This window comes from Flavobacterium sp. (assembly GCF_049590715.1).
Taxonomy (GTDB): Bacteria; Bacteroidota; Bacteroidia; order Flavobacteriales; family Flavobacteriaceae; genus Flavobacterium.
The window spans coordinates 1-49,361 of sequence record NZ_JBAWDL010000027.1 but is presented as its reverse complement, the minus strand read 5'-3'; the positions used below and the strand labels follow the sequence as shown (position 1 = coordinate 49,361).

Sequence of the window (49,361 nt, the reverse complement as noted above, 5' to 3'; positions counted from 1 at the left end):
TAAATATTTACGGAGAATAGCAACTCAAACCACAATCCAGTCTAGACAGGTTTTGTAACAGGCACAATAGACTGGAAATACCGCAGTGCACGAAATTATGGCAATAATGACCATACTGTTTTAGAGATCGATTTGAATTGATTTAGTTGGAGGGTACGAGTTAAAAACTCGCACGAGCCTTTGTAGATTTACTAACCAATTCACTAACTATTTATCTGTACCCTGATGGCTCGAATAGGCCTACGCAACGATAGTGTGGAATTGTATTGCATACCCACAAAGTTGTCAAACATAGTAGTTGCAATACTCACGGAGACTGCTTCGTCAGTTCGCTTTCGCTCTTGTCCTCCGACTTCGGAAAGACAAGCCCCAAAATTTATTTCGAGGTAATGTATTGACATAGATAATAAAGTCATGTAGTATTGTCAAAACAGAATGATTTTAAATGCATTCCAATATTGGTAATTACAACAGAAAACAACTTATTTTTTTTCATCCAAAAAACGTACTTTAACTGGAATAGCATCCTCAGTTCCGTAAATTTTAAGTTCCATAATATCAGCAGGAAGGTTGAATTTTCTTTTGGCTAATTCTTGTTTTACTTCTCTTATAATAAGACCTCGTAATACAAGTGAAGCGCGTCTGTAATCAACGGTGTCTACCCAAAAAAACACTTTTAGATTCACCGTACTAGCAGCGAGTTCATCCTCAATGACAAAATTTTCATGGTTTACATCCTGAACAATCTCTTTATTAGAATCTAAAATTTCTTGAATTACGTTTTTGGCCGCTTCAATATCATCTTCATAACCAATACCCACCATAAAATCAACTCTAAAAAATCCATCTGCAGTATAATTAGCCACTGGTTTTGTCAGCACATCGCTATTGGGAATATAAATATCACGTCCATCAAATGTTTTGATGTGTGAATACCTAAAACTTAAGGATTTTACTTTCCCAAAAATCTCATCAATTTTAATCGTATCATCAATATTAAATGGTCTGTTGAAAGCTAAAATGATTCCTGCCAAGAAATTTTTTCCAATATCTTGAAAAGCAAAACCCAAAATAATAGCTCCACCACCTACTGCTGTCAACAGTCCTGTAGCAACACCATTCAAACCTGCCACTTGCAAAGCAAGCATAATTGCAATTATAATTAAAATAATTTTTATAGCCTGAGCTAAAAATCTCGCCATCAAAGGATCTTCTGCTTTTTTCTGGATTTGTTTTTTATAAAAGTTGGTCAGTAATTGTGCTAACAATATGCCTGCTACAACCACCAATATTCCCAATGCGATACGAGGTAGCACTAAGAGAAATTTTTGATAATAATTATCTAAAGAATAGGCAATAGTTTCTTGTGGAGTTTGCATAAGTAAGATCATTAATTGTATTTTTCATTTTAAAGATACTAATAAATCAAACAATAGTACTTATTTCCATAGGCCAGTTTCCTGAAAAAGCCAAATCTTCTGCTCGTGAAAAAGCTATTGAACTGAATTTTTATTTCAGGTAAAAGCCAAAAAAAATCCCGTTTACCATGGCAAACGGGATTATCAATCAATGTGGTTGAATCTTTAATTTTGTACCAAAACCTTTATCAGTTTCGGAATGCTTTTTTTAAACTATTTCACACCTCCAAAAGCACCAAAGCAGGCATTTTTATGCAAAATTTCAGTACTCGAGAAACCTACCTTTTTCATTAATTCTAATTGATACGTAATTGATCTTGGGCTATCCTCTTTTTCTATATAATCAAAAACTTTCTGCTGGTACACATCACCGCCTAACTGTTTTAAATATGCACCATACATTTTCCAAACCACTTCATTTACGGCTGGATTTTCTTGAATGACTAAGTCAGAAATCATCAAACAGCCACCGGGCTTTAAGGATTCAAACAATTTTTGAAAGACAAATTCCCAGTCGGAATCGGTTCTTAAATGATGTAAAACCGCTCCTGCCAAGATGATGTCAAAATGATTGTTAGGCAAATTAACATCTCTGATATCGCCTTGAATCACATTAATTTTTCCCGTTGAAATTTCTGCCACACGTTCCTGGGCTTTATCTAACATATTTTGACTCAAATCAATCAAAGTGCACTCAAGATTGGGGATTTTAGAAAGCATTTTCAAAGTGTAATTACCCGCTCCACAACCCAAATCAAGCATATCAGTGGCATTAGGCTTTATAGCTCTTGCTGTACAAGTCAATAATTCTAAAGAGATTTGGGCATCCATGGTAGCCGTTTGACCTGTTTCTAAGTTAGAGAAACGCAATACCTCATTGTCAAAACGTTCTTTGATTTCGATAACTGTTGATTTTTTCATAGCGTTTATTTTTTTTACAAACCTATTATTTTTATATATGACTTAAAAATACTTATTTTGTCATCAATCAATGCTTTAAAGGTATTTATGGAGTTACGTCATTTAAAATATTTCTTAAAACTAGCGGAAGAGTTGAGTTTTATTCGTGCTGCCGAAAAGTTATTCATTTCGCAACCTCCGTTGAGTCGTCAAATCAAAGAATTAGAAACAGAAATAGGAGCCCAACTTTTTGAGCGAAATAATAAAAAAGTAGTTCTCACTGAAGCGGGTAAATATTATCAAAATGAAATTCGGGATCTATTGAAAAACCTAGAACGTATTAATATTCAGGCCAAAAAAATAGACGAAAACCAAAGTGGAGAATTTAGAATCGCTTATGTAAGTTCAACTTTTTCAGGAGCTATTTCAAACTTGGTACAACATTTAACAGAACATTATCCGTATGTTCGTTTTAGGTTGTATGAAGTACCCACTATCAAGCAAATCAGCGCCATTGAAGACTTAAAAATTGATTTAGGGATTCTGCGAGCTCCGTTGTTTTCTCCTAAGATAACAACTGAACTTTGGTTCCAAGACAGTTTTTCATTAGTATTCAATAAAAATCTATATCCGATAGAAAAAGAGCAAGACATTTCCAATTTAAGTGACACCACGTTTGTTTTTTTTAATAAAGTGTATGCGCCTCAATACTATGTGAATTTGCTTCAAATATGTGCTCACTTTGGGTTTGTCCCTAAAGTTGTTCATGAATCGAATAATGTTTCATCTATCATTCAACTCGTTAAAAGTGGTTTAGGTGTCTCGATTGTTCCTACCTCGGTTGTTAGGAGCCATTTGTTTCCTGAATTAGGTTGTATTGAGCTCCATTCAATAGCTCTTTTTACAGATATATTATTAGCAACACCCAAAGATCATACTTCAGAAATTTCAAACACAGCGATTACTTTTTTAAAAAAAGAGGGTGCTTATTCCCTACAATAATTCGAAATTGTTGGCATTCTACGGAGAATCATTGGATTTCTCATAATTAAAAATGGTTTGGTTTAATCAATCCAAAATTCCTAGCCATGCTAATATTGATTGGCTTAAATTGAAAACTAGAATCCTTAAATTGTATTGTCTCAGGAATATAGTAGGGAATTCCCATAAAAGTTGCTGTCAGTCCTGTACCTAGCTTGAAGTACTTGTCTTTTTTTAATAATAAAAAAGGAGTTATTTTTCGACTGCCACCATATGAAATGTAGTCTAATCTCCCTTTGAGTGTATCTCCTATTTTTTCACCTTGTATTTTTCCATATTCTTTAGCATTTCCTTGGTGTCTTATTTCAAATTCTCCGTAAAAGCGATTTTCCTTTTCATTTAAAGACAAAAAGGAAACCATGCCTTTACTAGTTGCCATATAATATTGAATTTTAATTTCTTTTTTGTGGGTACAATTAAAAAAGAAGCTAATAAAAACACACAGGAACCATTTCATACGATAACCAGCTAGGGAGTTGATATAGCACAAAGATAAAGAATACAGAGCTGTTTGACTTGGTGTAAATATTTTTTCGTAAACAAATAAAGGTTTTTACTTCACCCATTGGGAGTAAAATTCATAAAGTCAAAAGTGTAAAAATTTAGACAGCTCATTGGAATCAATAAATTGAAATATTTTAATATTTAAAATAGGACAATAAACTATGTTTGTTATAGTAAAATACAACTATTATTACATTGAACTTGTTGAAATATATTTCATAGATGATCTTCGATAAGCTCAAACTTACATTGTTGGTATTATTAATTGAATCTAAGTTTTAATACAAATCATCCTTTTTAAATTGTTTTATTTATTGTGCTCAACGGGTTTTTTCACAGTCTCTAAAATGGTTAAAAAGATGGTTTTTTAATGTGTTTTGCTTTACCTTCTAAAATATTAAACCACACATTATCACTAATTAATTGATAATGTGTGGTTAATAAATTAACTTTCTTAAGCTCGCAGAATTTCTGTCTATAATCGAATTTATGAACTTTTAGTCCATCGTGGTTTAATTATTTACTTGCAAAACTACCTGTCCCATTTTTAAGTCTAAAGTCGGGGTTTCTTTGAATACTGAATTCTATAAATAGGTCAGTGTTCGATTTATTGTCATATTCTAAACCACATACTTGTGGATTGTACCACTTGGTTATTGCTGAATTTGTCAAGCCCAATTCATTAACGAATCCTTTTTCACAACTGTTGATAAGAATGTTATGAAATTGGATCTTACTCAAATCGTTGCTAGTAGCCTCAATTTTTTTACCCATAACAATTAAAGATTCAAAACCAGAAACTACACTATTAGTAAACGTGAAAAAAGTATTTTCCTGAATATTGATAGCTTCTCTTACTAGTCCTTGACTATTGAAATCTGTATTTAATAAAGTTATATTTGAAGCATTTATATGTGTCATTAATCTTGTGAAATCAAAATTTTTGGTTACGTTATAGGAATCAATTTCAAAACATCTTGAACTAGAAACATCTGATGAGAAAGGATTTCTGATGGCAATGCTATTCGTTATTGTACATTGTGCTCCTTGGGTAAAATCAAAATCATCATCAGTGGCTCTATAGGAAATGATGTTATTAAATTTAACATTACCTCCATAACATTCAAGAGAATCGTCATTAGAAAAACTAATTTGTATATTCTCTAATACGGTTCCATTGCCCACACCTGCAAGTGATAATCCATTTAATTCTTTAAGAGAATTAAGCTTGCGACCAGCGTACTCTATTCGCACATATTTAAGTATTCCTGAATTACTATGTTCATTAACACCTCCATATTCAGATAGCATTGGATTTAAGTTAAAATCTAGTCTTGCTACGCCACCAGGATTATTAGTGGGTGCATCACCAAGTAGGATGATTCCGCCCCAGTCACCTGGTTTGCATTCGATACTGCTATTAGTTGATGTAAAAACGATAGGATCTATAAGGGATCCTTCAGCCATAATTTTCGCTCCTTTAGATATAACTAAAGTTCCACAAGAATCTTTATCCCCTTTTATAACCGTACCAGGTTCAATAGTAAGAATAGCATTATTAGTAACATATACTACTCCCATAAGCAAGTAAGTGTTTCTTTTGCTAAGTGTTTTATTAGTATCTATTTCTCCTGATAATATTTCAGTAACCGAATTGTAATTGTTGTTTTGTGGGTAAAAACTAGACCAATTGTGCATCCAGTTGTTTTGTCCTGTAATTCCTTTGTCATTTTGAGCTTTTAAATTGAATTGTAAAAGGAATAGCAAAGAAAGTAGTAATGTAGATTGTCGCATTTTAATTCTGTTTTGTGTTTTTTTTGTGGTGCAAAAATAGACTCAGGATGTTATTTAGTCGAGTTATAAAAGTTACCAAAAGATTAGTTTTGTGTTACCAATATTATCTTAACACTAAGAGACTGAATGCCTGCTAGTGCTAGGGTTAGACTGTTTTGCTCTCTGCCAAAAGCACAATCTAAACGGGCTCAATGCATTAGGGATTGAATAGAAGATTAACACTAAAAAAAAAGGGCTATACCAGTTAGACTTAGAATTTACCGCGATAAAATATCTTTTCATAATCAAATTATACCGTAGCGATGATATCTAGAATTTTAATTTTCTACCTAGTAAATTCTAAACCTAACTGGTATTATTTTCTATTTCGAACCTATTCTTGAATGAATGATATGAATGTTCATGGCTAACAAACATTATTGTAATTACAAATATCAGAAAGAATCGGAACTGCATGAGGGATTGAAGCTAGCTACCATGTAGCGCGTAAAGCCCGACAGCCACAAAACAAATGGGGTATAACCGCAAGCTAGATTACCCATTGGTTTTATGGGTGGCATGCCCTAATAATTAAAAAACAGGAGTGAAATGGTTTTGGATTTTGGAATTTATAAAGTAGTTAGAGGCTTTGCTTATAAAAGTTGGTATAAAAAAAAGCTTCTATTATTTCAAAAAAAAAGAATATGACTATATTTGCACCAAACAACTCAACAAAGACATGAAATATAAAAGGATTCTTCTGAAATTAAGTGGCGAAGCTTTAATGGGAGAGAGACAATACGGAATTGATCCCGTAAGATTAGCTGAATATGCCGAAGAAATCAAAAAAATTCACGATAAAGGGGTGGAAATTGCCATCGTAATAGGTGGTGGAAATATCTTTAGAGGTGTAGCTGGTGCTAGTGCGGGTATGGATAGAGTACAAGGTGATTATATGGGAATGTTAGCAACAATTATCAACGGAATGGCTTTACAAGGTGCTCTGGAAGACAAAGGAATGTTGACAAGACTACAAACTGCCTTGAAAATAGAAGCGATTGCTGAACCATATATCAAGCGTAGAGCGGTACGTCACCTAGAGAAAGGAAGAATTGTAATTTTTGGAGCAGGAACTGGAAATCCTTATTTCACCACAGATACTGCTGCGGTTTTAAGAGGTGTTGAAATCAATGCCGATGTGATTCTTAAAGGAACGCGTGTAGATGGTGTTTACGATTGTGATCCTGAGAAAAATGTGGCTGCTATTAAGTTTGACACAATTTCATTTGAAGATGTCCTTAAAAAAGGGTTGAATGTTATGGATACAACAGCCTTTACTTTGAGTCAAGAAAACAAACTTCCAATTGTGATTTTTGATATGAACAAAATGGGGAACCTTGAAAAAATCTGTAACGGAGATAACATAGGAACAGTAGTAAATATATAATAAACTTTTGTTAGACTAGTAGATTGTTAGACTTACTAGCAAACTAAAATCTAAAGATCAAAATAGCTGAATTATGACTGAAGAAATTGAATTTATATTAGATAGCACACAGGAATCCATGGCGGGTTCTATTGAACATTTAGAAAAAGCTTTTTTGAACATTCGTGCTGGGAAAGCATCACCTGCTATGTTAGGTAGTGTTTTTGTTGATTATTATGGTTCATCAACGCCGCTTACTCAGGTGGCTAAAATTAGTGTACCTGATGCGCGCACGATAACATTGCAACCTTTTGAAAAAAATATGTTGCACACTATCGAGAAAGCCATTATGATTGCTAATCTTGGTTTCAATCCAATGAACAACGGAGATCTTATCATTATCAGCGTACCACCATTGACAGAAGACAGAAGACGTGAGTTAGCAAAACAAGCAAAAGCCGAAGCTGAAGACGCAAAAATTAGTATTCGTAATGCTCGTAAAGATGCTAATACGGAGATTAAAAAACAAGAAAAAGACGGAACTTCTGAAGATATTTGTAAAAGTGCCGAAGAAGAAGTTCAAACACTTACCAATAGTTTTATCAAAAAAATTGATGAACATCTAGTTATTAAAGAAGCTGAAATCATGAAAGTTTAACTTCTTATTCTTTATACTAAAATCCGTTTACTCTAGTAAACGGATTTTTTTTTGCCATACTACACTAATTAAACATTATAAATACGTTAAATTATGTATTACCAGTTTTATAACTTCCTATCTTTGATTTTTAAAATAAAACAGGAATGCAGCCTATAAAAATCACCGAAAACAAACTAGTATTATATCCCTTAATCCTTTTTTCCATAATTTTAATTGGATTGTGTGATTATTACACGGGTATCCAATTATCATTTTCATTTTTTTACGTCCTTCCTATCTTAGTAATAGCGATTAAAACAAAAACAAAACCTATCGAAATTATATTAGTATGCTTGTTTGCAGGAATCGTGTGGTTTGAATCGGAATTTCATTCAAATACCTTTACTTCCATGTTTTTTCCTATTTGGAATTCTATGATACGAATTCTATTTTTTACTTCCATCAGTTTACTATTAAATTTTTTAAAAAAGAGAGAGCTAAATATTTCTCTAATGAATGAAAAACTAATTCTTCTTAATAATGAAAAAAATAAGTTTATTGGTATTGCTGCTCATGATTTAGCAAATCCCATTGGTACAATATATTCTTTCTCTGAATTACTGCTTGATAATCAAACCAACAAAATGGATCAAGAAATGGAAGAAAGTGTTTCATTTATAAGAGATCTAAGCCATAATACACTAGGGGTTTTAAAAAATTTATTAAATGTTTCTGTGATTGAATCTGGCAAAATTGAATTAAAAATTGAAAAGAATAATTACATAGAATTCATTACGAAGCAAATAATTTTCAATCAAATACTCGCTTCTAAGAAGAAAATAAACATTCATTTAGAAACAGCGCAGGAGGTTATTTTACTGAATTTTGATAAAACGTTTCTTTCTCAAGTAGTGAATAATCTACTTACAAATGCTATAAAATTTTCGTTTGCTGAGAGTGACATTTTAATAAAAATAACTAAAGACAAAAACAACCACATTTATACAGAAGTTATAGATCAAGGAAAAGGAATTCCTGAAAAAGAAAAACAAAAATTATTTAATTATTTCCAAAAAACAAGCACACAACCAACAAATGGTGAGCATAGTACTGGTCTAGGATTAGCTATTGCCAAACAAATCATTACATTACATAAAGGGACTATTGGCGTTACCACTAAAGAAAATGAGGGTTCCAACTTTCATTATAGTTTACCGCTCTAGTTTATAGAGCAATTGCTTTTTCAGATTGAATAAAGAATCGATGTAAGATTACAACCTACTTATAAAATAAAAACTTTGAAAAAACACCTGCAAATACGTTTAGCTTCTTTGCTATTTCTATTTTTTTCACTCTCCATTTATTCTCAGAATAGTTTTATTGGGGTGGTAAAAGATGCAGAAACGTATAAGGTTTTGCCATTTGCTACCATCCAAATGGGAGACCAAATTGCAACAGCAGATGTTGACGGAACATTTAATGTCAATTATGAGAAGGAAAGTAACTATTTCGAAATTTCGTATATAGGATATCAGAGTTCTACTATTTCAACCATAAAAAGCAAAAATTTTTATACGATCTATCTTCAACCCAAAAAGGATAAAATTGCTTATTATCCAAACAATTTAGCGATTGATATTATAAAAAAGGCTATTGCAAATAAGAAAAAAAACAATCCCGAAGAGAAACTTAGTAGTTTTGAATTCAAAACGTACAACAAACTCATCGTTAGCGCACATCTTGATTCTATCAACGGAAAAATAGATTCTATTTTTAGTACCAGAAAAGGCCACACGGTTTTCAGTAAAATCGACTCGACTAATTACAAATTCAAAGATGTTATTAGCAAGCATCATTTATTTCAAACGGAAAAAGTTTCGCAATTTCAATTCAAAAAAAATTCATTAAAAGAAACTATTTTAGGTACTCAAATGGCGGGTTTTAAACATCCTATCTATGAAATCATTGGTTTCAATCTTCAATCTTTTTCTATTTATGATACTAAATACGAGCTTTTTGAGACCAAATACATCAGCCCTATTGCTAATAATGGTCAGTTGGACTACAATTATACCTTACTGGATAGCATTGACATAGATGATCGTCCAACGTATATGATCCATTTTAAAAACAAAAAAGAAAGTAACGCTTCTGGTTTAGAAGGCGTTCTTTATATTGACCAACATACGTTTGCCATTGCCAAAGCTATTATGCGTATCAAAGGGGTGTTAGACATCAATGGCACACAAGAATTCACCTATATTCCAGAGGAGCAATTGTGGTTTCCAACTAATAAAATGTTTAAAATTGTAAAAGGCAACAATGACGATGATATCAAAATATTAGGTGGAACGATTCAATTTGACGGAGATTATGATGAAGGCTTTAGAACCCGAAAAAAGCAGCCTTCGGATTATGTGTATTTGCTTTCTAAAACCAATAATTTTGATATGCGATACAATACTGATTTCAAAATTAAAAAATCTTTTATTTCTATTGAAATAAAAGATGATGCTCTCAATAAATCAGAAATTTTTTGGGATTCCTATCGAAGAGAACAATTAAATCTTCGAGAGCAAAAAACCTATTTAGCATTAGACAGCTTATCCATCAAAAAACGTTTTGAAAGTAAAATACGTTTTGGACGAAAAATAATCAATGGCTACGTTCCTATTCCGTACTTTGATATTGATTTGCGTAAACTTTTCAAATACAACAATTACGAGGGTTTTCGTTTTGGGTTTGGAGGGGTGACCAATGAGCAGTTTTCTCGAAAAATAAAAATCGATGGTTATACGGGCTATGGAACCAAAGATGGAAATGTAAAATACCATTTGGGTAGTGCAGTCCGCATTGGTAAATTTTCAAATTCTTGGTTTGGTGGTTCCTATACAGATGATTTACAGGAAATTGCGAGCACCTTATTTTTGATTGACAAAATCCCTTTCAAACTTTACGATCCAAGACCTATTAATATCAGTACCTTTTACCATTATGTAAATTGGAGATCTTATTTAGAAACTGCTATCATTCCTAAAACTGAGAGTATCTGGGAGCTGGCGTATACCCAAGTTGAACCTAAATTTGATTATGTTTACAATTTGAATAACAACCTTTATACATTGTACCACCTGACAACTGCTAAAGTTTCCTTACAATGGAATCCTTTTAGCAACTATATGCAAACGCCTACGGGGAAAATAGAAATTGAAAAACGATTCCCTAAGTTTACTTTTCAGTACACTCAGGCGTTGCCTAAATTATTTCAAAATGACTTTGAATTCAGTAAGTTTGATTTTAAAACGGAGTATGAGAAAAAATATTTAAACGGTCAGAAAACCAATTTGCTATTGCAAGCTGGATACGCTTTAGGTGATTTGCCTATTACCCATTTATACAATTCATCGCCTAATAATATTACGAAAGAAACAATTCTAAAACGGATTACTTTTGCAGGAAAAAACAGTTTTGAAACCATGTTTATCAATGAGTTTTTCTCAAGTGAATTTTTATTTTTCCAATTCAAACATAGCTTTAACAGACTCAAATTATTCCCAAAAGTAAAACCATCCTTTGTTCTAGTTTCTAGAATGGCCTGGGGAAATCTTAATAAACCCGAACAACATGTAGGATTGGATTATAAAACCTTAGATGAAGGTTTTTTTGAATCGGGATTAGAACTTAATCAAATATTCAACGGATTAGGACTTTCAGCTTTTTACCGTTATGGACCCAATCAATTGCCAAAACTTGAAGACAATATTGCGGTCAAGTTGAGCTTCGTATTTAATTTAGGATTTTAGTGAGAAGACACAAATTTTAGTCCTATAATGGAACTAATAAGTGTCATTAGAAAAAATAGTCTCCAAAATGTGGCTGGTTCTTTGAAAACCAATATTCCTACTGCAACAGTTCCTACTGCGCCAATTCCTGTCCAAACCGCATAAGCAGTTCCAATAGGTAAGGTCTGCGTGGCTTTGTATAATAAAAACATACTGATGGTTAGTGACACTAAAAACCCTAACATCCAATAAGTAGATTCGATGCCTGTAGTTTCTTTGGCTTTGCCCAAACAAGAAGCAAAAGCTACTTCAAATAGACCGCCTATAATTAGTAAAATCCAACTCATTTTTAAGGTTTAATAATTAATACCGATGGAACATCAATAAGCCAATCGTTATTAGAATCTATAATTGTTTTCCAACTTTCTAAGCTTATCAACATCAAATCTTGTTGTTTTAAAAAAGCAATATTAATACCTTTTTCAGAAACAACCTCAATATGATTAGGGTATTTTTGCAATAAGGATGAAATAGCACTTTGTATCAAAAAATTATTTTTAACATACCCATTCATGTCTAAAACAGTGATTTTAGAATTGTTATTAAAAATTAATTTCTGTACATAATCAATCAAAACAGCGTCATCTGATTTTAATATAGGCACAAAAACATGATTAGCATTTTGAAACTCATTGTCAATTAATATTCCTAGCGGCTTTTTCGTTTTAGTTACAATCTGTCTGGTTCTTTCATCAAAAGGGGAATTTTCAAACAAGCCTTCTTTTCCTTTGAATTTATCAATCAAACGATCTGGATTGATGATTCGGGTCGTAAAACCGATTACTTTCCCCAACAATGTGCCTTCAAAAATAGATTTACCTAAACCTACTAATAGCAAATCATAATCCCCTTGATTCGCCACATCACCAATTTCAGTTTCAATATCATTGGTCACTTTAAAAATCGAAGTTACTTTTAAGTCCAATTGATCAGATTCGTCAAGAATAGGCTCAAAACTTTCTCTCTCAATTTCTTCCATATTAAAGGAATGCAACTCGTCACTTTGAGACAAATGCATTGCTGTAATAGTAGTAGCTGCTTTTTGTTTTTTAGTCAAGCTATTGGCTAAACGCAACAATGATTTTCCTTTTTCGTTGTTACCAAAAGAAATCAAAATGCGGTACTTATCACTGTCGATCTCCTCCTCAAGATCCGTTTCGCGATTGTTTTTAAAAATAAAATCCAGTAAGTTTAATGCTGGCCCTGTCATAAAAGTAGTTGTCAGTGCCATTATAACCATCATTGTAAATACTTCTGGAGTCAATACTTTTAGTTCTAAACCAATATTTAAAACAATCAATTCCATCAACCCACGAGTATTCATCAAGGCACCAATAGTTAAACTGTCATGCCAACTTTGCCCCACAAATTTAGCTGCCAAAGCGCTTCCAATAAATTTTCCAATTACCGCAACTAAAATAATTGATCCCGTAACTTTCCATAAATAAGCATCATTAATCAAGCCTATTTGCGTATTTAATCCAGTATACACAAAAAACAATGGTAGTAATAAAATCACCGAAACATCCTCTATTTTCTCGATAAAGATCATTCTAAATTTAGATAAATCAGGCATGATAGAACCCATCATAAATGCCCCAAACAGAGCATGAATACCAATAACTTCAGTAGCATAAGAGGATAAGATTAGTAGCAAAAAGAAAATCGCCATTACGGGTTTGCCAATGCTGTCTTTCTCTGCATATAAATCGCCAATGCGTTTCAAGAACGGTTTAACCACATAAATCATCACCAATACGTAGAGTAAAGCCAATGAAATAACATATAAAGAACCTACAAAATCTCCTGCTTTTACAATGGCAATGACTACTGCAAGCAAACACCAAGCTGTAATATCATCGGCTGCGGCACAAGTGATGACGATAGCTCCTAATCTGGTTTTATGAATGCCTCGCTCTTGTACAATCCGAGCCAAAACAGGAAATGCTGTGATACTCATTGCAATTCCCATAAACAAACTAAAAGAGAGAAATTCTACTCCCACAGGCGCAAATTTTGTATACACAAAATAGGATAAACCAATACCCATTGCAAATGGAAAAACAATACTAGCATGACTAATTACGATGGCTTCGCTTGCTTTGTTTTTTAAAACTTTGATATCCAGTTCCATCCCGATGACAAACATGAAGAGTATTAGTCCTATCTGGCTTAAAAATTTCAAATTGCCTAAAGATTGAACAGGAAATAAAGCAGCTGAAAATTCGGGAAAATACATCCCAACTAAGGAAGGTCCTAGTACAATTCCAGCAATAATTTCTCCGATAACAGTAGGTTGACCAATACGTTTAAAAATCCAACCAAAAAATCGGGCGGTTAAGATGATCATGACAATTTGTGCAAGCAAAATGGCCAAAGGATCTTTGAAATTATGTTCCATAGAAATAATAAAGTCATTCCATGCACTATGCTCGATTGTTTCAACTGGCATAACACGATTTATTTCTAAGAGTTTTCCTTTGTTTATCATCCAATAAATTAAAGCAGTAAAACCTCCTGTTACACCGAAATAAAACACCGTATTTCTATATTTTTTTATATTCATTTTAAGATCCTATTTGCATTTAAAACCAATACAAAGATGCTAAATTCTCTAATACATTTTACATGCCCTAAATTATCTTTTTGTGGACTCTAAAACCTTTTCAAAACCCTAAATTTGATTTAAAATTTACGAATAAATTACCCTGTCGAGGTCGTTTTCATTACATTTGCATCCATTTTAAAAATCTTATGAAAAAGAAATTTAAAGTAGGATTCTGGGAATTCATTGCCCGAATTGTACTTAAAAACAGACTCGCAATACTTGGTTTTTTTTTAATACTAACCATTTTCTTGGCTTTACAATGGAAAAACATCCAGTTTTCATTCACAGAGGCCAACTTACTTCCTGACAATAATAACATCAACACAGAATACAATGCCTTTTTGGATAAATTTGGCGAGGAAGGAAACCTCATTGTTGTAGGTGTCAAAGATGATGCATTTTTTACCCCAAAAGCCTTTGCTGCTTGGAACAAATTGATGACTGAAATCAAAGCGCAAAAAGAAATTGATTTGGTTGTTTCTATCAATGATTTGAAGAAACTCCATAAGAATGATTCTCTTCAAACCTTTGAGATGGTTCCGTTTATAGATGTCAAAAAGACAACTTCAGTAGCCTATTTGAATACCATCAAAAAAGATTTGTTTGAGAACATGCCTTTTTATGAAGGATTGCTATTTAATAAAAAAAATGGTACGCTTCGTTCTGCCATTTATATGGATAAAAAAATTGTCAATACTGCAGCTCGTAAAACCTATATTGTAAATGATTTTATTCCAAAAATTGATGCCTTCGAAAAAGAAACAGGTATTGATTTGCGTGTTTCTGGAATGCCCTATATCCGTACACTTAATGCGTTGAGTATTCTCGACGAAATCAGCCTATTTATTGGAGTGTCGCTTTTAATTACATCCATTATTTTCTTTTTCTTCTTCCGATCATTCAGAGCGACTTTAATTGCGATTCTTATTGTGGTGGTAGGTGTCATGTGGACCTTTGGATTGCTTGGTTTGTTTCATTATCAAATAACCGTTCTTACGGCATTAGTTCCTACGCTGGTGATTGTTATTGGGATCCCAAACTGTATTTTCTTGACTAATAAATACCAACAAGAATATGTCGCTCATGGAAACAAAGCCCGGGCTTTACAGCGTGTTATCACTAAAGTAGGAACAGCAACCTTGATGACTAATTTGACTACAGCAGCTGGTTTTGCCACTTTTATTATTACCAATAGTGTGTTGTTAAAAGAATTTGGTATCATCTCATCATTGAGTATAATGGCATTATTTTTTTTATGCTTAATTATCATCCCAATTTATTACAGTTACCAACCTGTTCCTAAGCCAAAACATCTAGAACATTTAAGCCGTAATTACACCAAAGTTTTTATGCAATGGATCGAAAAAACGGTCAAATATAACCGTCGTTACGTGTATGCTGTGGCTGCAGTATTGTTTATCGGTAGCGCTTTTGGCGCTTTAGAAATTAAAACTTCGGGTAGTTTGACTGAAGATATGCCTAAAAACACTAGTTTTTATAAAGACATTCTTTTTTTTGAAAAGGAATTTAATGGTGTTATGCCGTTAGAAATTACGATAGATACGAAAAGGAAAAAAGGAGTTATGAAAGCCTCAACGCTGCGTAAAATGGATGAATTGCAAAGTACCATTGAAGAAATTCCGGAACTATCAAAACCTATTTCGATTTTAAATTTGGTAAAATACTCTAAACAAGCATATTATAATGGCAACCCTGATTATTACGAATTGCCATCTTCACAAGAGCAAAGTTTTATATTGAGTTACGCCAAAAATGCGACCAAAAACACCAAAAATAACATCATGAAAAGCTATGTGGATAGCACTGGACAAACGGCTAGAATCACTACTTTTATGAAAGACATTGGTACAGGAAATATGACCAAAATTGAAAAAAAACTCCTTGCCAAGACCAGTAAAATTTTCCCTAAAGATCGTTATAATGTTGTGTTAACTGGAAAAGCATTAGTTTTTGAAAAAGGAACACAATATTTATTAGACAACTTAGTCAGCTCAATTCTTTTTGCCATCTTATTAATTTGCTTGCTGATGTTGTTCATGTTTCGTTCATTTAAAATGGTAATTGTGTCTTTAATACCTAATTTACTTCCCTTGATAATCACAGCTGGATTGATGGGATATTTTGGTATTCCGCTAAAACCTTCAACCATTTTGGTTTTTAGTATTGCCTTTGGACTCTCTGTAGATGACACGATTCACTTCTTGGCACAATACCGTCAAGAGCTAAAGAATAATAATTGGAAAATAAAAAAATCTGTGTTTGCTACTATAAAAGAATCAGGAATTAGTATGTTTTACACTTCGGTGGTATTGTTTGCAGGATTCTCTGTCTTCATGCTTTCTGATTTTGGAGGAACTGTAGCCCTTGGAGGACTAATAGCTATTACACTTGCCTTTGGAATGTTGTCTAATTTAATGTTATTGCCTTGTTTGGTTTTAACCTTAAATAAAACCTTGGCCAACGAACAAGAATTTAAGGAACCTACAATTGATGTTTTGAGTCCTATAAGTGAGTTAGAAGATAATTAAAAATTCAATTTTTTTTATAGAGTGCCTGTTGTGAAGACAGGCTTTTTTATGCAAAAAAACTAGCAATTCTTTCGTTTTAGTTTAAAATATGTACCTTTACGGTTTAAATTTGCTTAAAAATTGCGTTTAATCCAAAATAAATGCCTTGCCAATATTTAGTTGAATACTAAAACATTTTGAAATAGTTCGAATGATTTTAAAAATGAGTTTGACAACAATTAGTGAGGAAAAATAGTTGAAAAAATTAATACATAGAATAAAAAGTACATTAACATGAAAATTGCACAAGAAGTAACCGTTGTAAACAAGTATCTAGAAAAAATAACCGATTTTGGTTTTGAATATGCACCCAAGTTATTAGGAGGTATAATCGTTTTGATCGTTGGATTATGGGTTACTAAAATGATAACTAAAGGAGTTCGAAAATCATTAGAAAAATCAAAAATGGATCAATCCCTGGTACCGTTTTTAGCAAGCATTACAAATATCATCTTAAAAGCGTTAGTAGCCATCACGGTCATGGGTATGATTGGTATTCAAATGACTTCGTTTGTGGCCATTATTGGTGCTGCTGGTTTGGCTGTTGGTATGGCATTATCAGGTACCCTTCAAAATTTTGCTGGAGGCGTTATTATTTTGATTTTAAAACCATTCAAAATTGGTGATTTTATTGAAGCGCAAGGGTATGTGGGAACAGTAAAAGAAATCAGCATTTTTGCAACGATGCTAAACACTGCAGACAAAAAACTAGTAATCATTCCTAACGGACCACTTTCAACAGGAGCATTAATCAATTACTCTGCGGAACCTACCCGAAGAGTAGACTGGACTTTTGGAATTGCATATGGAGACGATATAGAAAATTTTAAAAAAGCCATCCATGATTTTATTGCAACCGATACTCGAATATTAAAAGATCCAGCTCCTTTTATTGGTCTTGCTGCATTAGCTGATAGTTCTGTCAATTTTACTGTAAGAGTATGGGTAGATGGCCCTGATTATTGGGGTGTATTTTTTGATATGAATGAAAAAGTATATACTCAATTTGCAGATTATAACTTGAATATCCCTTTTCCTCAAATGGATGTGCATGTTCAAAATAAAAAATAGGAATAGAATTTATACAGCAATTAAAAAAATAATATTTCTTCATAAAAAAGCTGTTTTTTTATTGAGATATAAAATGAATCCTAGTAATATCAACAAATAAACAATACTTCGATATTGTAGAAGTAATTGTGAAAAAAAATCTTATTTTTACTAAAGACCTTTAAAAATTTGCATTAGAAAGAGGTTTTAAAAAAATAGAGTTTGCAATTAAATACCACTAACTAGCACACAAATAATATGGCTCATACACTTTCTGAAACAGAGAAATTAGCTGTTTCTAACACCTATAAAAAATGGAAAAAATGGGGCCCATATTTAGCCGAAAGGCAATGGGGAACTGTTCGTGAAGATTATAGCAACGATGGAAATGCTTGGGAATTTATAAATCATGATAAAGCACGTAGCAATGCTTACAGATGGGGTGAAGAAGGCATTGGTGGCTTTTGTGATTCTCGTGAGATCTTGTGTTTAGCACCCGCCTTTTGGAATGGAAAAGATCCCATTTTAAAAGAACGTTTATTTGGTCTAACGAATAATCAAGGAAATCATGGAGAAGACGTTAAAGAATTGTATTTTCATCAGGTTTCAACACCCACACATACCTACAACAAATACCTGTATAAATACCCGCAGAATGAATTTCCATATGAGGAAATAATACAAACCAACCAACGACGCAGTAGAGAAGAAACAGAATTTGAAATACTAGACACCGACGCCTTTAAGGATAACGCATATTTTGATTGTTACATCGAATACGCAAAAGCCGATATTGACGATATTCTGATGAAAATCACGGTTGTTAATAGAGGGAAAGACACGGCTGAAATTCATGTGCTTCCGCATGTTTGGTTTCGTAATTTCTGGAAACACAACAATAGGCATCCACGTCCTAATATGGAATCTGTTTCAAAAAATACGATTCTTTCTAAAAGTACCCGAAATGGGGATTATTACTTTTACCATAAGGAAGGAGAGCAATTATTTTGTGAAAACGAAACCAACAACCAACGTATTTATAATGCCCCTAACGAATACAAATTTGTAAAAGATGGAATTAACAACCACGTTGTAAACGATGAACCATCTGTAAATCCCGAAAAACAAGGGACTAAAGCAGCTATTTGGTACAAATTAAATTTAAAAGCAGGCGAAGAACAAAGTATCAAAATACGTTTGAGTAATGTTTCTATAGAAAATCCTTGGACTGATTTTGACAATTTATTCGAACTAAGAAAGCAGGAATGTGAAACATTTTATGACGGAGTCATAAGTAAAAATCTCCCTGTTGAACAACAAGCCATAGCAAAAAGTGCTTTTTCTGGCTTGTTATGGACCAAACAGTTTTACTATTACAATGTACACAAATGGATTTTTGGCAGTACAGATGAAATATCCGCTAATAGAAGTTCAGACTCCCGTAACTTTAGCTGGCAACACCTTAATAATAGGCATGTTATTTCAATGCCCGATAAATGGGAATACCCATGGTATGCTGCTTGGGATCTCGCTTTCCACATGGCTTCTTTTGCAGAAATAGATCCTTGTTTTGCAAAACAACAATTATTGTTAGTATTACAAGAAAGCTATATGCATCCTAATGGTCAAATTCCAGCCTATGAGTGGAATTTTAGCGATGTGAATCCTCCTGTTCACTCTTGGGCCGTTTGGAATGTATATGAAAAAGATAAAGAACGCACCGGGAAAGCGGATACGCCCTTTTTAGAAAAAGCATTCCAAAAACTACTTATTAACTTTACGTGGTGGGTAAACCAAAAAGATACCAGCGGTACCGACTTGTTTGAAGGAGGATTTTTAGGATTGGACAACATTGGAGTTTTCGATAGAAACCACATGCCTGAGGGAATCAAAAAAATGCAACAGGCTGATGCTACAAGTTGGATGGCGATGTTCTCTTTGAACATGTTACGCATGTCTCTCGAATTAGCAATAACAAACAAAATATACGAAGAAGTATCGGCTAAGTTTTTTAGGCATTTCTTGAATATTGCTTGGGCGATGCACCATATTGGAAAGAAAGATATTTCGCTTTGGGATGATGAAGACAATTTTTATTATGATGTTGTTGAGATGTCAGATGGTAGTACGGAACGTTTGAGAGTACGTTCATTAGTGGGGGTTATCCCAATGTTTGCCGTCGAAATCATGAATAAAAATTTATTCGAAGAATTAAAAGATTTCCGAAGACGTGCTAACGAAATCATAAGAACTCGACCGGATCTAGCATCATTAATATCTAACTTAGAAAGCGCTAACGAAGATGGTAATTTTCTATTCTCTATCATGCGTGGATTTAGATTGGAACACCTATTAATTCGTTTGTTAGACGAGAAGGAGTTTTTATCTGATTTCGGAATTCGTTCGTTATCTAAATACCATGAAGTACATCCATTTGTTTTTGGGAACGAAGGCCATCACCGCATTCAGTACGAACCAGGCGAAAGCCGTTCAAATATGTTTGGTGGGAACTCTAATTGGCGGGGTCCTATATGGATGCCGTTGAATTACATGATCATCACGTCCTTACGTAAATATTATACTTTTTACGGACCCACTTATGTTTATGAATTCCCAACAGGTTCAGGAAACAAACTGAATCTAAAGCAAATTGCCAATGAATTAACCAAACGATTAATCAAACTTTTTGAGCGCGATGCCGATGGTAAATACCAATACCACTCTGATGATGCAGATAATCATTTTGCAACAAACGAGCATTTCAAAAATGAACATTTATTCTATGAATTCTTTGATGGAGATACGGGTAAAGGACTCGGTGCCTCCCATCAAACAGGGTGGACAGCATTGATAGCCAACTTAATTTTAGATTTAGAGAAGAATTAAATATTTTACATACAACTTATTCCTCTTCCCGTTTGTTTTGGTAAACGGGATTTTTTTATTTTGGGAATAGAACATAATCGTATTTTATACTTGTATTGACATTATGATTTTCTCTTATAATTCTGTATACTGGGTTTAAAATTAAGCCCATATCCGTTAATTTAAAACAGTATGCGTGAGGGATTGAAGCAAGCTACCTTGTAGCGCGGAAAGCCCGACAGCAGTAGCAAAGGGGCTTTATCTACGCAAAGAAATGGAAGCCCCTTTGCTAGTGGTGGCACGCCCAAAGAGATATTCGTGTTAAAAGAGTCGGCTGTTTTATGATGACTGTGTATCTTTGTGGCTTAGTTTATAGATATGACTTTAGCAGTACGAAATTTAAAACACAACTGGCATCCTTATACGCAACATAAAACGGCGCAAACGCCCATTGCAATTGCCCGAGGCGAAGGAGCATTGTTGTGGGATGAAAACGGAAAAGAATATATTGATGCGATTGCGTCTTGGTGGGTAAATCCTTTTGGTCACTCAAACCGATTTATTGCCGATGCGATTTACAAACAATTGACGACCTTGGAACATGTGCTTTTTGGTGGGTTTACCCATGAACCAGCGGTGGTGCTTTCAGAAAAATTGATTGAAATTTTACCTAATAATCAACAGAAACTTTTTTACTCGGATAACGGATCGACTTCGGTGGAAATTGCGATTAAGGTGAGTATGCAATATTTTTTTAACCAAGGAATAAAGAAAACTAAAATCATTGCTTTTGAAGAGGCCTTTCACGGGGATACCTTTGGAGCGATGGCGGCAAGTGGGATTTCGTTTTTTACCGAAGCGTTTACAGATTCGCTGATAGAAGTGGTTCGGATTCCAGTGCCCACCTTGGGTAATGAATCAAAAAGTATTGAAGCGCTTGAAAAACTGGTTGCAACGAATGAATGTGCGGCTTTTATTTTTGAGCCCTTAGTACAAGGTGCTGCTGGAATGGTGATGTATGCGCCTGAAATTCTCGACAAACTGATTGCCATTTGTAAAGCAAATGCTGTATTTACAATTGCTGATGAAGTGATGACGGGTTTTGGGAAAACGGGACGTAATTTTGCTTGCGATTATCTGGTACAACAACCTGATATGATGTGTATTTCAAAAGCCTTGACAGGTGGAACAATCCCTATGGCGATTACGAGTTTTACGCAGGAGATTTTTGATGGTTTTTATGATGACGATGTTAATAAAGCATTGTTTCACGGACATACGTTTACAGCAAATCCTACGGGTTGTGCTGCTGCCTTAGCAAGTTTGCAATTGTTGCAATCAGATGAAATGCAAGCAAATTTGAAACGAATTCATGCCAATCATTTGGTTTTTGAAGCAAAAATGAAACAGCATCCTAAAGTTAAAACAACTCGGGTATTAGGAGTGATTTTGGCTATCGAAATCAAAACGGACAGTCAAGAAAGTTATTACGGATCAATGCGGAATTTGTTGTATGATTTCTTTATTGAAAATGGTGTAATTTTGCGTCCTGTGGGGAATATCGTGTATGTTTTACCACCCTATGTGATGACTGATGAACAGTTAAACAAAGTGTATCAGGTTATTGAAAATGCCCTTGAAATCGTTTAGACTTTTGTTAGAAACACAGATTGAAGAAATTAAAGTAATTTAAAAAAATCCTATTGTGAACTTTGCCTTCTTTGCGGAAATCTTTGCGAAGTTTTCGGTTCATTTTTTACCACTTAAACAAAAATTATTTTGTCACAAAAAATAGCGATTATCGCCCTTGCTTCCGTATCACCGCTAGGTTCAGAACCCGAGTTGATTTGGAATAACTATTTGAATACTACAACCTGTTTTTCTAAACAGTTTTTGGATCACCAAGAAACGATTGTTGGTGCTATTTCTGCTGATGATGCTTTGATATTAGAAAAATTACGTCAATCAGATGTGAAATATAAATCGCTAGACAAAAGTGTTTTATTAGCGATGATGGCTTCCCGAAAAGCGATTGCACAAGCGGGCTGGAAAAAAGGTTCGGCTTTTGGGATTAATATTGGTTCTTCTCGAGGTGCGACGGAATTGTTTGAGAAACATTATAAAGAGTACCTGGAACTTGGCAAAGCACAAACTTTGGCTTCGCCTACCACTACTTTGGGAAATATTTCCTCTTGGGTGGCGCATGATTTGCAGACTTCGGGACCTGAGATTTCACATTCTATTACATGTTCTACGGCATTACATTCGTTATTAAATGGTGTAGCTTGGTTGCGTGCGGGTATGGCGGATCAATTTTTAGTTGGAGGTAGTGAAGCGGCATTAACGGATTTTACTATAGGACAAATGCGCGCATTAAAAATTTATTCGCAACTAGAGGATGACTATCCTAACCGTGCTTTAGATTTGGATAAAAAGCGAAACACAATGATATTGGGTGAAGGCGCCTCAGTTTGTTGTTTAGAATTGGGTGAAAAAGAATATGCATTGGCTTATGTGGAAGGGGTTGGTTATGCTACAGAGATTTTGGAACATAATATTTCTATTTCGGCAGAAGCGGTTTGTTTTCAAAAATCGATGGCAATGGCTTTGAAAGATACTGATTTAGCTTCGGTTGATGCCATTGTAATGCATGCACCCGGAACGGTAAAAGGGGATTTGACTGAATACAAAGCGATAGAGAAAATCTTTGGCGAAAGCCTTCCATTATTGACTACTAATAAATGGAAAATTGGTCATACGTTTGGTACTTCGGGGATGTTGAGTATTGAATTAGCAATTATGATGATGCAGAAGAATACTTTTATTCCTGTTCCTTTTACAAAAGCACAAGAATCTGGCAGATCGATCCGTAAAGTATTAGTGAATGCGGTAGGTTTTGGCGGAAATGCAGTGAGTGTTTTATTGACTCTGTAATTTTTTGGAACACAGATTTTAGAAATTAAAGAAATCTCTTTTCTAATTTTGTAAAAAAGTTTGCCTTCTTTGCGAAAACCTTTGTGGATTTAGCGGTTATTTTTTAGTGTTTTTATGTTTAAAAAACTAATGCTCCTATTGTTTTTAATAGCGTTGTTATTTCTTCTTCCGTATTGTAACTATGCAAACAAAATCGCAATCTTTCTTGTCCTTCGGGAACAGTAGGGGAAAGTATGGCTTTGACATCAAAACCTTTTTCTTGTAATTGACTCGCCATATTTTTTACTTTTTCATTCCCTGGAATGATGGCACACTGTATCGCTGATTTTGACCGAACAAATAAAGGCTGTAATCCTAAAAGGATCTTTTGTTGGTTGAAATACGTAATGTTCTGACGCAGTTTTTCAATCGAATGCGAGTGTGTAATTAGGTTTTTGTATCCAATGCCAATCGTTGCCACCGCATGTGGACTCAGTCCTGTGGTATAGATAAAGCTACGAGCGAAATTTACTAAATAGGTAAGTAGGTCATTAGATCCCAAAACAGCAGCTCCATGACAGCCTAATCCTTTTCCAAAAGTCATGATGCGCGCAAATACTTTTTCATGTAATCCTAGATATTGGACTAAACCTTCCCCTTTGTCGCCAAAAACACCCAAAGAATGAGCTTCATCAATGACTAAAAGGCAATTGTACTTTTCAGTTAGTGTGATTAATTCTTCAAGGTTTGGTGTGTCGCCATCCATGGAAAAAATACTTTCGGTAACAATATACATTTCAGTAAGTTCAGTTTGACATCGTTGTAGGAGTCGCTCTAAATCTTCAAAATCGTTATGTGTGTATTTATAGGCTTTGGCATTTGATAATTGGATTCCGTCGCGGATGGAAGCATGACAAAGCTCGTCATAAAGAATGAAATCTCCTTTTTGAGGTACAGCACTAAAGAAACCAACATTTGCATCATAACCTGAATTGAATATCAAAGCAGATTCCGATTGATGAAAATTGGCTATTTCTTTTTCGACGGCTGTATAAACAGGGTGATTTCCAGAAATGAGTCGGGAGCCTGTGGCGCCATTTTGATTCCAATGATGATGTAGCAAGTATTCATGGGTTTCGTTGAAAATGGCTTCGGATTTTGAAAATCCTATATAATCATTGGATGAAAAGTCAATAGGTAAGCGTGTACTACCTAGTTGTCTTAAGGAGTTGGATTGGATTCTTTTTTCCAGTTTGGTTACGAGTTGCTGCGGAATTCTTTTCATATTTCAAAGGTAGTATGATTTTGGATAAAAATTTTATTGATGCAGTTTTTTATACTTATAGACTCTTAGATCTTTTTGTGGATAAGTCACTTTGTTTAGGATAGGAAAAATAGTGATACTTGGTAATAGTTTGAATGAATAAAAGCGACAAATTCACTAATTATTTTATTGGGATTCGGGAACTCGTGGTCAGGAAATATAATCGTTATTGAAACTACGGCTGTCCTAGCCCTGATAGAAGTGGTATCCTTGTGGCGGCGGGCATTTATGCCGCCACAAGATATAGCGGATAGCAGGAAAAGGCTCCTGAAAAACAGCATGATAATTTAAAATTTAGGCATAAAAAAAAGACTGTCTTTATGGGACAGTCTTTTAATTTTATTTGAAAAAATATTATTTTTTCTTTCCTTTTGCAGGTCCTGCTTTTGCAGCTTTTGCAGCTTCTTGAGCCGCTTTCATAGCAGCACGAGAAATCTTCACTTGACAGATAACAGTGTTGTCTGGGTGCATGATCTTAAAGTTAGGAGTAGCAACTTTAGTAACGTATAATTTGTTACCCATGTCTAATGGAGTAATGTCAGCTTCAACGAAATCTGGAAGATTTGCTGGTAAAGCTCTAACTTTTAATTTACGGTTGTTCAAACGTAAATCTCCACCTGCCATAACACCTTTTGATTTTCCAACGATTTGTACAGGAACTTCAATAGTGATTTCTTTGTTATCAAAGATTTGAAAGAAATCAATGTGTAAAATTTTGTCAGACACTGGGTGAACTTGAATGTCTTGTAAAATTGCATTGAATGATTTACCTTTTTCAAGTTCGATCACAACTGTGTGAGCGTTTGGAGTGTAAACCAATGATTTGAATGCTTTTTCTTCTGCTGAAAAGTGCACTGGTTGATCTCCTCCGTATAAAACGCAAGGAACCGCTCCAGCATTACGTAGGGCTTTAGTAGCTACTTTACCCACGCTTTCTCTTTCTGATCCTTTAATTGTAATCGACTTCATTGTAATATATATAATTATTAATAATTCGTGTTTGGAGCTATTGGCTATTGGCCTTTAGCTTTTGGGAATAGTTTTGAATAAAATTAAGTTTTTTGCTAATGGTTAAAAGCCAACAGCTAAAAGCCAAAAATTACATCAAAAACTTCCCGCTAATCGAGTTGTTATGTTGTACCATGTGCATTACCTCAGCAAAAAGAGGTGCACAACTTACAGCTTTGATTTTCTTAGACTCTTTTTTCAACGGAATGGAATCGGTAACGATTAATTCGCTTAATTGAGAGTTTTCAATTTTTTCATAAGCACCACCAGATAAGATAGCATGAGTACAAATTGCTCTTACGCTCAATGCTCCTTTTTCGATCATTAAGTCTGCAGCTTTTGCTAATGTTCCTCCCGTGTCAATCATATCGTCGACTAGGATTACATTTTTTCCTTTTACTTCTCCGATTAGCTCCATTGTTTCGATAACATTGGCTGCTTTACGTTGTTTATAACAAATAACAACTTCTGAATTTAAAAATTTAGAATACGCATACGCTCTTTTAGAACCACCCATATCTGGTGAAGCAATCATAAGATTGTCTAATTTTAAGCTTTCAATATATGGTAAGAAAATAGTGGATGCAAATAAATGGTCTACTGGTTTTTCAAAGAATCCTTGAATTTGATCTGCGTGCAAGTCCATTGTCATGATGCGAGTTGCTCCAGCAGTTTCTAGTAATTTAGCTACTAGTTTAGCTCCAATCGGAACTCTAGGTTTGTCTTTTCTATCTTGTCTAGCCCAACCAAAGTAAGGAATAACAGCTGTAATGTGTCTTGCTGATGCACGCTTTGCAGCATCAATCATCAATAACAATTCCATTAAATTATCAGCAGATGGAAAAGTTGAACATACGATAAATACACGAAGTCCTCTGATAGATTCTTCATAAGAAGGTTGAAATTCTCCATCACTATAGGTTGACATCGTCATTTTTCCTAAAGGGATTCCGTACTCTTTAGAGATCTTTTCAGCTAGATAGACACTTTGTGAACAAGCAAATATTTTAGCTTCTGGTTCTGTGTGTGACATTTAATTTGTTGTTTTTATTCCGTTGCACTCCATGCAGTTTGGCTATGATGTTATTTTATAGCTTGATGAATGTATTTGCCTCGGGTGTAATTAGTTAGTGTCTGTTGTTTAACGAGGTGCAAATTTATAAAAAATAATCAACTCTGAAAGGAAAAATTTAAGTATTTTTTGTTGGAGCTTTAAATATTTTTTATACATTTGCACCGTGTTAAAGGAATCGATGGTTGATTTACAATCTCCTCTTTTATTGCGTTGAGATAATTGTTATTATCTCTGTCTGCTAAGCCCGGATGGCGGAATTGGTAGACGCGCTGGTCTCAAACACCTGTGGGAAACCGTGCCGGTTCGACTCCGGCTCCGGGTACTTAAAACCTCGTAATCTTTTGATTACGAGGTTTTTTCATTTAGTCAACTTATTATTGTTGCTGTTGTTGTATTTGTTGATGATGCATATGGTCAATTTGGTCTTGTTGCATTTGTATATCCGATGATTTGTCTTGTACCTTATTCATTTCTTTAAAATGACTTCCGTCTTCATAACCGATTGCAACTGAAACTGTTAGTGTTTGTTTGGCTTCACCTTTGAATGTTCCTTTTACAGGTGTGCACTCTGTGAAATTTAGACCTACAGATAGTTTAACATGGCTGTCCATAGTCCATATATTATTAGTTGGGTCAATGCCTAACCATCCTTGTATAGGAGAATAGATTTCAACCCACGCATGAGTTGCCCCTTCACCTCTTAACTGGGTTTTATTTGGACATATGTAACCGCTTACATAACGTGCAGGAATGCCAAGTGTACGCATTAGTTGCAAAAGTAGGTGTGTAAAATCTTGACAAACTCCTTTTTTTAGTGCTAGAATTTCATCTAGTGTTGTAGTAGTAGTCGTAATCCCTTTGGTGTAAGTAAAGTTTTTGTAGATGTATTCGTTGCATTGTTGTGCCAAAGCAATTATAGTCTTGTTTTCAGTACCTATTTCCCTTAATATTTTATTTATTTCTTCTTGATTTTTGAGAATCTCTGGATAGGAGCATCGCAGTAATGTGATGCTTTTTTCTTTTTGAGCATCTAAATCTGAAACAATGGCATGGTCTATTTCTGGGATTTTAAGCGAATGATTTACACGTACAATCATTTGGCTTTCGATAATCATTTCAGAAAGTGTTTCAAGGGTATTGAAATTACCCACTCTGTTACCGTGCCAATCCTTTGAAATTGTAACTTCGGGATGATTGGTTATGATGAGTTGGTGTTGTAATACATCTTGATTTTCAAAATTGTGTGGGTATAACCGAATCTCGTTTATACTTTCTTTGATTGGCCAATTGTACTCTAGTTTTGTGATATGTGCTATTTTGAAAATTGCCATTGTTTTTAAGTATAAGAAAAGAATAATTTAGAAAAATCAGATGAAAACGCATCCAGTTGGTTTTTTGTATCTTCCAAGATGTGTTCTAGTTGCTGATTAGTCAAGTGATGGTAGTCCGTAAATTCCACGGCACTTTTTATTCGGCCAAAATGATTTCGCATGGTTCTGGCTTCGCTTAGATGGTTTTCTTTAATTAAGCAGTTCAAACTTGTTTCAATTAATTCCAAAGTATAGATTACTGAATGAGCAAAATCCTTATTAAAAACAACCTGTTGCGCTACTTTTTGATTGTGCGGAATGTTGCTATAACTTTTCATGTATAACTCATATCCAGATAATGAAAGTAGCAGTTTTCTCCAGTAGAGTATATCTTCTTTACCTTCTAAATTGTAATTTATGGGTTTGTAATAGGACTGTGTAAAGGTTATGGTTTGTAAGCTACGCTCTAAGTTTTTACCAATACTCGAAAAGCACCATCCCAATCCTCTAGGCATAGTAACATGGAAGATTCCATTGTATAACAAGAAGTCTTTGTTTATTTTAGATAATATTCCAATCGCTTCAGCTGTTTCTAGGCGTTGTGGGAGTTCAGGGTCATTGATGAAATGATACATAGAGTTGATGTGCTCCCAGAGTTCCTTTGTTATTTTATCTTGAGAACCTCTTGCATTTTCACGTGCTCGCGTAATCAGATTTTTTACTGAATTAGCATTTCTTATATCGCAAATAATGTATTTTAAAACAAAATTTGTATTGTATTGAACTAGTGTTATTTCCTTGGCGGAAAGATCGGTATAGTATTCTAATAATGGTTTATACCCTTGATGGTCATTTGTCTCTTGATCAAATGACATAATGTATAAGGTGTTTAATGTGAGTAGCATTCCGTCGGTTCGTTCCATGTATCTATTGAGCCAATAGATTCCTTCTGCCACTCGGCTTAACATATTTACTTCCATAGTTATTTCGTTTAAAAGTGAATTTGAATTTAGTTCTTATTTCATAATCCAAGTATCCTTACTGCCCCCTCCTTGCGAAGAATTAACAACTAAGGAGCCTTCTGTTAATGCTACACGTGTGAGTCCTCCGGGAACTATTTCGATTCCTTTAGGACCACAAAGGGCATAAGGACGTAAGTCGACATGGCGTAATTTTAGTTCTCCGTCAATAAAACAAGGCACTGTACTCAGTTGAATTATAGGTTGTGCTATGAAATTTCGTGGATTATCAAGGATGGCTATTTTGGCTGCATCTAGTTCTTCTTGGCTCGCTTTATTTCCCATGATCATACCGTAACCACCACTTTGATTGGTTTCCTTGATAACCATCGTTTCCATGTTTGCAAAAGCGTGTTCTCGTTCGTCCTTGTTTTCCATTTGATAGGTAGGGACGTTTTTGAGAATGGGGTCTTCATTCAAATAGTATTTAATCATTTGGGGAACAAAGGCATAAACTGCTTTATCATCAGCTACACCATTCCCTACGGCATTAACTAAGGCTACGTTTCCGGATTTATAGGCGCTAATAAGTCCTGGGATTCCTAGTGTACTATCTGTTTTGAAAACTAATGGGTCTAGGTATTCATCATCAAGTCGTCTGTAAATTACATCAACCTGTTGTAAGCCCGATGTGGTTTTCATGTATACTTTATTATTGTTTACAATCAAATCGCGTCCTTCTACTAAAGGGACTCCCATTTGTCTGGCTAAAAAAGTATGTTCGTAATAAGCCGAATTGTAGATTCCGGGTGTTAGTAAGACCACATTTGGGTTTGAAATAGCTCTTGGTGAAAGCGAAATAAGAATGTTGTGAAAGATCATTGGGTAGTTCACAACCATACTCACATTGTTACTATTGAACATTTCAGGAAAAACACGTTTAGTGATTTCACGATTTTCAAGCATATAGCTCACTCCACTAGGACATCTCAAATTGTCTTCTAGAACATAAAATTCGCCTTCGACACCACGAATCAAATCAATCCCCGCAATGTGAACATGAATGTCATGAGGTAGTTTGATTCCGTGTACTTCAGGAATATAATGCGGACAAGATGCTATCAATGAGGCGGGGATAATTCCGTCTTTAATGATTAATTGTTCGTTATAGATATCTTCCAAAAACAAATTTAAGGCTTTTAGTCGCTGTGCAATCCCAGATTCAACCTCTAGCCAATCTTGTTGTGTGATGATTCTAGGGATGATGTCAAAAGGGAATATCCTTTCTATTCCTTCATCGTTATCACTGTAGACTGTAAAAGTGATTCCTTGATTCATGAAAATTTCCGAAGCTTGCCTTTGTTTTTGCGTAAGCTTATCGAGGTTTAAACTTTCTAATGTTTGAAGTACTTGACGATATGGTTCTCTCACTCCTTCTTTAGAAAACATCTCATCCCATCCTTTCGGGTTTAAATTGGGTGTTAATTTTATCATACCCTGAATTATTAAAAATTTAAAAAAAAATGATTTTTGGTTAAAAAACAGCAATGTTTTGACTAATTTAATGATTTTAAGTATTGAAAAAAGCCTTTTTGATGAGTATTTCTGCCAATTTGTTAATTTACTTCTTTAGAATTATATTTTTTGGTAATTCGTGTTTTTATCTGTGCTTTTATTGCAGTATTAGCATTTGTTTTTTGATACAATTATTTTATTTTTCTTTTTAGGTCAATTTCAATGGGGGCTATTGTTTTTATTTTATATGTATTTTTTGTTTTACTGTGTTTTAAAAGGGGGTATGTTTTAAAATAGTTCTGTTTATGTTTGATAATAATTTTATCAATAAGTTCCCTTTTTTGTAATTCATGTTAAATTAAGGTATAAAGCTAGTTTATGACTTGAATTCATCATTATAAAAATGTTATGAATCCATTAACTGGTCAACCAGTTAAATTTTAAGTATATTTGCCTATCTAAAAATCAAGCTGTGCTCTCATTCTATTATAATTTTAATAAAAACAAACTTTAGCTATGAATCAGATTGACACATTTTATGCATACAATCCTTCAACCAACGAATTATTAGAAGATGAATTTTTAAATACAACTAAAGAAGAGTTAAATAAGGTAGTTGCAGAAGCAGTTCGTGCTTTTGACAATTATCGTAAAAAAGATAAGAATCAAATTGCTGATTTTCTTGATCAGATTGCACAAGAAATTCTTAATTTAGGAGATGCTTTATTAGAAAGATGTCATCTAGAAACGGCTTTGCCTTTGGTTAGATTGCAAGGAGAAAGAAGCCGAACGATAGGTCAATTAAAGCTTTTTGCTGATTTTGTACGTGAAGGATCTTGGATTGATGCTAAGATAGATACAGCACAACCGGATAGGACTCCTATGCCTAGATCAGACATTCGTCAGATGTTAGTGCCAATGGGACCTGTTGCAGTTTTTGGAGCTAGTAATTTTCCATTGGCTTTTTCAGTAGCTGGTGGTGACACAGCTTCGGCTTTGGCTGCTGGTTGTCCAGTTATTTTTAAAGGGCATCCTGCACATCCAGGTACCTCAGCAATGGTGACAAGTGCGATTGAAAAAGCGATTGAAAAATGTAGTATGCCCAAAGGAACTTTTGCATTGGTACAAGGAAATACAAATGAATTAGGAGCTAATTTGGTGCAACATCCAGCGATAAAAGCGGTTGGCTATACGGGATCCTTTGGTGGAGGAAAAGCCTTGTTTGATTTGGCGAATGCCAGACCAGAACCTATTCCTGTTTTTGCCGAGATGGGAAGTACGAATCCTGTTTTTATTTTACCAGAAATTTTAAAAGAAAAAGGAGATGCTATTGCCATAGGTATGGCAGTTTCTATCGCACAGGGAGTAGGTCAGTTTTGCACGAATCCGGGATTGGCTTTTGTGGTAAAAGCTGAGGCCAATAGCGTTTTCTATGATACATTGGTACAAAAAATAAATGAAACACCTGCAGGAACCATGTTGACTGCGGGAATATCTAAAAATTACAATAAGAATGTAGCACATACTTTAGGTTTAGATCATGTTTCTTTACTTGCTAAAGGGCAGTTATCAAATTTAGTTAATACGGCTGAAGCCAATGTTTTTAAAGCATCGATGCAAACATATATTGAGAATGATACTTTAGCTGAAGAAAATTTTGGACCTTCTCAAGTTTTGGTAGAAGCCAATACAAAAGCGGAGATTCTTGAAGTGGCACGAAATTTAAAAGGACATTTAACGGCGACCATTCATGGAACCGCTGCTGATTTTGAAAATTATAAAGAACTTTTTTCTATTTTAGAATTAAAAGTAGGTCGAATCGTGATTAATGGTTTTCCTACGGGTGTTGAGGTTTGTCACGCTATGGTGCACGGTGGGCCTTATCCATCGACAACCTCTTCACAGACAACTTCAGTGGGAACACTGGCAATGAGAAGATTTGTTCGTCCAGTTTGCTATCAAGACTATCCTTCTTCGTTACTACCTCAAGCTTTGAAAGATGAGAATCCGTATTCTATTTGGAGATTAGTTGATGGTATTTTTACAAAATAAGAGATTGTGTATAAATCAAAAAATTGCAAATTAGGTAAAAACTAGTTTGCGATTTTTTTGAAATCTAATTTAGAATTTCTTTTTCCATTCTTCATAATCTAGTAATGTTTGATCGTGAGTAGGAGGATAGAGACCTATAATGGTTTGGCCTTCGGCTACTTTTTCTAGAACAAAATTTTCAAAGCGAGTCATTTCAATACATTCATCAGCCACTTCATCTACAATATGAGCCGGAATGACCATGATACCATCGTCATCACCCACGAGTACATCCCCTGGAAAAACGGCAACATCTCCACAACCTATTGGTACATTAATGTCTAGCGCTTCATGCAGTGTTAAGTTTGTTGGGGCAGAAGGACGGTTATGATAGGCTGGGAAATTCAAGTTGGCAATAGAAGCCGAATCTCTAAAACCACCATCCGTTACAATTCCTGCAGCACCTCGAACCATTAAACGAGTGACTAAAATATCACCAGCAGATGCTGCCCTAGGGTCTTTACGACTATCAATGACTAGTACACTTCCTTGAGGACATGTTTCGATAGCAACTCTTTGTGGGTGATCTGCGTGTCTGAAAATATTCATTGGGTTCCGGTCTTCTCTTGCTGGAATATAGCGCAATGTAAAAGCTTCACCTACCATAGTTGGTTTTCCTGATTTTAAAGGTCTAACGTCTTGAATGGCTTGATTTTTAAACCCTTTTTTATACAAGCAACTAGCGATAGTTGGAGTGCTTATTGTTTTTAATTTTTCTCTAGTAGTTATCGATAATCCGTTCATTTTAGTTTTTTTTAAATAAATGGTGTGATAATAAATAAATATGATTATATTTGGAAACCCAAACTGGTAAACCAGTTAAGTGGTGTAAAGATACACTATTTATATAATAATGTTTTAATACGGAGTTAAAAACTAATGTTTATCTTTTAATTGGAAATTAAAAATCAATAAAAGTTATGATTATAATGAAAAAATTATTTTTCCTAAGTGTCGCTTTTTTATTGTTTTCATTCAATGGAAATGCTAAAAGTATTCAAGTAAAGAATCAAGATGAGTTGCAAGAGGCTATAAAAAATGCCGTAGCGGGTGATGAAATTGTGTTAGCAAATGGAATTTGGAAGGATATTCAAATTAAATTCATAGGTAATGGAACGGCGTTGGCTCCTATTGTTTTGCGAGCTGAAACAATGGGGAAAGTTACCATTGAAGGAGTTTCTGACTTAAAACTTGGTGGTACTTATCTTGAGGTTTCAGGATTGTATTTTAAAAATGGATATACTCCTTCGGCAACAGTGATTGATTTTCATATTGATAAAAAAAATATTGCGAATCATTGTAAAGTAACTCAATGTGTGATAGAAGATTTTACGCAATTAAATAGAGTTAGAGAGGATCATTGGGTAGAATTGTGGGGGAGAAACAATCAGTTAGATCATTGTTACATTACAGGGAAGTCAAACCAAGGGCCAACGGTTATGATTATTTTAAAAGGGAATGAATCAATTAATAATCACCACCAAATTACAAATAATCATTTTGGTCCACGCCCAAGAAAAGGAGGTCCTCATGGAGAAACAATTCAGATAGGGGATAGTGGCACTTCGATGGCTCCTTCTTATACTTTAATATCAAATAATTTTTTCGAAAGATGTGATGGAGAAGTTGAAATTATTTCGAATAAATCCAATTTCAATGAATATAGAAATAATATTTTTTACAAATCAGAAGGTTCACTAGTGTTGCGTCATGGTAACTACTGTACTATCGATGGGAACATTTTTATTGGTGACGAAAACTCTGACTTCATGGGAGGTGTGCGTGTAGTGAATACAGGTCATTGGATCACAAATAATTATTTTTACAAAATCAAAGGGGAAGAATTCCGTAGTGCATTGGCAGTAATGAATGGTGTGCCAAAATCACCGTTAAATCGATACAACCAAGTAACCGATGCAGTGATTGCCTATAATACTTTTGTGGATTGTATTACGCCTTGGCAATTTAGTGTGGGGGCAAATATGAATAAAAGTGATGTCTTGCCAGTTCAAGAAATTCGTTCAGCAAGGCCAGAGAGAATTGTAGTGGCAAATAATATTATTTACAATGAAAAGGCAAATGATTTCCCTGTAAAAGCCTATGATAAAGTAGATGGTGTTTTATTTAAAAACAATGTTTTAAACAGTCCAAATAACAGTGATGTTAAAGACAAAGGAATTCAAACTGAAAATATCAGCGTTACTAAAATTTCTGACTGGCTGTACGTTCCTACGGTAAATCAAACAGCAGTGTATAATGGATTTGATTTTGCAAATATCAAAAAAGATCTTTTTGGAACCAATAGAGCAACTGCAAACGCAACTGGTGCTATTGTTTTGCCTATAAATAATAAAGGAATTATAGATGTTGCATCGTATGGAGCAAATTGGTTTCCAATAAAAAAAGTTGTAGAAACGCCAAAAACAATACAAGTAGGCTCTGCAAAAGAGTTAGTAAGTGTACTGGAAAAAGCGAGTGCAGGAACTATTATTGAATTGAAAAAAGGAATGTATGTGTTGAGTAATTCATTAGTAATTAATAAATCAGTTACGATTAAGTCCAAAGATGAAAAATCTAAAGCAATTCTTGTGTATAAAGGACAAAGTAAAAGTCCTGCTTTTTTAATGGAACCAAAAGGAAATTTAAGATTAGAAAATGTTGTATTAAAAGGAGAAAAAGAACAATATGCTTTTGCAACCTTAGAAAAAAACATGAAAAGTGCCTATAATTTATGGGTAATCAATGTTGAAATTAATGAATTTGATACGGTATTGAATGCGTATAAAGATGCATTCGCTGATACGATCTCGATTGATAATTCGATTATTAAAAACTGTAAGAGAGGAATTCGTTTAGCAGATGAAAATGACGATCTAGGAGAATACAACGCAGAGTTTGTCTATATCAATAATACTAAGTTTGATGCAATACAATCGAGTGTTTTAGATTACTACCGTGGTGGTTATGACGAATCAACCATTGGTGGGAATTTACTTTTTGATAATAATACGGTTACAAATTCTGGAAAAGAGGAGCCAACAGGTATTCTAGTTAAGACTAGAGGTATTGTTAATGTGTCTGTTTCTAAAAATACATTCACTAATAATCCAGTTAAATTGATTGCATTGTTGTGGGGAGAAAAAGGGCAAGCTCCAAAAGAAAATAACATCAAGAATTCAGGGGAGTTTAAAATAGAAGAAAATTTAAAACAGAAAATGATGTATTAAGGTTGAAGGTTAAATTGGTTTTTTGGTTAGAAGGATTTCTGTGCAAACAGGGATCCTTTTTTTATATAAACCAATGGTAATTGTGAAATACTGTATTAGAATTCAACTTTAAAATAGCAATAAATACATATTTTAGATTAAATTTGATATTCCTTAATTGTGACATTATACTAATTTAAACTATATGGACGCAACTTCATCAATTTCAAAAGTTCTTCAGTGGGGAATTATAGGCTGTGGTAATGTAACCGAAGTAAAAAGCGGTCCTGCTTATCAAAAAGTAGTAGGATTTGAATTACTAGCTGTGATGCGTCGTGATGCCGAAAAATGTGCTGATTATGCTCAGAGACATGGAGTAAAAAAGCAGTATAATGATGCTGATGCTTTAATCAATGATCCAGAAATAGATGCTATTTATATTGCAACTCCTCCTGATTCACATAAATATTATGCGTTAAAAGTAGTAGCAGCAGGAAAGCCTTGTTGTATTGAAAAACCAATGGCACCTAATTATAAAGATAGTTTGATTATTTATAATGCTTTCGCAGAAAAAGGAATCCCTTTGTTTGTTGCTTACTATCGTCGTTCTTTACCTCGTTTTGAACAAGTAAAAAAATGGATTGATGAAAATCAAATAGGAACAATAAGACACATTGGTTGGCATTTGAGTAAGTCAACATCACCTGAAGATTTATCTGGTGAATACAATTGGCGAACCGATGCAGAAATTGCTAAAGGAGGTTATTTTGATGATTTAGCGAGCCACGGTATGAATTTGTTTGAATTTATTTTGGGTGATATAATAAAGGTTTCGGGTTTCAACACAAATCAGCAAGGATTATATACCGCTAAAGATGCCATTGTAGCATCATGGATTCATGAATCAGGCGTGACAGGTACAGGAAGTTGGAATTTTGGTAGTGCAACACGTGAGGATAACGTGGAAATTATTGGGAGTAAAGGGAAAATTGAATTTGCTGTTTTTGACGAAAGTCCGATATTTCTAACTAATGAAAAAGGAAAAACAGAGCATTTTATTAATCATCCTGAAAATGTACAATTTTATCATGTTCAAAATATGAGAGACCATCTTTTAGGAAATATTACTCATCCATCAACAGGGAAGTCAGCATTACATACGAGTTGGGTTTTAGATAAAATTTTAGCACTTTAATATCAATTTTTATTTTCATATCACGTTTTTTTTGTAATTAGTTGTTTTTTAACTTGTTAATTCGTAGTTTTAATGACTTTAAAATAAAAAATTATTTGATATTTATAGGCTTTCTCTTTTTTAAGATGTTTGAGAAAGTAAAAAGAGGCTGTATCACAATTAGTGAAATAGCCTCTTTTTTTTATTTGGGGCTCTTGTTGAAAACAGAGCCATAAATATTCAATTCTCAATGTATAGTTTTTAGTATTGAGACTTCTTATGGTAAATAATAAATATAACCAAAGTTAAGCCAAACTAACCAGTCGTTAGCTTTATTCTCTTTGTAAATCTCTGGATTGGGATTTAAGCCGTCAACCCAATCAGAGAAAAAGTACTGAAATCTTAAATCAACCATTAAATCTTGTAAAGGGTTCAGCTTATAACGAGTTCCTACACTACTAACAATGGACCAAACGGTATTACTTTCTGTAGAAAATCCATTAAGATGATCATCAGTTGGTGTTAAAAATTTGGGGTAAGTAGTCAATGTTGTTCCTAAGGGACCTAAAGTGGAATAGGCTTTTGCATTATAAGAACTGAATTGTGCTCCAAGGCTTATAAATGGACTAAAATTAGCTGTTTCAATTTCAAAATCGTAAATATTTAAAGGGAAATATTCTAGTTGTATTCCAATGTTGGTTAGTTGTGAGCTTCCTTTCATAGCTCTTAATTGGTCAGCTTCTAGGGATTTTCGGTCTGATGCAACCCATTTTCCATAGTGGTCAAAGTTGGTTTTACTGTAAGATAGCTCTGTTCTTAATTTAAAATGATCATTAAAGTACGTTTTTGGGGTGTATTGCTCAGTTTTAGAGTCATATAAAAAGTTCATAAAGTGAACGATACCAATACCTATTCCCGTGTTTCCAGTATTTGTTTTTAAATCATGACGTTCTCCATAGTCAGATTGAAAGGCAACAGGACCAGTAATAATTCCAATTTCATGGGAAAAACCAAATTGAGCAATTGTTTTATGAGAAAACACTAATAAAACAAGTAATGTATAAAGGAAGTATTTGGGCATTTTACTAAAATTTCAAGTGTCGACAAAGATATAAAATACTAAGCATCAATTAATTTTAAATCTTTAAAATATGATGGTTTTTTTAATGTAACCAAAATGATAATTCTATAAATTTCATAAACTTAAATCAAAGAAAGTTTTTTATAAATGTATATTTGTAATATAGCAATCAGAACTATTTACTTACTGTTCTTAATTTAATAATTATGTCAAAAAGTATTGAAGAATTTATCAAAGGTGTTACTCTTAAGAATCCCAATGAACCTGAATTTTTACAGGCAGTTTATGAAGTTGCAGAGGCCGTAATTCCATTTATAGAAGATAACGAGAAATATCAAAATAAAATGTTGTTAGAAAGAATGGTTGAGTCTGAAAGAACGATTATTTTTAGAGTAACATGGATTGATGATAAAGGATTGACTCAGATAAATAGAGGATTTAGAATACAAATGAATTCGGCAATTGGTCCCTATAAAGGAGGACTTCGATTTCATCCTTCTGTAAATTTAAGCATTTTGAAATTTTTAGCCTTTGAGCAAACCTTTAAAAATAGTTTAACGACCTTGCCTATGGGCGGAGGTAAAGGAGGTTCTGATTTTGACCCTAAGGGGAAATCAGATAATGAAGTGATGCGTTTTTGTCAAAGTTTTATGATTGAATTGTCTAAGCATATAGGTGCTGATACCGATGTTCCAGCTGGAGATATAGGAGTTGGAGCACGAGAAATAGGGTATTTGTTTGGACAATATAAAAGGTTAAAAAATGAGTTTACAGGTGTCTTGACTGGTAAAGGAATATCGTATGGAGGTTCTTTAGTTAGGCCAGAAGCTACAGGATATGGAGCCGTTTATTTTGCTCAAAGTATGCTAGCTACAAAAGGAGATAGTGTAAAAGGGAAGGTTTTTGTAATATCAGGCTCAGGAAATGTGGCGCAATATGCAACCGAAAAAGCAACTCAATTAGGAGGAAAAGTAGTGACCATGTCTGATTCAGGAGGGTATATATATGATGCAGATGGAATTAATGCAGAAAAATTAGCTCATGTGATGTATATTAAAAATCAGCTAAGAGGTAGGATAAGTGAGTATGTGAATAAATATCCTAAGGCAAAATATGTTGCTGATTTACGCCCATGGAAAGTGAAATGTGATGTTGCGATGCCCTGTGCAACTCAGAATGAAATTAATGAAATTGATGCAAAAGCGCTAGTAGATGGAGGCTGTATTTGTGTAGCTGAAGGAGCTAATATGCCTACAACCATTGAAGCTTTGATCGTTTTTCAAAAAGAAAAAATATTATTTTCACCTGGTAAAGCTTCAAATGCTGGTGGAGTAGCTACTTCCGGATTAGAAATGTCGCAAAATTCGTTACGATTAAATTGGACAGCAGAGGAAGTAGATGAAAAATTAAAGGCAATAATGTCGTCGATTCATGCTTCATGTGTTCAATATGGCTCTGACGGAACGGGTTATGTTGATTATGTAAAAGGAGCCAATGTAGCGGGTTTTGTAAAAGTTGCTGACGCTATGCTAGCACAAGGAGTCGTTTAATCTTCTTGAATGAATTAGCCTTCTTTATGATTCTCTAATAATATAGTGAACATAAAGGAGGCTTTTTTTTGTCGTTTCAAATTCGATGCTAATCTTTATCTTATATTTGTGACCTTAAATAGAATGGAATAATGAAAAAAGTATTTTTAAGTTTGTTATTGCTAATGATGCAAATGAGTTTTTCTCAAAATAATTTGTCTTGGCAAGGATATTTTTCATATAATGAAATTAGAGATATATCGGTAAGTGCAACTTCAATTGTTACGGCTTCAGAAAATGCTCTATTTTCGATAAATTCGATTTCACACGAAATCAAAACGACTACAACTGTTGATGGACTTCCTGGAGAATCAATCAGTGCGGTGTATTATAGTCCTGCATTTAATAAAACACTCATTGGTTATCAAACAGGTCTGATGACGGTTGTTAATGAATCTGATGGTAAGATTCTTAAAGTAGTTGATGTCCTTAATAAAGCACTTCCTTCAGGAATAAAAAAAATCAATCACTTTATGGAATATGAAGGAATCGTATATGTTTCCTGTGATTTTGGAATTGTGCAGTTTAATTTGAATACAATGCTTTTTGGGGATACTTATTTTATTGGTGATAATGGTGCCGAAATTAGCGTGACTCAAACTGCTGTTTATAATGGATATTTATTTGCTTCAACGATTAATGGTATAAGAAGAGCTCCTGTTGTTAGTAAAAATTTAATAGATTTTAATCAATGGCAGCAAGTAGGTTCTGGAGGTTGGGTTGGAGTCGAACCTTTAGGGGGAGAATTATTTGCTATTAATACATCAGGGACAATTCATAGATACGATGGGAATATTTTTGTAAATGTCAAAGATATTAATCACAATATAAATGATATACGAGCAGTGGGTGACTATCTTTTGATAACAGGTTCAAGTAGTGTGTATGTTTATGACAAGCAACTAGTTTTAATTCGACAGATCGATAGTAATCAAATTTCTGATGTAAGTCCTAGTTTTGTTTGTGCAACGATAATTGGAGATAAAATTTATTTGGGTACGAAAGAAAATGGATTATATACAACGTCAATTAGTTCGATTACTAGTTTTGAGAATGTAACCCCTTCAGGTCCTTCAAGAAATAGTGTGTTTTCTATTGATGTGACTCCTAATGTTCTTTGGGCAGTATATGGTGATTATGATATCTATTATAATCCATATGATTTAGATAGTTATGGCGTAAGTAAATTTAATTCAAGTGGATGGTTAAATATACCATATGATAAGGTTCTTGGAGCAAAGTCACTTTCGAAAATAATAGTAAACCCTTATAACGAAAAAGAAGTCTATGCGAGTTCTTTTTTTTCAGGTTTGTTGAAAATAGTCGATGATGTTCCTAGTATTCTGTTTAACGAAAAAAATAGTGGACTGGAGAGTTTGACTTTTATTAGTCCTACTTATATTGATGTTCGAATTAATGGTTCAGCATTTGATAAAGCTGGAAATTTATGGGTTAATAATAGTTTGGTCAAAAATGGATTGAAAGTTTTGCGCGCTAATGGTGATTGGCAACGTTTTTCAACCTTTGAAATCTTAGGGAATACTGATCGTAAAAATTTTAATCGAATAACTATCGATAAAAATGATGTAAAATGGATTGCTTCAGATGGTGGTTTGTTGGGTTTTGACGATAAGATGAATGTTTTTAAAAAAATAACTTTTGGGGAATCTTTAGGAAATTTACCTTCGGATTATGTTACGGTTCCTGTGCTAGATAAAAACAACCAGCTCTGGATTGGTACCTTAAAAGGTTTAAGAGTCTTATCAAATGTGAATAGTTTTAAAACGGAAGATCAAATGAGAGCCGAACCAATTATTATTTTAGAAGATGGTCTTGCTCAGGAATTAATGTATGAGCAATTCATTACTGATATAGTAGTAGATGGAGCTAATAACAAATGGATTGCAACAGCTGATTCAGGTATCTTTTTTGTGTCTTCTGATGGTCAAAAAACAATATATCATTTTACTACAAATAACTCTCCGTTGCCAAGTAATACGATAAATGACGTTGCAATAAATGATGCTACAGGAGAGGTGTTTTTTGCAACTATAAAAGGGTTGGTTTCTTTTAAAGGTATAGCAACTAAGGCTAGTTCTGATTTGAGTAATGCCTATGTGTATCCTAATCCTGTAAGGCCAGGTTATCAAGGAACGGTTAAGATCGCTGGTTTAATCGATAAAGCAAATGTTAAAATAACTGATATTGAAGGGAATTTAGTGTTTGAAACAATATCTGAAGGAGGAACTATCGAGTGGGATACTACTGCTTTTGGAAAACACAAAGTAGCTTCAGGGGTGTACATGATTTTTATTTCTGCTGAAGATGGGGTGGAGACTAAGGTGAAAAAAGTAATGATTGTTCGTTAATAATTTAGGTTTAGAGTGAGAGCGATTAAAATAATAATCAATGTTAGTTAAAACTAAGGCAATTGTCATTTCATCCTTAAAATTTCAAGAGAAAAGTTTGATTGTCAAATGTTTTACGCACTCTAGCGGGCTAAAATCTTACTTTGTTCGAAATGCTTTTTCGGGTCGAAAGGTCAATCAAAAAATTGCGTACTTTCAACCGCTTTCTATTTTAGAGATTGAGGCAGTTCATAAAAATAAAGGAACTTTAGAAAATTTTAAAGAAATTAAATTAAGCACTCCCTTTCAAACCATTCATTCTGATATTTACAAGAGTACAATGGTGTTGTTTTTGTCCGAAGTTCTTTATCATTCGATACATGAAGAAGAAAAAAATGAACCGCTTTTTGATTTCCTTGAAACAGCTTTGTTATGGTTAGATCATCATGACGAAATAGCTAATTTTCATCTTATTTTATTGTTAGAAGTGACTAAATATTTGGGTTTTTACCCTGATATTTTAAATATTGACATGCCTTTTTTCGAAATGAGAGAAGGGAATTTTACTCCTTTTATTGGAGTAGATACATTGACAGAACATCAAACGAGTTTGTTTCGAAAATTAATTAACTTAAAATTTGATAACAATGAAAAGGTTTTTCATGTTTTGGAACGTCAAATTATTTTGAAGATTTTAATGGATTATTATAGATTTCATTTGGATGGTTTTAGAAATCCAAAATCATTAGAAGTCTTGAAAGAGGTTTTCTCTTAAACTATTTCCCGTTTCTACATTTTTAAAAATACTAAAATCGTAAACTTTTACCTTTTGCCTTTTGCCTGTTTATTATAAATGACTACTTTCGCAAATTGATTAAAGAAAAGGACAAAATGAGCTCAAAATTTACTGAATACAAAGGACTTGACTTGCCAAAAGTGGCCTCAGAAGTACTTGATTTTTGGAAAGAAAAAAACATATTTGAAAAAAGTGTAACAACAAGAGAAGGTGCTGAACCTTTCGTGTTTTTTGAAGGGCCTCCTTCGGCCAATGGATTACCTGGGATTCACCACGTAATGGCTCGTGCTATTAAAGATATTTTTTGTAGATATAAAACTCAAAAAGGTTTCCAAGTTAAGCGTAAAGCGGGTTGGGATACGCATGGCCTACCTGTAGAATTAGGTACTGAGAAAGAACTTGGGATTACAAAAGAAGATATTGGGAAAACAATTTCAGTGTCTGAATATAACGAAGCCTGTAAAAAAACAGTAATGCGTTATACAGATGTATGGAATGATTTGACCGAAAAAATGGGGTATTGGGTAGATATGGAAGATCCCTATATTACTTATAAATCCAAATACATGGAATCGGTTTGGTGGTTGTTAAAGCAAATCTATAATAAGGATTTGATGTACAAAGGCTATACGATCCAACCGTATTCTCCAAAAGCAGGAACAGGATTGTCTTCGCATGAGGTAAATCAACCTGGTTCTTATCGCGATGTGACCGATACTACGATTGTAGCACAATTCAAAACAATTTCGGAAACCTTGCCAAGATTTTTAGAAGGTTTTGGAACTATTCATATTTTGGCTTGGACAACTACTCCTTGGACATTACCAAGTAATACCGCTTTAACAGTTGGTTCAAAAATAGATTATGTTTTGGTGAAAACCTTCAATCAATATACTTTCGAGCCAGTCAATGTGGTTTTAGCTAAGAATTTAGTTGGAAAACAATTCGGGAAAGGATTTTTTGCGAGTGAAGAAGCTTCGGATTTTGAAAACTACAAAGCAGGAGACAAAAAAATCCCATACCAAATTATTGCTGAAGCAAAAGGTGCTGACTTAGTGGGTATTCGCTACGAGCAATTATTGCCTTTGGCTTTGCCATACCAAAATCCAGAAAATGCTTTTAGAGTGATTTCAGGAGATTTTGTAACTACTGAAGATGGAACTGGAATTGTACATACTGCGCCAACCTTTGGAGCAGATGATGCTAAAGTAGCCAAAGAAGCCACTCCAGAAGTACCGCCATTATTGATTTTGGATGCGGATGGAACACCTGTTCCATTGGTAGATTTACAAGGTAAATTTATCGAAGGTTTGGGTGAATACTCTGGAAAATACGTTAAAAATGAATATTATAACGAGGGCGAAGCTCCAGAGCGTTCTGTGGATGTCGAGATTGCTATTCGATTAAAAGAAGAAAATAAAGCCTTTAAGGTGGAGAAATACGTGCACAGTTACCCCCATTGTTGGAGAACTGATAAACCTATTTTATATTATCCATTGGACTCTTGGTTTATCGAAATTACCAAAGTTCGGGATCGTATGTTCGACTTGAACGAAACTATCAACTGGAAGCCAAAAGCAACAGGTGAAGGACGTTTTGGGAACTGGTTGAAAAATGCTAACGACTGGAATTTATCTCGTTCTAGATATTGGGGAATTCCGTTGCCAATTTGGAGAACCGAAGACAAACAAGAAGAAATCTTGATTGGTTCAGTCGAAGAATTGTACAACGAAATTGAAAAAGCGATTGCAGCTGGAGTACAAAAAGAAAATCCTTTTAAAGGATTTGAAATTGGAAACATGGCAGAATCAAATTATGATTTAATCGATTTGCATAAAAATGTGGTCGATGCCATTACCTTAGTTTCCGCTTCAGGCAAACCAATGAAACGGGAAGCCGATTTGATTGATGTTTGGTTTGATTCGGGTGCAATGCCGTATGCTCAATGGCATTATCCATTTGAAAACAAAGAAAAAATAGATGGAAATCAAGATTTTCCAGCGAACTTTATAGCCGAAGGAGTAGATCAAACACGTGGATGGTTTTACACGTTACATGCTATTGGAACTTTGGTTTTTGATAAAATCGCCTATAAAAATGTTGTTTCGAATGGTTTGGTTTTGGATAAGAATGGACAAAAAATGTCCAAACGTCTTGGTAATGCTGTAGATCCATTTGTAACTTTGGCTGAATATGGACCTGATGCTACGCGTTGGTATATGATTTCGAATGCCAATCCTTGGGACAACTTGAAGTTTGACTTAGAAGGAATTGCTGAGGTGCGTCGTAAATTCTTTGGAACCCTTTATAATACGTATTCATTCTTTAGTTTGTATGCAAATATAGATGGATTCAAATATGATGAAGCTGAGGTTCCAATGAATGAAAGACCAGAAATAGACCAATGGATTATTTCTGAATTGAACACTCTTGTAAAAGATGTTGATGGTTTTTATGCTGATTACGAACCTACAAAAGCTGCTCGTGCTATCTCAGATTTTGTTCAAGAAAATCTCAGTAACTGGTACGTTCGTTTGTGTCGTCGTCGTTTCTGGAAAGGGGAATACGCACAAGATAAAATTGCAGCTTATCAAACACTTTATACCTGTTTGTTAACGGTAAGTAAATTGAGTGCTCCTATTGCGCCATTCTTTATGGATAAACTTTACAAAGACTTAACAAACGCAACACAATCAGAACAATTTGACAGTGTACATTTGTCGGAATTTCCAAAATACGTTGAAAACTTTGTTGATAAATCACTAGAGAGCAAAATGCAGAAAGCACAGACCATCTCTTCATTGGTTTTATCCCTTAGAAAAAAGGAAATGATTAAGGTACGTCAACCTTTGCAAAAAGTAATGATTCCAGTACTTGACAACAATCAACGATTAGAAATTGAAGCAATTTCAGACCTGATTATGGCTGAGGTAAACGTGAAAGAAATTCAGCTTTTAGATGATGGTTCAGGCGTTTTAGTTAAACAAATAAAGCCTAACTTTAAGACCTTAGGACCTCGTTTCGGGAAAGATATGGGTTTGATTTCCAAAAGGATACAGGTTTTTACTGCGGATGAGATTAGCCAAATGGAGCGCGAGGGAAGTCTAATAGTTGAAATTGCGGGGAATGCCGTAACTTTAACATTGGAAGATGTGGAGATTAGTTCTCAAGATATTGAGGGTTGGTTGGTAGCTAATTCGAACGGAATTACAGTGGCTTTGGATATTGTGATTTCACCTGAATTGAAAAGTGAAGGAATTTCAAGAGAATTGGTCAATAGAATTCAAAACATTAGGAAAGATTCTGGCTTTGAAGTAACCGATAAGATTAAGGTACATTTGCAAAATAACAGTCTTTTAGAAGAAGCTGTAAATGGAAATCTAAATTATATTAAATCAGAAACATTGACAGAAGACTTGGTTTTTGAAGAAAATATAAAAAATGGCATTGAAATTGAGTTTGATGATATAAAAACAATAATAATGATTACTAAATAATAAGGGTATGATTGATGAAGCTACACGATACTCAGACGCTGATTTAGCGGAGTTCAAAGAAATTATTTTAAATAAAATAGATAAAGCACAGGCTGATTTAGATTTGATCAAAAGCGCCTATATGAATGATTTGAATAATGGTACTGATGATACATCGCCAACATTCAAAGCATTTGAAGAAGGTAGTGAAACGATGTCTAAAGAGGCAAATTCACAATTGGCTATTCGTCAAGAAAAGTTTATTCGTGATTTGAAAAATGCTTTATTCCGTGTGGAAAACAAAACCTACGGAATATGTAAAGTCACAGGGAAATTGATTGGTAAAGAAAGGCTTAAAATCGTTCCTCATGCAACAATGAGTATCGAGGCGAAGAACTTGCAACGATAAAAATCAAAAAATCAATATTGAAATTCCAAATTCCAAACATAATTGCAAAATTATTGGAATTTGGAATTTAATTTTTTATAAATTCCCTATTTTTGCGCACTTAAACTTTTTAAAATGTCATTACGAAATGCGACCCTACTCATCTTCCTTATTTTGATGGTAGATCAACTGTCTAAAATATATATTAAAACTAATTTTATTTTAGGAGAGGAAGTAGAAGTTCTTAGCTGGTTTAAAATTCTCTTTGTTGAAAATGAAGGGATGGCATGGGGAACTCGTATTCCTGGGGAATATGGTAAATTGTTTTTAACAGTATTCCGCCTTTTTGCTGTTGGTGGAATAGGATATTGGCTATGGGATTCAGTAGAAAATAAACATAGCTCTAATTATTTAGTAGTTGCCATAGCATTGATTTTTGCAGGAGCACTAGGTAATATTATTGATTCAGTTTTTTACGGAGTGATTTTTGACGACAGTCATTCTCAGTTAGCCACTTTGTTTAGTGAGCAACCTTACGGAAAATGGTTTCATGGCAAAGTTGTGGATTTGTTCTATTTTCCAATTTGGCATGGAAACTTACCTACCTGGATACCTGTTTGGGGAGGTAGAGATTTTACCTTTTTCAATGCGATCTTCAATGTTGCTGATGTAGCCATTTCAACAGGAGTGGGGATTTTAATATGTTTCAATAAAAAAGCATTTCATGCGAACAACTAAGTTGTAAGCTGACTTAAAATAAAAAGACCAATTCATTGAATTGGTCTTTTGTTTTATTTGTTTTGTCCTGGAGCATATTGTTTAGCACTTTTTCCTCCATATATTTTTTTGGCTTGACCAGGAGGAAGTTCTTTTTGTTTTAATGAAGTTCCATTGGTTGTGTGTACACTGCAATTTGATAATGAAAATATTGCTAGAATTGTTAGAAGCGATATAGTGATTTTTGATATTTTAGACAAGGTCATAATGTTTTTGTTTTTGAAGGTACAAAATTTAAATTAAAAAGGATAAATATTTTTTGGTGTCACGCAATAATCAAGGGCAATATCTCCATCAAAAATATCTTCAATTATTTCTTCGGGTTCAAAGAAGGAAAGTCCGATTTTAATGGTCTCTGGTTTGCATTCAGTTAAAAATTTATCGTAAAAACCTTTGCCATAGCCTACACGATGTCCTTTTTTGTCAAAAGCTAATAAGGGAACAAAAACAACTTCTATTTTTTGTGAAGGCACTTCAATACCATCTACTGGTTCGGGTATGTTGTATTCGTTTTTTTTAATTTGGGTATTGTCAGTCAATAAAAAATGAATCATCTTTCGGTTTTCGAAGTCGGTTTTCGAAATGATAATTTCCTTGTCTTTTCCTGAAAGAAGGTGCAAAATTAATTCGGTATCTACTTCTCGTTTGTCTTCAATAGATAGGAAAATATGGAAATAAGTCTTTTCCCAAATAGGTAGCTTGAGTAAGGCATTGGCTATAGCCAAATTGTTCTCCTCAACTTCTACATCGTTGAGGTTTTGGCGTAGTGTTTTATATTTTAAACGTAAGTCTTTTTTAGTGGTTTTCATTCAAAATGCTTTTTGAGATGTGATACACGGCATCGCCTTGATATACTATTGGTGAATGGTTGGCATTAATAATGTAGCCATCATTAGGCGCTTTTATTTTTTGTTCAAATTTCCCAAAAGGATCTGTAATAGTAGCCAAGACTTCTCCTTTTTTTACAAATTGGCCAATTTTATTATGATCGTGAAGTAAACCAGAAGATTTTGCTCGTAACCAAATTGATTTGTCAATGTAGATGCTGTTTGTTTCTTTGAATTTTGGTTCGTGTTTTATGTCAAGCATATTTAAAAATGACAGAACTCTTTTGACTCCTTGTACCCCTGTTTCGGCAACAGCGTCATTGATGTCTAATGATTTTCCTCCTTCGAAAAGCAACATTTTGACATTTAATTTCTGACTCGAATTCCGGAAGGAACCTACAATGTTTTTTGAAAATAAGGTAAATGGGGCATTAAAAACATCAGCTAGAACTTTTAATTCTTCATTTCCAGGAATCAACCGAATTTGAGGTGCGTTGAAACGACTGGCGCCACCAGCATGAAAATCAATAGCATAATCCACAATGGGCATGATGTCATTTAAAATATGAAAAGCGAAACGACTGGCCAATGAACCTTTTTGCGTCCAGGAAATACACGATTCAAATCGCGTCCATCAGGAAATTGTCGTGACGTATTGATGAAACCAAACATATTAATGATGGGGATACAAATGATAGTGCCACGTTTGGGTTTGTTGATTTTCTTAGTAATCAATTGACGCACGATTTCAACGCCGTTAATTTCATCACCATGAATTCCTGCCGAAAAAAGAACCGTAGGGCCATCAATCTTAGAGCGTTGGATGATGATGGGGATTTTGAGTTTGGC

36 protein-coding genes, 1 tRNA gene and 1 pseudogene are annotated in these 49,361 nt (G+C 34.1%); 20 read left to right on the top strand and 18 right to left on the bottom strand.

Annotation, left to right across the window (positions count from 1 at the left end; all coding sequences use genetic code 11):
- Nucleotides 1–203: 203 nt before the first annotated feature.
- From WBQ70_RS01780 to WBQ70_RS01770, 3 genes are all read right to left on the bottom strand, one after another.
- Entirely contained in the window at nt 204–401 is a 198-nt protein-coding gene (locus tag WBQ70_RS01780) for a hypothetical protein (RefSeq protein ID WP_423909736.1), read from the bottom strand.
- 81 nt (nt 402–482) lie between these two features.
- Nucleotides 483–1,391 (bottom strand): mechanosensitive ion channel family protein, encoded by a 909-nt coding sequence (locus WBQ70_RS01775; protein ID WP_423909734.1) that lies wholly within the window; start codon nt 1,389–1,391, stop codon nt 483–485.
- 240 nt (nt 1,392–1,631) lie between these two features.
- Nucleotides 1,632–2,339: a class I SAM-dependent methyltransferase gene (locus WBQ70_RS01770; protein WP_423909731.1), complete on the bottom strand. Its 708-nt coding sequence runs from the start codon at nt 2,337–2,339 to the stop codon at nt 1,632–1,634.
- A gap of 57 nt (nt 2,340–2,396) precedes the next feature.
- Here WBQ70_RS01770 and WBQ70_RS01765 point away from each other — a divergent pair, with 57 nt between their 5' ends.
- A complete protein-coding gene (locus WBQ70_RS01765) occupies nt 2,397–3,320 on the top strand; it encodes a LysR family transcriptional regulator (RefSeq protein ID WP_423909729.1) in 924 nt (307 codons plus the stop codon).
- Between the two features lie 46 nt (nt 3,321–3,366).
- Here WBQ70_RS01765 and WBQ70_RS01760 read toward each other — a convergent pair whose 3' ends face one another.
- Both WBQ70_RS01760 and WBQ70_RS01755 read right to left on the bottom strand, forming a co-directional pair.
- Nucleotides 3,367–3,738, bottom strand: a complete 372-nt coding sequence (locus tag WBQ70_RS01760; protein WP_423909726.1) for a hypothetical protein — start codon at nt 3,736–3,738, stop codon at nt 3,367–3,369.
- Nucleotides 3,739–4,379: 641 nt separating this feature from the next.
- On the bottom strand, nt 4,380–5,657 hold the full coding sequence (locus WBQ70_RS01755; RefSeq protein ID WP_423909724.1) for a hypothetical protein: 1,278 nt from the start codon (nt 5,655–5,657) through the stop codon (nt 4,380–4,382).
- A 718-nt stretch (nt 5,658–6,375) separates the two neighbouring features.
- Between WBQ70_RS01755 and pyrH the strand changes: the two genes are divergently transcribed.
- The 4 genes from pyrH to WBQ70_RS01735 all read left to right on the top strand — a co-directional run bounded on the left by pyrH (nt 6,376) and on the right by WBQ70_RS01735 (nt 11,505).
- Nucleotides 6,376–7,083 carry a UMP kinase gene (pyrH, locus tag WBQ70_RS01750; RefSeq protein WP_423909721.1) on the top strand — a complete coding sequence of 236 codons (708 nt, stop codon included), beginning with the start codon at nt 6,376–6,378 and terminating at the stop codon, nt 7,081–7,083.
- Nucleotides 7,084–7,156: 73 nt separating this feature from the next.
- A complete protein-coding gene (gene frr, locus WBQ70_RS01745; RefSeq protein WP_423909718.1) occupies nt 7,157–7,720 on the top strand; it encodes a ribosome recycling factor in 564 nt (187 codons plus the stop codon).
- A 494-nt stretch (nt 7,721–8,214) separates the two neighbouring features.
- A complete protein-coding gene (locus tag WBQ70_RS01740; protein WP_423909715.1) occupies nt 8,215–8,925 on the top strand; it encodes a sensor histidine kinase in 711 nt (236 codons plus the stop codon).
- 75 nt (nt 8,926–9,000) lie between these two features.
- Complete coding sequence (locus WBQ70_RS01735) at nt 9,001–11,505, top strand: DUF5686 family protein (RefSeq protein ID WP_423909712.1); 2,505 nt, start codon at nt 9,001–9,003, stop codon at nt 11,503–11,505.
- On the opposite strand, the gene WBQ70_RS01730 is transcribed toward WBQ70_RS01735, so the two are convergent.
- Nucleotides 11,502–11,831, bottom strand: coding sequence for a DMT family transporter (locus tag WBQ70_RS01730; protein WP_423909710.1), 330 nt, complete (start codon nt 11,829–11,831; stop codon nt 11,502–11,504). The genes WBQ70_RS01735 and WBQ70_RS01730 overlap by 4 nt on opposite strands.
- Before the next feature lie 2 nt (nt 11,832–11,833).
- Nucleotides 11,834–14,104: a cation:proton antiporter gene (locus WBQ70_RS01725; protein WP_423909739.1), complete on the bottom strand. Its 2,271-nt coding sequence runs from the start codon at nt 14,102–14,104 to the stop codon at nt 11,834–11,836.
- Nucleotides 14,105–14,298: 194 nt separating this feature from the next.
- Here WBQ70_RS01725 and WBQ70_RS01720 point away from each other — a divergent pair, with 194 nt between their 5' ends.
- The 5 genes from WBQ70_RS01720 to WBQ70_RS01700 all read left to right on the top strand — a co-directional run bounded on the left by WBQ70_RS01720 (nt 14,299) and on the right by WBQ70_RS01700 (nt 23,589).
- Nucleotides 14,299–16,701, top strand: a complete 2,403-nt coding sequence (locus WBQ70_RS01720) for an efflux RND transporter permease subunit (protein ID WP_423909707.1) — start codon at nt 14,299–14,301, stop codon at nt 16,699–16,701.
- Nucleotides 16,702–16,974: 273 nt separating this feature from the next.
- Complete coding sequence (locus tag WBQ70_RS01715) at nt 16,975–17,811, top strand: mechanosensitive ion channel family protein (RefSeq protein ID WP_423909705.1); 837 nt, start codon at nt 16,975–16,977, stop codon at nt 17,809–17,811.
- A gap of 237 nt (nt 17,812–18,048) precedes the next feature.
- A complete protein-coding gene (locus WBQ70_RS01710) occupies nt 18,049–20,676 on the top strand; it encodes an MGH1-like glycoside hydrolase domain-containing protein (RefSeq protein WP_423909702.1) in 2,628 nt (875 codons plus the stop codon).
- Between the two features lie 357 nt (nt 20,677–21,033).
- Nucleotides 21,034–22,305, top strand: coding sequence for an adenosylmethionine--8-amino-7-oxononanoate transaminase (gene bioA, locus WBQ70_RS01705; RefSeq protein WP_423909699.1), 1,272 nt, complete (start codon nt 21,034–21,036; stop codon nt 22,303–22,305).
- 129 nt (nt 22,306–22,434) lie between these two features.
- The gene (locus WBQ70_RS01700) at nt 22,435–23,589 is read left to right on the top strand and encodes a beta-ketoacyl synthase N-terminal-like domain-containing protein (RefSeq protein WP_423909696.1); all 1,155 of its coding nucleotides are present in this window, start codon (nt 22,435–22,437) and stop codon (nt 23,587–23,589) included.
- Between the two features lie 118 nt (nt 23,590–23,707).
- Here WBQ70_RS01700 and WBQ70_RS01695 read toward each other — a convergent pair whose 3' ends face one another.
- From WBQ70_RS01695 to WBQ70_RS01685, 3 genes are all read right to left on the bottom strand, one after another.
- Nucleotides 23,708–24,853 carry an aminotransferase class I/II-fold pyridoxal phosphate-dependent enzyme gene (locus WBQ70_RS01695; RefSeq protein ID WP_423909693.1) on the bottom strand — a complete coding sequence of 382 codons (1,146 nt, stop codon included), beginning with the start codon at nt 24,851–24,853 and terminating at the stop codon, nt 23,708–23,710.
- A gap of 393 nt (nt 24,854–25,246) precedes the next feature.
- Nucleotides 25,247–25,861, bottom strand: a complete 615-nt coding sequence (locus WBQ70_RS01690) for a 50S ribosomal protein L25/general stress protein Ctc (RefSeq protein ID WP_423909690.1) — start codon at nt 25,859–25,861, stop codon at nt 25,247–25,249.
- Nucleotides 25,862–25,991: 130 nt separating this feature from the next.
- A complete protein-coding gene (locus WBQ70_RS01685; protein WP_423909688.1) occupies nt 25,992–26,933 on the bottom strand; it encodes a ribose-phosphate pyrophosphokinase in 942 nt (313 codons plus the stop codon).
- Between the two features lie 284 nt (nt 26,934–27,217).
- Here WBQ70_RS01685 and WBQ70_RS01680 point away from each other — a divergent pair.
- Nucleotides 27,218–27,297: transfer RNA gene (locus tag WBQ70_RS01680), tRNA-Leu, on the top strand.
- A gap of 52 nt (nt 27,298–27,349) precedes the next feature.
- On the opposite strand, the gene WBQ70_RS01675 is transcribed toward WBQ70_RS01680, so the two are convergent.
- From WBQ70_RS01675 to WBQ70_RS01665, 3 genes are read right to left on the bottom strand one after another with little or no spacing between them, the layout of a single operon-like run.
- Nucleotides 27,350–28,306 (bottom strand): transglutaminase family protein, encoded by a 957-nt coding sequence (locus WBQ70_RS01675; protein ID WP_423909685.1) that lies wholly within the window; start codon nt 28,304–28,306, stop codon nt 27,350–27,352.
- A gap of 5 nt (nt 28,307–28,311) precedes the next feature.
- A complete protein-coding gene (locus WBQ70_RS01670; RefSeq protein ID WP_423909683.1) occupies nt 28,312–29,265 on the bottom strand; it encodes an alpha-E domain-containing protein in 954 nt (317 codons plus the stop codon).
- A gap of 36 nt (nt 29,266–29,301) precedes the next feature.
- Nucleotides 29,302–30,738: a circularly permuted type 2 ATP-grasp protein gene (locus WBQ70_RS01665; RefSeq protein WP_423909680.1), complete on the bottom strand. Its 1,437-nt coding sequence runs from the start codon at nt 30,736–30,738 to the stop codon at nt 29,302–29,304.
- 537 nt (nt 30,739–31,275) lie between these two features.
- Here WBQ70_RS01665 and WBQ70_RS01660 point away from each other — a divergent pair.
- Complete coding sequence (locus WBQ70_RS01660; RefSeq protein WP_423909677.1) at nt 31,276–32,811, top strand: aldehyde dehydrogenase (NADP(+)); 1,536 nt, start codon at nt 31,276–31,278, stop codon at nt 32,809–32,811.
- A 69-nt stretch (nt 32,812–32,880) separates the two neighbouring features.
- On the opposite strand, the gene WBQ70_RS01655 is transcribed toward WBQ70_RS01660, so the two are convergent.
- Nucleotides 32,881–33,594: a ribonuclease activity regulator RraA gene (locus WBQ70_RS01655; protein WP_423909674.1), complete on the bottom strand. Its 714-nt coding sequence runs from the start codon at nt 33,592–33,594 to the stop codon at nt 32,881–32,883.
- A gap of 185 nt (nt 33,595–33,779) precedes the next feature.
- Between WBQ70_RS01655 and WBQ70_RS01650 the strand changes: the two genes are divergently transcribed.
- Complete coding sequence (locus WBQ70_RS01650; protein ID WP_423909671.1) at nt 33,780–36,077, top strand: chondroitinase-B domain-containing protein; 2,298 nt, start codon at nt 33,780–33,782, stop codon at nt 36,075–36,077.
- A gap of 184 nt (nt 36,078–36,261) precedes the next feature.
- Entirely contained in the window at nt 36,262–37,251 is a 990-nt protein-coding gene (locus tag WBQ70_RS01645) for a Gfo/Idh/MocA family protein (protein ID WP_423909667.1), read from the top strand.
- 256 nt (nt 37,252–37,507) lie between these two features.
- On the opposite strand, the gene WBQ70_RS01640 is transcribed toward WBQ70_RS01645, so the two are convergent.
- Nucleotides 37,508–38,311, bottom strand: a complete 804-nt coding sequence (locus WBQ70_RS01640) for a THC0290_0291 family protein (protein WP_423909664.1) — start codon at nt 38,309–38,311, stop codon at nt 37,508–37,510.
- Between the two features lie 206 nt (nt 38,312–38,517).
- Here WBQ70_RS01640 and gdhA point away from each other — a divergent pair, with 206 nt between their 5' ends.
- The 6 genes from gdhA to WBQ70_RS01610 all read left to right on the top strand — a co-directional run bounded on the left by gdhA (nt 38,518) and on the right by WBQ70_RS01610 (nt 47,646).
- Nucleotides 38,518–39,861, top strand: a complete 1,344-nt coding sequence (gene gdhA / locus WBQ70_RS01635) for an NADP-specific glutamate dehydrogenase (protein ID WP_423909662.1) — start codon at nt 38,518–38,520, stop codon at nt 39,859–39,861.
- A 131-nt stretch (nt 39,862–39,992) separates the two neighbouring features.
- Nucleotides 39,993–42,269, top strand: a complete 2,277-nt coding sequence (locus tag WBQ70_RS01630) for a T9SS type A sorting domain-containing protein (protein WP_423909659.1) — start codon at nt 39,993–39,995, stop codon at nt 42,267–42,269.
- Nucleotides 42,270–42,309: 40 nt separating this feature from the next.
- Nucleotides 42,310–43,023 (top strand): DNA repair protein RecO, encoded by a 714-nt coding sequence (gene recO / locus WBQ70_RS01625; protein ID WP_423909656.1) that lies wholly within the window; start codon nt 42,310–42,312, stop codon nt 43,021–43,023.
- A 116-nt stretch (nt 43,024–43,139) separates the two neighbouring features.
- The gene (gene ileS, locus WBQ70_RS01620; RefSeq protein WP_423909653.1) at nt 43,140–46,541 is read left to right on the top strand and encodes an isoleucine--tRNA ligase; all 3,402 of its coding nucleotides are present in this window, start codon (nt 43,140–43,142) and stop codon (nt 46,539–46,541) included.
- 7 nt (nt 46,542–46,548) lie between these two features.
- Complete coding sequence (locus WBQ70_RS01615; RefSeq protein ID WP_423909650.1) at nt 46,549–46,929, top strand: TraR/DksA family transcriptional regulator; 381 nt, start codon at nt 46,549–46,551, stop codon at nt 46,927–46,929.
- A 114-nt stretch (nt 46,930–47,043) separates the two neighbouring features.
- Nucleotides 47,044–47,646 (top strand): lipoprotein signal peptidase, encoded by a 603-nt coding sequence (locus WBQ70_RS01610; RefSeq protein WP_423909648.1) that lies wholly within the window; start codon nt 47,044–47,046, stop codon nt 47,644–47,646.
- Nucleotides 47,647–47,699: 53 nt separating this feature from the next.
- Here the strand turns inward: WBQ70_RS01610 and WBQ70_RS01605 are convergent, their stop codons facing one another.
- From WBQ70_RS01605 to WBQ70_RS01595, 3 genes and pseudogenes are all read right to left on the bottom strand, one after another.
- On the bottom strand, nt 47,700–47,891 hold the full coding sequence (locus WBQ70_RS01605; RefSeq protein WP_423909645.1) for a hypothetical protein: 192 nt from the start codon (nt 47,889–47,891) through the stop codon (nt 47,700–47,702).
- Between the two features lie 33 nt (nt 47,892–47,924).
- A complete protein-coding gene (locus WBQ70_RS01600) occupies nt 47,925–48,494 on the bottom strand; it encodes a 5-formyltetrahydrofolate cyclo-ligase (RefSeq protein WP_423909642.1) in 570 nt (189 codons plus the stop codon).
- Nucleotides 48,481–49,361: pseudogene (locus WBQ70_RS01595) on the bottom strand (succinylglutamate desuccinylase/aspartoacylase family protein); the annotation flags it as partial. The pseudogene WBQ70_RS01595 and the gene WBQ70_RS01600, both read right to left, overlap by 14 nt.

What these genes read in the sequence shown, in the direction of transcription:
- WBQ70_RS01780 (WP_423909736.1), bottom strand. Translation starts at nt 401, where the DNA reads ATGTCAATACATTACCTCGAAATAAATTTTGGGGCTTGTCTTTCCGAA.
- WBQ70_RS01775 (WP_423909734.1), bottom strand. Translation starts at nt 1,391, where the DNA reads ATGATCTTACTTATGCAAACTCCACAAGAAACTATTGCCTATTCTTTA.
- WBQ70_RS01770 (WP_423909731.1), bottom strand. Translation starts at nt 2,339, where the DNA reads ATGAAAAAATCAACAGTTATCGAAATCAAAGAACGTTTTGACAATGAG.
- WBQ70_RS01760 (WP_423909726.1), bottom strand. Translation starts at nt 3,738, where the DNA reads ATGGCAACTAGTAAAGGCATGGTTTCCTTTTTGTCTTTAAATGAAAAG.
- WBQ70_RS01755 (WP_423909724.1), bottom strand. Translation starts at nt 5,657, where the DNA reads ATGCGACAATCTACATTACTACTTTCTTTGCTATTCCTTTTACAATTC.
- pyrH (WP_423909721.1), top strand. Translation starts at nt 6,376, where the DNA reads ATGAAATATAAAAGGATTCTTCTGAAATTAAGTGGCGAAGCTTTAATG.
- frr (WP_423909718.1), top strand. Translation starts at nt 7,157, where the DNA reads ATGACTGAAGAAATTGAATTTATATTAGATAGCACACAGGAATCCATG.
- WBQ70_RS01740 (WP_423909715.1), top strand. Translation starts at nt 8,215, where the DNA reads ATGAATGAAAAACTAATTCTTCTTAATAATGAAAAAAATAAGTTTATT.
- WBQ70_RS01730 (WP_423909710.1), bottom strand. Translation starts at nt 11,831, where the DNA reads ATGAGTTGGATTTTACTAATTATAGGCGGTCTATTTGAAGTAGCTTTT.
- WBQ70_RS01720 (WP_423909707.1), top strand. Translation starts at nt 14,299, where the DNA reads ATGAAAAAGAAATTTAAAGTAGGATTCTGGGAATTCATTGCCCGAATT.
- WBQ70_RS01715 (WP_423909705.1), top strand. Translation starts at nt 16,975, where the DNA reads ATGAAAATTGCACAAGAAGTAACCGTTGTAAACAAGTATCTAGAAAAA.
- WBQ70_RS01710 (WP_423909702.1), top strand. Translation starts at nt 18,049, where the DNA reads ATGGCTCATACACTTTCTGAAACAGAGAAATTAGCTGTTTCTAACACC.
- bioA (WP_423909699.1), top strand. Translation starts at nt 21,034, where the DNA reads ATGACTTTAGCAGTACGAAATTTAAAACACAACTGGCATCCTTATACG.
- WBQ70_RS01695 (WP_423909693.1), bottom strand. Translation starts at nt 24,853, where the DNA reads ATGAAAAGAATTCCGCAGCAACTCGTAACCAAACTGGAAAAAAGAATC.
- WBQ70_RS01690 (WP_423909690.1), bottom strand. Translation starts at nt 25,861, where the DNA reads ATGAAGTCGATTACAATTAAAGGATCAGAAAGAGAAAGCGTGGGTAAA.
- WBQ70_RS01685 (WP_423909688.1), bottom strand. Translation starts at nt 26,933, where the DNA reads ATGTCACACACAGAACCAGAAGCTAAAATATTTGCTTGTTCACAAAGT.
- WBQ70_RS01675 (WP_423909685.1), bottom strand. Translation starts at nt 28,306, where the DNA reads ATGGCAATTTTCAAAATAGCACATATCACAAAACTAGAGTACAATTGG.
- WBQ70_RS01670 (WP_423909683.1), bottom strand. Translation starts at nt 29,265, where the DNA reads ATGGAAGTAAATATGTTAAGCCGAGTGGCAGAAGGAATCTATTGGCTC.
- WBQ70_RS01665 (WP_423909680.1), bottom strand. Translation starts at nt 30,738, where the DNA reads ATGATAAAATTAACACCCAATTTAAACCCGAAAGGATGGGATGAGATG.
- WBQ70_RS01660 (WP_423909677.1), top strand. Translation starts at nt 31,276, where the DNA reads ATGAATCAGATTGACACATTTTATGCATACAATCCTTCAACCAACGAA.
- WBQ70_RS01655 (WP_423909674.1), bottom strand. Translation starts at nt 33,594, where the DNA reads ATGAACGGATTATCGATAACTACTAGAGAAAAATTAAAAACAATAAGC.
- WBQ70_RS01650 (WP_423909671.1), top strand. Translation starts at nt 33,780, where the DNA reads ATGAAAAAATTATTTTTCCTAAGTGTCGCTTTTTTATTGTTTTCATTC.
- WBQ70_RS01645 (WP_423909667.1), top strand. Translation starts at nt 36,262, where the DNA reads ATGGACGCAACTTCATCAATTTCAAAAGTTCTTCAGTGGGGAATTATA.
- WBQ70_RS01640 (WP_423909664.1), bottom strand. Translation starts at nt 38,311, where the DNA reads ATGCCCAAATACTTCCTTTATACATTACTTGTTTTATTAGTGTTTTCT.
- gdhA (WP_423909662.1), top strand. Translation starts at nt 38,518, where the DNA reads ATGTCAAAAAGTATTGAAGAATTTATCAAAGGTGTTACTCTTAAGAAT.
- WBQ70_RS01630 (WP_423909659.1), top strand. Translation starts at nt 39,993, where the DNA reads ATGAAAAAAGTATTTTTAAGTTTGTTATTGCTAATGATGCAAATGAGT.
- recO (WP_423909656.1), top strand. Translation starts at nt 42,310, where the DNA reads ATGTTAGTTAAAACTAAGGCAATTGTCATTTCATCCTTAAAATTTCAA.
- ileS (WP_423909653.1), top strand. Translation starts at nt 43,140, where the DNA reads ATGAGCTCAAAATTTACTGAATACAAAGGACTTGACTTGCCAAAAGTG.
- WBQ70_RS01615 (WP_423909650.1), top strand. Translation starts at nt 46,549, where the DNA reads ATGATTGATGAAGCTACACGATACTCAGACGCTGATTTAGCGGAGTTC.
- WBQ70_RS01610 (WP_423909648.1), top strand. Translation starts at nt 47,044, where the DNA reads ATGTCATTACGAAATGCGACCCTACTCATCTTCCTTATTTTGATGGTA.
- WBQ70_RS01605 (WP_423909645.1), bottom strand. Translation starts at nt 47,891, where the DNA reads ATGACCTTGTCTAAAATATCAAAAATCACTATATCGCTTCTAACAATT.
- WBQ70_RS01600 (WP_423909642.1), bottom strand. Translation starts at nt 48,494, where the DNA reads ATGAAAACCACTAAAAAAGACTTACGTTTAAAATATAAAACACTACGC.